At 61.2% G+C, this 55,448-nt stretch carries 58 protein-coding genes and 1 tRNA gene (1 of these 59 running past the window's edge); 47 read left to right on the top strand and 12 right to left on the bottom strand.

From position 1 onward, the window contains the following. The 3 genes from GYK42_RS13505 to GYK42_RS13515 all read right to left on the bottom strand — a co-directional run. Nucleotides 1-584 (bottom strand): DUF3106 domain-containing protein (locus GYK42_RS13505; RefSeq protein ID WP_166447934.1); only part of this gene is annotated, 584 nt, incomplete at its 3' end. Continuing rightward, entirely contained in the window at nucleotides 585-989 is a 405-nt protein-coding gene (locus GYK42_RS13510; protein ID WP_046683840.1) for a DUF3619 family protein, read from the bottom strand. After that, nucleotides 986-1,555 (bottom strand): RNA polymerase sigma factor, encoded by a 570-nt coding sequence (locus GYK42_RS13515; protein ID WP_034779551.1) that lies wholly within the window; start codon nucleotides 1,553-1,555, stop codon nucleotides 986-988. The genes GYK42_RS13510 and GYK42_RS13515 overlap by 4 nt, the downstream gene beginning before the upstream one ends. A gap of 496 nt (nucleotides 1,556-2,051) precedes the next feature. Between GYK42_RS13515 and GYK42_RS13520 the strand changes: the two genes are divergently transcribed. The 9 genes from GYK42_RS13520 to GYK42_RS13560 all read left to right on the top strand — a co-directional run bounded on the left by GYK42_RS13520 (nucleotide 2,052) and on the right by GYK42_RS13560 (nucleotide 11,804). Further along, complete coding sequence (locus GYK42_RS13520) at nucleotides 2,052-3,803, top strand: acetolactate synthase 3 catalytic subunit (RefSeq protein ID WP_082127698.1); 1,752 nt, start codon at nucleotides 2,052-2,054, stop codon at nucleotides 3,801-3,803. A 2-nt stretch (nucleotides 3,804-3,805) separates the two neighbouring features. Then, nucleotides 3,806-4,297, top strand: a complete 492-nt coding sequence (gene ilvN, locus GYK42_RS13525) for an acetolactate synthase small subunit (protein WP_010399754.1) — start codon at nucleotides 3,806-3,808, stop codon at nucleotides 4,295-4,297. A gap of 75 nt (nucleotides 4,298-4,372) precedes the next feature. Next, entirely contained in the window at nucleotides 4,373-5,389 is a 1,017-nt protein-coding gene (gene ilvC / locus GYK42_RS13530; protein WP_034750044.1) for a ketol-acid reductoisomerase, read from the top strand. A 149-nt stretch (nucleotides 5,390-5,538) separates the two neighbouring features. Further along, a complete protein-coding gene (locus GYK42_RS13535) occupies nucleotides 5,539-5,949 on the top strand; it encodes a hypothetical protein (RefSeq protein ID WP_166447935.1) in 411 nt (136 codons plus the stop codon). A 194-nt stretch (nucleotides 5,950-6,143) separates the two neighbouring features. Further along, nucleotides 6,144-7,382: an MFS transporter gene (locus tag GYK42_RS13540; protein ID WP_166447936.1), complete on the top strand. Its 1,239-nt coding sequence runs from the start codon at nucleotides 6,144-6,146 to the stop codon at nucleotides 7,380-7,382. Nucleotides 7,383-7,587: 205 nt separating this feature from the next. Then, nucleotides 7,588-8,343, top strand: coding sequence for an SIMPL domain-containing protein (locus GYK42_RS13545; RefSeq protein ID WP_166447937.1), 756 nt, complete (start codon nucleotides 7,588-7,590; stop codon nucleotides 8,341-8,343). 100 nt (nucleotides 8,344-8,443) lie between these two features. Then, on the top strand, nucleotides 8,444-9,202 hold the full coding sequence (locus tag GYK42_RS13550) for an SIMPL domain-containing protein (protein WP_166447938.1): 759 nt from the start codon (nucleotides 8,444-8,446) through the stop codon (nucleotides 9,200-9,202). Nucleotides 9,203-9,359: 157 nt separating this feature from the next. Continuing rightward, on the top strand, nucleotides 9,360-10,211 hold the full coding sequence (pssA, locus tag GYK42_RS13555) for a CDP-diacylglycerol--serine O-phosphatidyltransferase (RefSeq protein ID WP_070288765.1): 852 nt from the start codon (nucleotides 9,360-9,362) through the stop codon (nucleotides 10,209-10,211). A 48-nt stretch (nucleotides 10,212-10,259) separates the two neighbouring features. Beyond that, on the top strand, nucleotides 10,260-11,804 hold the full coding sequence (locus GYK42_RS13560; RefSeq protein WP_166447939.1) for a 2-isopropylmalate synthase: 1,545 nt from the start codon (nucleotides 10,260-10,262) through the stop codon (nucleotides 11,802-11,804). 75 nt (nucleotides 11,805-11,879) lie between these two features. Here the strand turns inward: GYK42_RS13560 and bamE are convergent, their stop codons facing one another. Then, complete coding sequence (gene bamE, locus GYK42_RS13565; RefSeq protein ID WP_166447940.1) at nucleotides 11,880-12,377, bottom strand: outer membrane protein assembly factor BamE domain-containing protein; 498 nt, start codon at nucleotides 12,375-12,377, stop codon at nucleotides 11,880-11,882. 185 nt (nucleotides 12,378-12,562) lie between these two features. Between bamE and rpsO the strand changes: the two genes are divergently transcribed. The 34 genes from rpsO to GYK42_RS13735 all read left to right on the top strand — a co-directional run bounded on the left by rpsO (nucleotide 12,563) and on the right by GYK42_RS13735 (nucleotide 42,587). After that, nucleotides 12,563-12,832, top strand: a complete 270-nt coding sequence (rpsO, locus tag GYK42_RS13570) for a 30S ribosomal protein S15 (protein WP_010399743.1) — start codon at nucleotides 12,563-12,565, stop codon at nucleotides 12,830-12,832. A gap of 220 nt (nucleotides 12,833-13,052) precedes the next feature. Continuing rightward, nucleotides 13,053-15,170 carry a polyribonucleotide nucleotidyltransferase gene (pnp, locus tag GYK42_RS13575; protein ID WP_166447941.1) on the top strand — a complete coding sequence of 706 codons (2,118 nt, stop codon included), beginning with the start codon at nucleotides 13,053-13,055 and terminating at the stop codon, nucleotides 15,168-15,170. A gap of 214 nt (nucleotides 15,171-15,384) precedes the next feature. Further along, complete coding sequence (locus GYK42_RS13580; RefSeq protein ID WP_166447942.1) at nucleotides 15,385-16,077, top strand: hypothetical protein; 693 nt, start codon at nucleotides 15,385-15,387, stop codon at nucleotides 16,075-16,077. 9 nt (nucleotides 16,078-16,086) lie between these two features. Beyond that, nucleotides 16,087-16,383: a hypothetical protein gene (locus GYK42_RS13585; RefSeq protein ID WP_166447943.1), complete on the top strand. Its 297-nt coding sequence runs from the start codon at nucleotides 16,087-16,089 to the stop codon at nucleotides 16,381-16,383. A 121-nt stretch (nucleotides 16,384-16,504) separates the two neighbouring features. Beyond that, nucleotides 16,505-18,451: a methyl-accepting chemotaxis protein gene (locus tag GYK42_RS13590; protein ID WP_166447944.1), complete on the top strand. Its 1,947-nt coding sequence runs from the start codon at nucleotides 16,505-16,507 to the stop codon at nucleotides 18,449-18,451. 153 nt (nucleotides 18,452-18,604) lie between these two features. Next, nucleotides 18,605-18,814, top strand: coding sequence for a hypothetical protein (locus GYK42_RS13595; protein WP_166447945.1), 210 nt, complete (start codon nucleotides 18,605-18,607; stop codon nucleotides 18,812-18,814). 121 nt (nucleotides 18,815-18,935) lie between these two features. Next, on the top strand, nucleotides 18,936-19,697 hold the full coding sequence (locus tag GYK42_RS13600) for a GIN domain-containing protein (protein ID WP_046684565.1): 762 nt from the start codon (nucleotides 18,936-18,938) through the stop codon (nucleotides 19,695-19,697). 64 nt (nucleotides 19,698-19,761) lie between these two features. Further along, nucleotides 19,762-20,370 carry a tetratricopeptide repeat protein gene (locus tag GYK42_RS13605; RefSeq protein ID WP_166447946.1) on the top strand — a complete coding sequence of 203 codons (609 nt, stop codon included), beginning with the start codon at nucleotides 19,762-19,764 and terminating at the stop codon, nucleotides 20,368-20,370. 70 nt (nucleotides 20,371-20,440) lie between these two features. Then, nucleotides 20,441-21,421, top strand: a complete 981-nt coding sequence (locus tag GYK42_RS13610; protein WP_166447947.1) for an NAD(P)H-quinone oxidoreductase — start codon at nucleotides 20,441-20,443, stop codon at nucleotides 21,419-21,421. Between the two features lie 72 nt (nucleotides 21,422-21,493). Continuing rightward, nucleotides 21,494-22,243, top strand: coding sequence for a triose-phosphate isomerase (gene tpiA, locus GYK42_RS13615; protein WP_166447948.1), 750 nt, complete (start codon nucleotides 21,494-21,496; stop codon nucleotides 22,241-22,243). Between the two features lie 28 nt (nucleotides 22,244-22,271). After that, nucleotides 22,272-22,661: a preprotein translocase subunit SecG gene (gene secG / locus GYK42_RS13620; protein WP_166447949.1), complete on the top strand. Its 390-nt coding sequence runs from the start codon at nucleotides 22,272-22,274 to the stop codon at nucleotides 22,659-22,661. Between the two features lie 191 nt (nucleotides 22,662-22,852). Continuing rightward, nucleotides 22,853-22,937 (top strand) — tRNA-Leu (locus tag GYK42_RS13625). Between the two features lie 177 nt (nucleotides 22,938-23,114). Beyond that, nucleotides 23,115-23,474, top strand: a complete 360-nt coding sequence (locus GYK42_RS13630) for an NADH-quinone oxidoreductase subunit A (protein ID WP_010399734.1) — start codon at nucleotides 23,115-23,117, stop codon at nucleotides 23,472-23,474. A gap of 3 nt (nucleotides 23,475-23,477) precedes the next feature. Next, complete coding sequence (locus GYK42_RS13635; RefSeq protein ID WP_010399733.1) at nucleotides 23,478-23,954, top strand: NuoB/complex I 20 kDa subunit family protein; 477 nt, start codon at nucleotides 23,478-23,480, stop codon at nucleotides 23,952-23,954. 17 nt (nucleotides 23,955-23,971) lie between these two features. Next, nucleotides 23,972-24,565 carry an NADH-quinone oxidoreductase subunit C gene (locus GYK42_RS13640; protein WP_101482092.1) on the top strand — a complete coding sequence of 198 codons (594 nt, stop codon included), beginning with the start codon at nucleotides 23,972-23,974 and terminating at the stop codon, nucleotides 24,563-24,565. Further along, complete coding sequence (locus GYK42_RS13645; RefSeq protein WP_034749992.1) at nucleotides 24,565-25,818, top strand: NADH-quinone oxidoreductase subunit D; 1,254 nt, start codon at nucleotides 24,565-24,567, stop codon at nucleotides 25,816-25,818. The genes GYK42_RS13640 and GYK42_RS13645 overlap by 1 nt, the downstream gene beginning before the upstream one ends. Before the next feature lie 12 nt (nucleotides 25,819-25,830). Continuing rightward, a complete protein-coding gene (gene nuoE / locus GYK42_RS13650; RefSeq protein ID WP_035820520.1) occupies nucleotides 25,831-26,310 on the top strand; it encodes an NADH-quinone oxidoreductase subunit NuoE in 480 nt (159 codons plus the stop codon). Next, the gene (gene nuoF, locus GYK42_RS13655; protein WP_010399729.1) at nucleotides 26,307-27,602 is read left to right on the top strand and encodes an NADH-quinone oxidoreductase subunit NuoF; all 1,296 of its coding nucleotides are present in this window, start codon (nucleotides 26,307-26,309) and stop codon (nucleotides 27,600-27,602) included. Before nuoE ends, nuoF begins: the two co-directional genes overlap by 4 nt. Before the next feature lie 22 nt (nucleotides 27,603-27,624). Beyond that, nucleotides 27,625-29,958, top strand: a complete 2,334-nt coding sequence (gene nuoG / locus GYK42_RS13660; RefSeq protein WP_166447950.1) for an NADH-quinone oxidoreductase subunit NuoG — start codon at nucleotides 27,625-27,627, stop codon at nucleotides 29,956-29,958. Next, nucleotides 29,958-31,040, top strand: coding sequence for an NADH-quinone oxidoreductase subunit NuoH (gene nuoH, locus GYK42_RS13665; RefSeq protein ID WP_071076363.1), 1,083 nt, complete (start codon nucleotides 29,958-29,960; stop codon nucleotides 31,038-31,040). Before nuoG ends, nuoH begins: the two co-directional genes overlap by 1 nt. Nucleotides 31,041-31,054: 14 nt before the next feature. Beyond that, on the top strand, nucleotides 31,055-31,543 hold the full coding sequence (gene nuoI / locus GYK42_RS13670; RefSeq protein ID WP_010399726.1) for an NADH-quinone oxidoreductase subunit NuoI: 489 nt from the start codon (nucleotides 31,055-31,057) through the stop codon (nucleotides 31,541-31,543). Between the two features lie 65 nt (nucleotides 31,544-31,608). Further along, a complete protein-coding gene (locus GYK42_RS13675) occupies nucleotides 31,609-32,241 on the top strand; it encodes an NADH-quinone oxidoreductase subunit J (protein WP_034779507.1) in 633 nt (210 codons plus the stop codon). Next, nucleotides 32,238-32,546: an NADH-quinone oxidoreductase subunit NuoK gene (nuoK, locus tag GYK42_RS13680; RefSeq protein WP_010399724.1), complete on the top strand. Its 309-nt coding sequence runs from the start codon at nucleotides 32,238-32,240 to the stop codon at nucleotides 32,544-32,546. The genes GYK42_RS13675 and nuoK overlap by 4 nt, the downstream gene beginning before the upstream one ends. A 46-nt stretch (nucleotides 32,547-32,592) precedes the next feature. Next, complete coding sequence (gene nuoL, locus GYK42_RS13685) at nucleotides 32,593-34,695, top strand: NADH-quinone oxidoreductase subunit L (protein WP_166447951.1); 2,103 nt, start codon at nucleotides 32,593-32,595, stop codon at nucleotides 34,693-34,695. A 29-nt stretch (nucleotides 34,696-34,724) separates the two neighbouring features. After that, on the top strand, nucleotides 34,725-36,224 hold the full coding sequence (locus GYK42_RS13690; protein WP_035820511.1) for an NADH-quinone oxidoreductase subunit M: 1,500 nt from the start codon (nucleotides 34,725-34,727) through the stop codon (nucleotides 36,222-36,224). A gap of 16 nt (nucleotides 36,225-36,240) precedes the next feature. Next, complete coding sequence (nuoN, locus tag GYK42_RS13695) at nucleotides 36,241-37,743, top strand: NADH-quinone oxidoreductase subunit NuoN (protein ID WP_152283158.1); 1,503 nt, start codon at nucleotides 36,241-36,243, stop codon at nucleotides 37,741-37,743. A gap of 3 nt (nucleotides 37,744-37,746) precedes the next feature. Further along, nucleotides 37,747-38,070, top strand: a complete 324-nt coding sequence (locus tag GYK42_RS13700; protein ID WP_166447952.1) for a DUF2818 family protein — start codon at nucleotides 37,747-37,749, stop codon at nucleotides 38,068-38,070. Between the two features lie 174 nt (nucleotides 38,071-38,244). Further along, nucleotides 38,245-38,802, top strand: coding sequence for an NUDIX domain-containing protein (locus tag GYK42_RS13705; protein WP_166447953.1), 558 nt, complete (start codon nucleotides 38,245-38,247; stop codon nucleotides 38,800-38,802). Between the two features lie 8 nt (nucleotides 38,803-38,810). Further along, entirely contained in the window at nucleotides 38,811-39,506 is a 696-nt protein-coding gene (locus GYK42_RS13710; RefSeq protein WP_099394246.1) for a hypothetical protein, read from the top strand. A gap of 12 nt (nucleotides 39,507-39,518) precedes the next feature. Next, nucleotides 39,519-40,220, top strand: a complete 702-nt coding sequence (ispD, locus tag GYK42_RS13715; protein ID WP_166447954.1) for a 2-C-methyl-D-erythritol 4-phosphate cytidylyltransferase — start codon at nucleotides 39,519-39,521, stop codon at nucleotides 40,218-40,220. Between the two features lie 17 nt (nucleotides 40,221-40,237). Then, nucleotides 40,238-40,738, top strand: coding sequence for a 2-C-methyl-D-erythritol 2,4-cyclodiphosphate synthase (gene ispF / locus GYK42_RS13720; protein ID WP_092710061.1), 501 nt, complete (start codon nucleotides 40,238-40,240; stop codon nucleotides 40,736-40,738). Between the two features lie 22 nt (nucleotides 40,739-40,760). Then, the gene (locus GYK42_RS13725; protein WP_166447955.1) at nucleotides 40,761-40,937 is read left to right on the top strand and encodes a hypothetical protein; all 177 of its coding nucleotides are present in this window, start codon (nucleotides 40,761-40,763) and stop codon (nucleotides 40,935-40,937) included. Between the two features lie 114 nt (nucleotides 40,938-41,051). Then, nucleotides 41,052-42,227: a PQQ-dependent sugar dehydrogenase gene (locus GYK42_RS13730; RefSeq protein WP_166447956.1), complete on the top strand. Its 1,176-nt coding sequence runs from the start codon at nucleotides 41,052-41,054 to the stop codon at nucleotides 42,225-42,227. Nucleotides 42,228-42,284: 57 nt separating this feature from the next. Then, complete coding sequence (locus GYK42_RS13735; RefSeq protein WP_166447957.1) at nucleotides 42,285-42,587, top strand: hypothetical protein; 303 nt, start codon at nucleotides 42,285-42,287, stop codon at nucleotides 42,585-42,587. Nucleotides 42,588-42,590: 3 nt separating this feature from the next. Here the strand turns inward: GYK42_RS13735 and GYK42_RS13740 are convergent, their stop codons facing one another. Next, nucleotides 42,591-43,805, bottom strand: coding sequence for an MFS transporter (locus tag GYK42_RS13740; RefSeq protein WP_166447958.1), 1,215 nt, complete (start codon nucleotides 43,803-43,805; stop codon nucleotides 42,591-42,593). Nucleotides 43,806-43,895: 90 nt separating this feature from the next. Between GYK42_RS13740 and GYK42_RS13745 the strand changes: the two genes are divergently transcribed. Beyond that, nucleotides 43,896-44,516 (top strand): TetR/AcrR family transcriptional regulator, encoded by a 621-nt coding sequence (locus GYK42_RS13745; RefSeq protein ID WP_166447959.1) that lies wholly within the window; start codon nucleotides 43,896-43,898, stop codon nucleotides 44,514-44,516. Here GYK42_RS13745 and GYK42_RS13750 read toward each other — a convergent pair whose 3' ends face one another. Then, nucleotides 44,517-44,855, bottom strand: coding sequence for an MmcQ/YjbR family DNA-binding protein (locus GYK42_RS13750; protein ID WP_046683867.1), 339 nt, complete (start codon nucleotides 44,853-44,855; stop codon nucleotides 44,517-44,519). A 514-nt stretch (nucleotides 44,856-45,369) separates the two neighbouring features. On the opposite strand from GYK42_RS13750, the gene GYK42_RS13755 reads away from it, so the two are divergent. Beyond that, entirely contained in the window at nucleotides 45,370-46,026 is a 657-nt protein-coding gene (locus GYK42_RS13755) for a CCXG family PEP-CTERM protein (protein ID WP_166447960.1), read from the top strand. Between the two features lie 73 nt (nucleotides 46,027-46,099). On the opposite strand, the gene GYK42_RS13760 is transcribed toward GYK42_RS13755, so the two are convergent. The 6 genes from GYK42_RS13760 to GYK42_RS13785 all read right to left on the bottom strand — a co-directional run bounded on the left by GYK42_RS13760 (nucleotide 46,100) and on the right by GYK42_RS13785 (nucleotide 52,928). Next, a complete protein-coding gene (locus tag GYK42_RS13760; protein ID WP_166447961.1) occupies nucleotides 46,100-47,080 on the bottom strand; it encodes an FHA domain-containing protein in 981 nt (326 codons plus the stop codon). Further along, nucleotides 47,077-48,468 carry a S1 family peptidase gene (locus tag GYK42_RS13765; RefSeq protein WP_166447962.1) on the bottom strand — a complete coding sequence of 464 codons (1,392 nt, stop codon included), beginning with the start codon at nucleotides 48,466-48,468 and terminating at the stop codon, nucleotides 47,077-47,079. The genes GYK42_RS13760 and GYK42_RS13765 overlap by 4 nt, the downstream gene beginning before the upstream one ends. A 66-nt stretch (nucleotides 48,469-48,534) precedes the next feature. Continuing rightward, complete coding sequence (gene ribA, locus GYK42_RS13770; RefSeq protein WP_034749940.1) at nucleotides 48,535-49,188, bottom strand: GTP cyclohydrolase II; 654 nt, start codon at nucleotides 49,186-49,188, stop codon at nucleotides 48,535-48,537. 220 nt (nucleotides 49,189-49,408) lie between these two features. Next, the gene (locus GYK42_RS13775) at nucleotides 49,409-51,652 is read right to left on the bottom strand and encodes a PhoX family protein (RefSeq protein WP_166447963.1); all 2,244 of its coding nucleotides are present in this window, start codon (nucleotides 51,650-51,652) and stop codon (nucleotides 49,409-49,411) included. Nucleotides 51,653-51,808: 156 nt separating this feature from the next. Beyond that, on the bottom strand, nucleotides 51,809-52,195 hold the full coding sequence (locus GYK42_RS13780) for a DoxX family protein (protein WP_166447964.1): 387 nt from the start codon (nucleotides 52,193-52,195) through the stop codon (nucleotides 51,809-51,811). A 31-nt stretch (nucleotides 52,196-52,226) separates the two neighbouring features. Continuing rightward, nucleotides 52,227-52,928, bottom strand: coding sequence for a pirin family protein (locus tag GYK42_RS13785; RefSeq protein WP_166447965.1), 702 nt, complete (start codon nucleotides 52,926-52,928; stop codon nucleotides 52,227-52,229). A gap of 166 nt (nucleotides 52,929-53,094) precedes the next feature. Between GYK42_RS13785 and GYK42_RS13790 the strand changes: the two genes are divergently transcribed. Beyond that, nucleotides 53,095-54,021 carry a LysR family transcriptional regulator gene (locus GYK42_RS13790; RefSeq protein ID WP_166447966.1) on the top strand — a complete coding sequence of 309 codons (927 nt, stop codon included), beginning with the start codon at nucleotides 53,095-53,097 and terminating at the stop codon, nucleotides 54,019-54,021. Between the two features lie 165 nt (nucleotides 54,022-54,186). Beyond that, a protein-coding gene (locus tag GYK42_RS13795; protein WP_166447967.1) for a putative bifunctional diguanylate cyclase/phosphodiesterase crosses the window boundary here: on the top strand, nucleotides 54,187-55,448 show its 5' portion. 895 nt of this gene lie beyond the right edge of the window; 1,262 of the gene's 2,157 nt are visible here — the first part of the coding sequence; the start codon lies at nucleotides 54,187-54,189; its stop codon lies beyond the right edge, outside the window.

Here is a 55,448-nt window from a genome sequence, read left to right on the forward strand (position 1 = left end):
GAGACAGTGTTGGAATTGATCGCGGGCACCTTGCCCAGCGGTTTTTTCGGCACGAGTTCCGTCGCCAGCTTTTTCTTTTGATCTTCCGGCAATTGCTGGTATTGCTCCCATTGCGCGGTTTTTTGACCCGGATCAATCTTCTTCGTGCGCGTATAGTTTTCGCGCACGAGGCGGCGTTGTTCCGGCGTCAGCTTGATCCATTCGCGCATGCGGTCATGTACGCGGGTTTGTTCGTCCGGCGTCATCGAAGCAAAACGGCTGGCGATATCGAGCCATTTCTGCTTGCGCAGCGGTTCCAGCTTGTTCCATTCGCCCGCCAGCGGCTGCAGGGCTTCCTGCTGCGCGCGCGACAGCTTGTTCCACGATGGATTCTCGCCAGCCTTCGGCGTGCCGCCCTTGCCTGCCGTGCGGGGCGAGCCGGGCTTGACGGCCGGGGCCGGCGCCACCACGGGCGCGGCCGCCACGGGAGGAGGGGGCGGCGCGGCATGTTGCTGCGCGCCTACCCAGGCGGCGCCCGCCAGGGCGCAAGCACCCAGGCCGATGCCGCCAGCCAGCCAGCCTTTGCGTACGCTCGTGCGTGCCATTTATTGCTCGCGTTTCGTCAGGTAGGCGTTGAAGCCATGGTCCATATAGGCGGAGAGCGGCAATTCGTCCGACAGCACGGCGGCGTCGATTTCTGCCAGTTCGGCAATATGTTGTTCCTGCTCAAACTGATAGATGCCCACCAGGCCGCCGACCAGCAGCAGCAGGGGGATGACGACGCTCATGCGGCCCAGCCACGACAGCGGTTCGACAAACAGGCTGCTGGCGATGCCGGCGAAGACGTCCTTGCGCACGGCGACGGCGGCGGGCGCGTCCGCCTTCTTGCGCGACAGGGCCAGCTTGCGTGCCGCTGCCAGGCGATCGGTGGCCGATGCGGGCAGGTCGTCGAGTTTTTCGTTCAGTGCATGGCGCACTTTATAAGCGAAATTGAGATCGTCGGTGTTCATAATTTAATTCCCTTGGCTTTCAGCGATTCGGCGAGCGTGTGGGTAGCTCTAGAGCAATGTGTTTTCACGCTACCTTCGGAGCAACCCATCGCTTCCGCTGTTTCAGCCACATCCATGTCCTGCCAATAACGCATGAGGAAGGCTTCGCGTTGACGTGAGGGCAGTTTTTGTACCTCTGCATCAATCAAATCAAGGATTTGCGCGCGTTCGACCTGGTCGGCCGACGATTCGGCGGCACTCGAGCCCTGTTCCGATTCATAAGTATCAAGTATATCAAAATCTTCATGCTCGTCGCCCGAGGGCTTCATGCCGGAAAATAGGCTGACCCAGGTGTTGCGAACTTTTTCGCGGCGGAAATAGTCGAGTATGGTGTTCTGCAAGATGCGCTGGAACAACATCGGCAGCTCGGCGGCCGGCTTGTCGCCGTATTTCTCGGCCAGCTTGATCATGGCGTCCTGCACGATGTCGAGTGCCGATTCTTCCTTGCGGACCGCGTAGGCGGCCTGCTTAAAAGCGCGCCGCTCGACATTTTCTAGAAAGTCGGATAATTCTTTGTCTGTTGCCATGCGGTATGGGGATCTTAGCGGCTGCGGGGTGCGGTGGGCGAAATGGGGGCGGGTATGCTTTTTGCAACCCCGTGCATGCTAGCAAAAAATGTGCGTTTCCGCAGGGTTTTTGCACGACGTGCGGGCGAAATGGCCTTTCGGCCGACATTTTCCTTGACCATAATGGTGCAACGCGATAACGTATGGGACGCTTTGAACACCCCAAAGCCCTATGGTCAGGTCGCGACCGGCACACAAGGCCATCCGCGGCAAGACGCGCTTTCATTTGTAGGCAGTTTGTTCTAACCCGCGCCACAAGCGCGAGCGGTTCGTACAGGCGCCACAGAAACTCCGGCCAAACGAGTTGCGTTAAGCGTTGTTTTGTAAGGTATCTATGGGTGCCCAAAGAAATGTCGTGACCGCATGAAAAGGGAAGCAGGAGCACTGTCGCGCACGGCGAACTTCGTCAGGAAAGAACATCCGATCAATCTCCAATGGACCTTGAAAGGAATGTTTCATGAATACCGAAGCAAAGGGACCTGCAACAGGTTCCACAACAGGACCGATCACGGGCGCAGAAATTGTCGTGCGCTGTCTGGCTGAAGAGGGCGTCGAGCACGTCTTTGGATATCCGGGCGGAGCCGTACTCTACATCTACGACGCCATCTTCCAGCAAAACAAATTCCAGCATATCCTGGTACGCCACGAGCAGGCCGCGATCCACGCCGCCGATGCCTATTCGCGCAGCTCGAACAAGGTCGGTGTCGCCATCGTCACGTCCGGTCCGGGCGTCACGAATGCCGTCACGGGCCTGTCGACCGCGTACATGGACTCGATTCCCATGGTCGTGATTTCCGGCCAGGTGCCGAGCCACGCCATCGGACAGGATGCGTTCCAGGAATGCGACACGGTCGGCATCACGCGCCCCGTCGTCAAGCACAACTTCCTCGTCAAGGACGTCAAGGACCTGGCAGCGACGATCAAGAAAGCCTTCTTCATCGCCCGTACCGGTCGTCCGGGACCCGTGCTGGTCGATATCCCCAAGGATATCAGCATGCACAAATGCAACTTCGACTATCCGAAGGAAGTCGAGATGCGTTCCTACCGTCCCGTCGACAAGGGCCACTCGGGCCAGATCCGCAAGGCCGTGCAGCTGTTGCTGCAAGCCGAACGCCCGATGATCTACACGGGCGGCGGCGTCATCCTCGCGCATGCGGCTCCCGAGCTGAACAAGCTGGTCGACCGCCTGGGTTTCCCTTGCACCAACACCTTGATGGGCCTGGGCGGCTACCGCGCCTCGAGCGAGCAGTATGTCGGCATGCCCGGCATGCACGGCACCTATGAAGCGAACATGGCGATGCAGAACTGCGACGTCCTGATCGCCATCGGCGCCCGTTTCGATGACCGCGTGATCGGCAACCCGAAACATTTCGCCTCGCATCCGCGCAAGATCATCCATGTGGATATCGATCCATCGTCGATTTCCAAGCGCGTCAAGGTCGATATTCCCATCGTCGGCAACGTCAAGGACGTGCTGATCGAGTTCCTCGCGCAACTCGACGCGGCCGAAGCCAAGCCGAACGTCAATGCCTTGAGCAACTGGTGGAAGCAGATCGCCGAATGGCGTGGCCGCGAATGCCTGAAATATCCGACCTCCGACCTGGTGATCAAGCCGCAATCGGTGGTGGAAAAGGTGTTCCAGATCACCAAGGGCGACGCCTTCATCACGTCCGACGTGGGTCAGCACCAGATGTGGGCGGCACAATATTATGGCTTCGACAAGCCGCGCCGCTGGATCAATTCGGGCGGCCTGGGCACCATGGGTGTCGGCTTGCCGTACGCCATGGGCGTGCAGATGGCCAATCCGGACGCCACCGTTGCCTGCATCACGGGCGAAGGCTCGATCCAGATGTGCATCCAGGAACTCGCCACGTGCAAGCAGTACCACCTGACGCCGAAGATCATCATGCTCAACAACCGTTTCCTCGGCATGGTGCGCCAGTGGCAGGAAATCGATTACGGTTCGCGCTATTCCGAGTCGTACATGGATTCGCTGCCCGACTTCGAGAAGCTGGCCGAAGCGTATGGCCACGTGGGCATGAAAATTGAAAAACCGGGCGACGTCGACGGCGCCCTGAAAGAGGCGTTTGGCATGAAAGACAGGCTGGTATTCATGAACTTCATTACCGACCAGTCCGAAAACGTGTGGCCAATGGTGAAAGCCGGCAAGGGCCTGTCCGAAATGATGCTCGGTTCGGAGGACCTCTAATCATGCGCCATATTATTTCTGTCTTGCTGGAAAACGAAGCGGGCGCCCTGTCGCGCGTGGTGGGCCTGTTCTCGGCACGCGGCTACAACATCGAAACATTGACGGTGGCGCCGACGGAAGACTCGACCCTGTCGCGCATGACCATCGTCACCAGCGGTTCGGACGACATCATCGAGCAGATCACCAAGCACTTGAATCGCCTCATCGAGGTAGTCAAGGTGGTGGACCTGACCGAAGGCCAGCATATCGAACGCGAGTTGATGCTGATCAAGGTTCGGGCCGTGGGCAAGGAACGCGAGGAAATGAAGCGCACCGCCGATATCTTCCGTGGCCGCATCATCGATGTCACCGAAAAGACGTACACGATCGAACTGACCGGTAACAAGGTCAAGCTCGACGCGTTCATCGATTCGATCGACCGCGCCGCCATTCTGGAAACCGTCCGCACGGGTGGTTCCGGCATCGGCCGCGGCGAACGCATCCTCAAGGTATAAAAATATAAGCAGCACTACGCGGCCCTGGCGCCGCATTTAAAACAACAACGCATCATCAAATATATAGGAAATACCATGAAAGTTTTTTACGACAAAGACGCTGACCTCTCCTTGATCAAAGGTAAAAACGTTGCCATCATCGGCTACGGTTCGCAAGGCCATGCACACGCGCAAAACCTGAACGATTCGGGCGTCAACGTCACCGTCGGCCTGCGCAAGGGCGGCGCTTCGTGGACCAAGGTTGAGCAAGCCGGCCTGAAAGTGGCGGAAGTCAACGACGCCGTGAAAGCGGCCGACGTCATCATGATCTTGCTGCCAGATGAAAACATCGCCCAGGTCTACAACGAAAACATCGCGCCGTTCGCCAAGCAAGGCGCCGTGCTGGCCTTCGCCCACGGCTTCAACGTGCATTATGGCCAAGTCGTGCCACGCGCCGACCTGGACGTGATCATGGTCGCGCCGAAAGCCCCGGGCCACACCGTGCGCGCCACCTACACCCAGGGTGGTGGCGTGCCCCACCTGATCGCCGTGTACCAGGACAAATCGGGCATTGCCCGCGATATCGCCCTGTCGTACGCCTCGGCCAACGGCGGCGGCCGTGCCGGCATCATCGAAACGAACTTCCGTGAAGAAACCGAAACGGACTTGTTCGGCGAACAGGCCGTGCTGTGCGGCGGTGCCGTGGAACTGATCAAGGCCGGCTTCGAAACCCTGACAGAAGCGGGCTACGCGCCTGAAATGGCGTACTTCGAATGCTTGCACGAACTGAAGCTGATCGTCGACCTGATCTATGAAGGCGGCATCGCCAACATGAACTACTCGATCTCGAACAACGCCGAATACGGCGAATATGTGACCGGTCCTAAAGTCGTGACCTCGGCCACCAAGGATGCAATGCGTCAATGCCTGAAAGACATTCAAACGGGCGAATACGCGAAGAGCTTCATCCTGGAAAACAAGGCTGGCGCACCGACCCTGATCTCGCGCCGCCGTTTGACGTCCGAGCACCAGATCGAAGAAGTGGGCGCGAAACTGCGCGCCATGATGCCTTGGATCGCCAAGAACAAGATGGTTGACCAGTCGAAGAACTAAGCAGTTGTAGTGCATCACAAGAAGCCGGCGCAAGCCGGCTTTTTTTATGCGCATCGTTTGGCAGGCAACATCCGTTACAATCAGGTCCATTCAACAATACCGTGCGCACCATGCTTGTTTTTTCTAAAGTTTTTGTCGGGAATCTTCATGTGGTCAAGCGCCCCTTCCTGGTGACCATCAGCTGCTGGTTCCTGGTCCTCGGCTCGCTGTCAGCGCTGGTGTCGTCCTACCTCGGTCGCAACGATCCCGCCATGCTGGCGGGAATGGGGTACAGCGTGATTCCCGCCGAGGTGCAATACGCGATTTTGATGTTTAGCATGGGCATTAACCTGGTGGCGGCGCTGGCCATGCTGCAAAGGCGGCGTGGCGCGCGCACCGTGTATCTGGCGTGGGGCGTGCTCGATATTGCGTTCTGTCTGGCGACCTTGCCGCTCAAGATGAACGTTTTGCCTGGCGCGCTCACGTTCGCCGTCATCTGCGCCTTCCTGTACAGTCCGAAATCGAATGCCTGGTTTTCGCCACGCAAGGCGGCCAATGATGCCTGCATGACGCCAGCTTGAGCACGGCTGCTTTCGTTCGCACGTTTTTCGCCCGCCTCCTGTCTTTTTATATTCCTATATAATCCCGCCCTTCCTTTGCAGTTTCATACTTGACTGCATCTGTTTCGGTATCTGCCGACCGCAACGCGCATCACCGCTTTCGTAGCACGCCAGGCGCTGGTTTACCAGCTGCTTGCGCAACCAGAAGGACCCCTATGACCGACCGCACTACCGCCACAGTACCCATGCCGGGCACTGCCGAATCTTCCATTTCCGAACGCCTTCCCGTCCTGGCCTTGCTGGCCCTGGCCATGACGGCGTTTCTCGCCCTCCTGTCGGAAACCTTGCCGGCAGGCTTGCTGCCGCAGATTGCCCGTGACCTGAATATTTCCGAAGTCATGACGGGCCAGCTGGTAACCGTCTACGCCATCGGCTCCATCCTGACGGCGATTCCCCTGACGGCGCTGACGAGCGGCTGGCGCCGGCGCAATGTCTTGCTGCTGGCCATCATCGGCTTTTTGATCTTCAATACGGCGACGGCCCTGTCGCCCAATTATATTGTCGCTCTGGCCTCGCGCTTCGTCACGGGCATGGCCGCCGGGCTGGCCTGGGGTTTGATGGCCGGCTATGCGCGCCGCATGGTGAGCGTGGAGCAGCAGGGCAGGGCGATGGCCATTGCCATGATCGGCACGCCGCTGGCCCTGTCCTTGGGCGTGCCGCTGGGCACCCTGATGGGCGGCGTGCTGGGCTGGCGCAGCATCTTCGGCATCATGTCGGGCCTGGCCGTGGTATTGGTCGCGTGGGTGCTGCTGGTCGTGCCCGATTATCCGGGGCAAAAGAATGGCGAGCGCCTGTCGATCCGCCAGGTATTCATGACGCCGGGCGTGCGGCCGATTCTGGCCGTCATCGTCGCCTGGATGCTGGCGCATAACATTCTGTATACCTACATCGCGCCATTCCTGGCGCCGTCCGGCTTGCGCCCCCGCGTCGACCTGGTGCTGCTCGTGTATGGCGTGGGCTCCCTGGCCGGCATCTGGCTGGTCAGCCAGCTGATCGACCGCTGGCTGCGCCCGTTGGTGCTGGGCTGCATCGCCGCCTTGGCCCTCGTGATGGTGGCGCTGGGGTTGGCGATGGACTCCCCCATCGTGATCTATGTCAGCATGGCCATCTGGGGCATCACCTTTGGCGGTGCCGGCACCTTGCTGCAGACGGCGTCGGCGGACGCGGCCGGTGACGGCATGGACGTGGCGCAAGCCATGGTGGCGACCATCTGGAACGTGGCCATCGCGGGTGGCGGCCTGGCGGGCGGCATGCTGCTCGACGGCTATGGCGCGACATCGTTCCCATGGGCCATGCTGGCCTTGCTGCTGGTGGCGTTGAGCATCGCCTGGTGCGCCCACCGCCACAGTTTCAAGCCGGGCCGGCGCAGCGGTGGCGCAGTCGTAGGCCACTAATAACATTGTTATTTATGATGACAGTGTATTGAAATGTGAGCAGATGTGACTGGCAAGCGCATTTTGTGACGATTTGTTAATTTGCGCCACGGGAATGAATGAGGCGTTAGAATCTACACAGTTTGACAAGTTTCTCAAGCGAAAGGGGTGACAAAACTGCCCCCTTCGCTGGCTGTCAGCCACATTAACTACCTAGGAGTACCCCATGACCGTGATGAAATCCGTCCTTGTTGCCGCCGCAGCCACCGTTGCCCTGAGCGCACAAGCTCAATCCCTGCCCACTTCCGGCACCCTGGTGGTCGTCCCCGCGTTTGGCGAAGTCAAGCATGTCAATGACCAGGTGGTCGCTACCCTGGCCGTCGAAGAACAGGACAAGGACAAAGCCGCGGCCGCGTCGCGTGTCAACCAGAAGATGAACAAGGGCATCGCCATCGTCAAGCAGGCCGATCCGTCGGCAGCGCTGAAATCGTATGGCTACTACACCTATCCCGTGTATCCGGAAGAGCGCCCATTGCCGGCTGGCGCCGTTGCCAAGCCGCGTTTGCCAACGGCCTGGCGTGTCGGTCAGTACCTGGAAGTGACGACGGCCAACCTGGCGTCCCTGCCCAAAACCGTGTCGGCGGCGCAAGGCGTGCTGACCCTGAACGGCTTGAATTTCGGCCTGAAGCCGGAAACCATCCGTTTGCTGGATGACCAGCGCATCGCCGCCACCTATAAAAACCTGAACGAGCGCGTGGCCGCCATCGCCAAGGCCATGGGCCGCAACGTTTCCGACGCCGTGCTCGATACGGTGGACTTCGAAGGTTCGGGCAATTACACCACGGAAAACCGTCCCGCCGCCGCACCGATGATGATGCGCAGCGCCAAGATGAGCGAAGACAGTACCGTCGCCGAACCGAGCTTTGAGCCGGGCGAAACGACGCTCGATATGCGTGTCGTCGGCAAGGTCAAGTTCAAGTAGGATTGTCAAAGTAGAAATATTTCCGCGTTAGACTGTTTTAAAAATCATGGGGCTGTTGGCCCCATGGTCGTTTTTGCCCCATATTTTCCAGGAGAACACCATGACCGTCATGAAATCACTGCTGGCTGCCGCCGCCGCTACCGTTGCCCTGGGCGCACAAGCCCAGGCCCTGCCCACCTCCGGCACCCTCGTGGTGGTGCCCGCCAACGGCGAAGTGGTGCATGCGAACGACCAGGTGACCGTCACCCTGGCCGTCGAAGAGCAGGACAAGGACAGGGCCGCCGCCGCCTCGCGCGTGAACCAGAAGATGAACCAGAGCGCGGCCATCGTCAAGAAAGCCGATCCGCAAGCCGTACTGAAGACCCAGGGTTACTACACGTATGCCGTGTACCCGGAAACGGCGCCATTGCCGCCGGGTGTCGCCGCCAAGCCCAGAGTGCCGACTGGCTGGCGAGTGGGCCAATATCTGCAGGTAACGACGACGAATCTGGCCGCCTTGCCGAAAACCGTGTCGGCTGCGCAAGGCGTGCTGACCCTGAACCGCCTGAACTTCGGCCTGGCGCCCGCCACCATCCGCAAGCTCGACGACCAGCGCATCGCCGCCGCCTACAAGAACCTCAACGAGCGCGTGGCCGCCATCGCCGGCGCCATGGGCCGCAATGTCAATGACGCCGTGATCGACACCATCGATTTTGAAGGCTCGGGCAACTATGCGCAGCGCGCCAACGTGGCCGGCGCGCGCGCCAGCATGAGCGCCGACTCCATGGGCTATGGCGGCAACCAGGTGGCCGAACCGAGCTTCGAGCCAGGCGAAACGACCCTGAACATGGGTCTGGTAGCCAAGGTCAAGTTCAAATAAGGCTTGAACAGGGATCAATATTGTCAGCTTGACGCCGCCGCGCTTTTCTTTGGCGGTGGCTCCTCTATAATGACAACATCGGCAGGCGCATGCCGTGACAGTCATGCGCCTGCCATCTGGCACCGATTCCCCCGCAGTACACAAGATATGGAACAACATGGCAAACTTCCCCCGTCGTAGAGGCAAGAACGGCACCCCCGCAGTCTCCAAAGCGTCCCGCTTCAGCAAATTCGTGCGCCAGCCGGTGACCGATGGCACTGGCAAGAAAACCTTGCGCCGCCGCGGCATCTATCTGTTGCCGAATGCCTTCACGACGGCAGCCCTGTTTTGCGGCTTCTACGCCATCGTCATGGCCATGAACCAGAAATTCGAACACGCGGCCTGGGCCATCTTCATCGCCATGATCCTCGATGGCCTCGATGGCCGCATCGCCCGCCTGACGAATACGCAGAGCGAATTCGGCGCCCAGTACGACAGCCTGTCCGACATGGTGTCGTTTGGCGCCGCGCCGGCGCTGGTGATCTACGAATGGTCGCTGCGCGGCATGGGCAAACTGGGCTGGCTGGCCGCCTTCGTGTATTGCGCCGGCGCCGCCTTGCGCCTGGCCCGCTTCAACACGAATATCGCCGTGGTCGACAAGCGCTTCTTCCAGGGCTTGCCCAGCCCGGCGGCGGCGGCCATGGTGGCCGGCTTCATCCTGCTCATGAACGACCTGGAATTTGCCGGCAACCAGCTGGCCTGGGTGTCGTGGACGATCGCCCTGTTTTCCGGCCTGACGATGGTCACCAACGTGCCGTTCTACAGCTTCAAGGATGTGAATTTCCGCAAGTCCGTGCCCTTCATCGTGGTATTCCTGCTGGCATTGTTCTTTGCGCTCATTTCCATCGATCCGCCGAAGGTGCTGTTCCCGATTTTCGTCGTGTATGGCCTGTCCGGCTACGCCGTGTTTTTCTGGCGCATGGCGAAGGGCAAGCCCGTCAGCATCATCCAGACCGACCCCGAGCATTAATGCGGCGAGTCGGTAGCGTCGCCAGTCTTCAGCCAGCCAGGAGCAGCCATGAACACCAGCAACCGACTCATCATTTTTGACACCACCTTGCGCGACGGCGAGCAATCGCCGGGCGCCTCCATGACGCGCGAGGAAAAGCTGCGCATCGCCAAGCAACTCGAACGCATGAAGGTCGACGTGATCGAGGCGGGCTTCGCCGCCGCCTCGCAGGGCGACTTCGAGTCGATACGGGCGATTGCCGGCGCCGTGCGCGAGTCCACCATCTGCTCGCTGTCGCGCGCCAACGACCGCGACATTGCCCGCGCCGCCGAAGCCTTGGCGCCTGCCGAGCGCAAGCGCATCCACACTTTCATCGCCACGTCGCCCCTGCACATGCAGATGAAGCTGCGCATGGCGCCCGAGCAAGTGCTGACGCAGGCGCAAAACGCCGTGCGCTTTGCGCGCCAGTTCACGGACGATATCGAATTCAGCCCCGAAGACGGCAGCCGCTCCGACGAAGATTTCCTGTGCCGCGTACTGGAGGGCGTGATCGCCGAAGGCGCCACCACCATCAATTTCCCCGACACGGTCGGCTACGCCGTGCCCGAAATCTTCGGCGCGACCATCAAGCGCTTGCGCGAACGCATCCCGAACTCCGATAAAGCCATCTGGTCCGTCCATTGCCATAACGACCTGGGCCTGGCTGTCGCCAATTCGCTGGCCGGCGTCATGATCGGTGGCGCGCGGCAGATCGAGTGTACTGTCAATGGCCTGGGCGAGCGGGCCGGCAACACGGCGCTGGAAGAAGTGGTGATGGCGCTGCGCACGCGCGCCGCCTACTACAATCTGACGGTGGGCATTGACACGACGCAGATCGTGGCCGCGTCAAAGATGGTGTCGCAGATCACGGGCTTTGCCGTGCAGCCGAACAAGGCCGTCGTCGGCGCGAACGCCTTTGCGCATGCGTCCGGCATCCACCAGGATGGCATTTTAAAGGCGCGCGAGACGTATGAAATCATGCGTGCCGAAGACGTGGGCTGGACGGCCAACAAGATCGTCCTGGGAAAACTGTCGGGGCGCAATGCCTTCAAGCAGCGGCTGCAGGAGCTGGGTATTTCTCTGGAATCCGAGGTGGAAGTCAACGCGGCCTTCCTGCGCTTCAAGGAATTGGCCGACCGGAAATCCGAGATTTTCGATGAAGACATCATGGCCCTCGTGAGCGAGGAGCAGCAGGCGCAGGAGAGTGAGCACTACCGTTTCATTTCTCTGATGCAGCAGTCGACGACGGGCGCCGTGCCCCATGCGCGCGTGGAGTTTCTCGTCGGCGGCGAACAGCGCAGCTGCGAAGGGCAGGGCGACGGCCCCGTCGACGCCACCGTCAACGCCATTGAAAGCGCGGCTGCCAGCGGCGCCGAGCTGGTCCTGTTCTCCGTCAATGCCATCAGCACGGGCACGCAGTCGCAGGGCGAAGTGACGATGCGATTGTCGCGCGACGGGCGCATCGTCAATGGCGTGGGCGCCGACCCGGACATCATCGTCGCGTCGGCCAAGGCGTATTTGTCTGCCTTGAACAAATTACACGCCAAGGACGAGCGTATCGACCCTCAGCCATAAGCCGGGGTCAGATCCGCCGGGTCTGACCCCAGAATTTGCATTTGGGGTGGTGCTAGTCTTAGTGCAAGACGCTCGTCACCAGAAAAACCGCCGCTCTTCCTTGTCCGGATCGGGCCCGTTCATCATCATGCGCACGATGCCGTCGTGGTCGAAGTGCACGTGCATCATGGAATCCCACACACCCGATTCCTTGTAGCGGTACGACCAGACGTAGAGCTTGGGCAGCGGCAGGTAGGATTTTTCCGTCGGGCGGCCCAAGGTGTGCAGCACGTCTTGCTGGGTCGACACGCCGACCTTGATGCGGGCAAAGCCCGGCGTGTCGAGCACTTGCTCGTAGGAAATTAACCTGTCGTCGGGGCCGAAGCGGGCCATATATGTGTACTGGCCGTACGGCCCCGTCGCGTATTCGAGTTCGGCGCCAGTGGGCAGCTGGTAGATATTGGTGGGCCGGCCCAGGCGCGCTTCCACGGCGGCGCGCGGCTCGCCCGGCTGTGGCGGCGGGACGTTCCAGCTGGCGCAGCCGGCCAGCGCGGCAAACAGCAGCGGTGTTGCTAATTTGAGCAGCTTTTTCATGTTTGACCTCCTGAAATGCAGGAAAATCCTATCATGCGCCGAGAAAAGGCCGCACGGCAGGATACAGGCGGGCGTTTTTCCGATATACTTGCGCGTCTGGTTGGAAGCATAGGCCAGTATTTTAATAATCGTAGTTCACGGTGGATAGGGTTCAGACTCTGTGCACCGCATGTGAAAGGTTTATCATGACAGTAGAAAACATCAACAAAGCCGCTATCATCGCGGACAACGCACGTGGTCAAAACGACACCGGCTCCCCTGAAGTGCAAGTTGCACTGCTGACAGCTCGCATCAACGAACTGAACGGCCACTTCAAAGCCCACTCGAAAGATCACCACTCCCGCCGCGGCCTGATCATGATGGTCAACCGTCGTAAGAGCCTGTTGTCCTACCTGAAGGCTAAAGACGCTACCCGTTATCGCGACCTGATCGCTAAACTTGGTCTGCGCAAGTAATTTTTGCCGTACAAGGTTTATACAGAAATGCCTGCGCCAGTTCGCTGACGCGGGCATTTTGTCATTTGAATTCCGGATTTTTGTCGAGAAGTACAGTATTCTCTACCGATATCATGTTTTAAAAGTAAAGTAGTAAAGGCGGCAACAGTGTTTCCGCCGCCTGTGGTGAGGTGAACGACAGCCCCTGAAAATCTGTCGGCAATTAGAAAAGGGATACCCCATGTTTAACAAAGTTACGAAAACCTTCCAGTACGGTCAACATCAAGTGACCCTGGAAACCGGCGAAATCGCACGTCAGGCATCCGGCGCAGTGCTGGTGTCGATCGAAGATACCGTCGTTCTGGCAACGGTGGTGGCACGCAAAGATGCCAAGCCAGGCCAGGATTTCTTCCCTTTGACGGTTGATTATGTCGAGAAAACCTATGCTGCCGGTAAAATCCCGGGCGGTTTTTTCAAGCGCGAAGGCCGTCCTTCCGAAAAAGAAACACTGACATCCCGCCTGATCGACCGTCCTATCCGTCCGCTGTTCCCGGAAGGCTACCTGAATGAAGTGCAAGTCATCATTCACGTACTGTCGGTCAACCCTGAAATCGATCCGGACATCGCCGCCATGATCGGCGCATCGGCTGCCCTGTGCGTATCGGGCGTGCCTTTCAACGGTCCTATCGGCGCCGCGCGCGTCGGTTACGCCAATGGCCAGTACATCCTGAACCCGACCGTCCAGCAACTGAAAACGTCGGAAATGGACCTGGTTGTCGCTGGTACCGAAACGGCCGTGCTGATGGTCGAATCGGAAGCGAAACAGCTGTCCGAAGAAATCATGCTGGGCGCTGTGGTCTTTGGGCACGACCAGATGAAAGTCGTCATCGACGCGATTCACGACCTGGTGCGTGACGGCGGCAAGCCGGAAGTGGAATGGGCGCCTGCGCCGAAAAACGAAGCACTGATCGCCCGCGTTGCGCATTTCGCCAACGCCAAGATCAATGACGCGTATCAAACCAAGGACAAGCAAGAGCGTACGGCCAAGCTGAAAGCGGCGACGTCGGAAGTGATCGCCGACCTGTCGGCTGAAGCGGCTGCTGCTGGCGGCGCGGCTATCGACAGCGCAGAAGTGAACAACATCCTGTTCGACATCGAAGCGAAAATCGTGCGTACGCAAATCCTGGACGGCGAGCCACGCATCGACGGCCGCGATACGCGCACCGTGCGTCCGATCTCGATCCGCACCAGCGTGCTGCCACGCACCCACGGTTCGGCCCTGTTCACGCGCGGCGAAACGCAAGCGCTGGTCGTGGCAACTTTGGGCACCGCCCGCGACAGCCAGAAGATCGATGCGCTGATGGGCGAGTTCACCGATTCGTTCATGCTGCATTACAACATGCCTCCGTTCGCCACCGGCGAAACGGGCCGTGTCGGTACGCCGAAACGCCGCGAAATCGGCCACGGCCGCCTGGCCAAGCGCGCGCTGATCGCAGCCCTGCCAGCAGCTGAAGAGTTCAGCTACTCGGTGCGTCTGGTATCGGAAATCACGGAATCGAACGGTTCCTCGTCGATGGCTTCCGTCTGCGGCGGCTGCCTGGCGCTGATGGATGCCGGCGTGCCGATGAAAGAACACGTGGCAGGTATCGCCATGGGCCTGATCAAGGAAGGCGGCAAGTTTGCCGTGCTGTCCGACATCCTGGGCGACGAAGATCACCTGGGCGACATGGACTTCAAGGTAGCCGGTACCCGCAACGGTATCACGGCGCTGCAGATGGACATCAAGATCATGGGCATCACCAAGGAAATCATGCAAGTGGCACTGGCGCAAGCCAAGGAAGGCCGCGAGCACATCCTGGGCGAGATGCAAAAAGCCATGCCGCACGTCAAAACCGAACTGTCCGATTTCGCACCGCGTCTGATCACCATCAAGATCAACCCGGAAAAAATCCGTGACGTGATCGGCAAGGGCGGCGCCGTGATTCGCGCGTTGACCGAAGAGACGGGCACCCAGATCGACATCAGCGACGAAGGCGTGGTCACCATCGCTTCCGTTGACGCTGCTGCCGGCCAGGAAGCCAAGCGCCGCATCGAAGAACTGACCGCTTCCGTCGAAGTGGGCAAGACCTACGAAGGCACCGTGCTGAAACTGCTGGACTTCGGCGCCATCGTGCAGGTCATGCCAGGCAAAGACGGCTTGCTGCACATCTCGCAGATCGCCAACGAGCGCGTCAACGCCGTGGCCGACTATCTGAAAGAAGGCCAGCTGGTGCGTGTAAAAGTTCTGGAAACGGACGACCGCGGCCGTTTGAAACTGTCGATGAAAGCTGCTGAAGGCAACGAAGCGCCAGCCGCTTAATTTCCTTCAGGTTCGCCTGAATGCGGCCTCGGCCGCATGATCAAAACCGCCAGCGCGCAAGCCCTGGCGGTTTTTTTTGCGCCGCGTTTGCGTTGCGTCGAAAGTGTGTGCCGACGTGTGCGCCGGCCTTGATCCAGCGCGTATCGGCCGCTGCCGCGCCTTGTAGATTCGAAAAGGGATCTTCCCCTGAACAAGTCTTCCAAGGAGATGCAGCATGCGCACATTCCGCGGGCTGGCCGCCGCCTTTTTGCTTGTCGTCGCACCGGCGTGGGCGCAGCTGGACAACGCGCCCACGCCGGTGCCGCTACCCATCCCCATCGCCGCCGCGTCCGCGGCCATGCCGGCGCAAGACCTCGACGCCTTGCGCGCCGTGCATGCGCGCGAAATCAATGACCTCAGCACTTTCAAGACGGCGGGCTTGCAGCGCGCAGCCATCGATCCCTATCTCGATAGTGGGCCAGGACAGCAATTCCTGCGCGAACTGCGCGCCGCCGATCCCGCTGCCCCGGCCGAGACGATTTATGCGCGGGCGGTAGAGCAGCTCGCTTCCGGCAGCACCTTGCCCGATTTGCAAGCCATGTCGGCCGGGCTGGTCAAAATCGTGCCGCATGGCCAGAACGTGTCGCCGTACTCGCCATATTTCACCACCAGCGCGCAATTGCAGCTGGCATCCAGCCGCTGCGCCACCCTGGCAGACTGTTTCGGTTTGCCCTTGAAGAGCGAGGCGCCGCTGTATGATGTGTATCAGATCATGCCCAAGGGCGCCGTCAACGTGTTCGTCAGCCAGGTGGCGCCGACGGAAGAGCTGGGCGGGCTGGTGCGGCGCAAGGGCGGGGCGCAACAATATCTATTACCCAATCGCAGCCTGTGGTCGGCCCCCGTGCTGATCGGCACGATCAAGAATTGAGGAGCGATGATGGATCAACAGAGCTTGCAAGCCCGTGCCGCCGAACTGGAACAAGTGCTGACCCGTCTGGCGCCCGCCGACGGGGAGGTGGCCGACCTCCGCAGCGCGCTCGAGCCGCTGCTGGCCCTGGCGGGCAGTGGGGGCTTGACCGCACCGCTGCCGTGGGGCGATATTCCTGGCGGGCGCTACTTTAATGAAGGCGGTCTGCGCCGCTATCCCGAGCTGGAGCAGGCATTTGCCCGCTTCCGCATCGAAGCGACGGGCGGCGACTCGCCGGCCCTGCGCAAGCTGCGCGGCGAGATATGATTAATATATGGTATCAATTGTTGTTTATGGGTAATTGACTGTCGGTATTGCTTGACGACAAAATCTTATTCCCCGACCATGGTGCATCCCTCCCGATTTCCTCTTTTTTATTGGATGCACCATGTTGTCCTCCCTTAAGGCGCGGCTGATCGCCATCGCCGTTTCCATCGTCGTGCTGGCCATGCTGGCCGTCGCCATCGCCAATTTCTTCACGACGCGGTCCAGCACCCTGGCCGCGCTCGACACGCAGATGCTGCAGTTGTCGCACAGCCACGCGCAGGCCATCGCCGAATGGCTGCGTTCCAAGCAAGCCGTCGTGGGCTCGCTCAAGCAGGGCGCCACGGCGGCCGATCCGCTGCCGGCCCTCAAGGCGGCCGAGCAGGCGGGCACCTTCGACATGGCGTATATCGGCTTTGCCGACAAGCACGCCGTCTTTTCGCAGGAGCGCAAGCGCGCCGCCGACTACGATCCCACGGCGCGGCCCTGGTACAAGCTGGCGTCCGAAGTGGGCGGCCCCATCATCACGGCACCGTATATCGGCGCCAGCACGGGCAAGCTGGTGGTGACGTTTGCCGAGCCGCTGGGCGGCAAGGGCAGCGTGACGGGCGTGATGGCGGCCGACGTGATGATGGATGCGGTGGTGCAAAACGTCGCCTCGATCAAGCCGACCGCATCGAGCTACGCCTTCCTCGTCGATGGCGGCGGCAAGATCATCGCCCACCCTGACGACAAGCTGACCCTGAAACCGCTGGCCGAACTGGACCCCGGCCTGAGCGCGCAGGCGCTGGCCGATATCGAAAAGAGCGGCGATGGTGCCGCCATTCGCCTCGGCGACCGTAACGGCATCTTGCATGTAAGCAAAGTACCGGGCAGCGACTGGTTGCTGGCGACCGTGCTCGACCGGGCGGAAGCGACGCAAGCATTGAGCTCCATGCTGCGCGCCTCGGCCTTGACGGCCTTGCTGGTGCTGGCCCTGGCCGCCACGGTATTGAGCGTGCTGGTGGCGCGCGCCTTGCGCCGCCTGGGTCTGGTGCGCGATGCGATGGAAGCGATCGCCACGGGCGACGGCGACCTGACCAGCCGCCTCGACGCGGAAGGAACGGACGAGCTGGCGCAGATCGCCAAGGCATTCAACTTGTTCGTCGAAAAGATCGCCACCGTGCTGGTGCAGATCCGCAGCATCAGCACGCTGGTGCGCAGCGAATCGGCCGATATTGCCGCCGGTAATGCCGACCTGTCTTCGCGCACGGAAGCGCAGGCGGGCGCGCTGGAAGAAACAGCCAGCTCGATGGATGAGCTGACGTCGACCGTCAAGCAGAATGCGGAAAACGCACATGCAGCCAATGAGCTGGCCGTGTCCGCCTCGGAAGTGGCGGCCAAGGGCGGCCGCGTGGTGCAGCAAGTGGTGGGCACCATGGCCGGCATCCAGGAAAGCTCGCGCAAGATCGTCGACATCATCGGCGTGATCGATGGCATCGCTTTCCAGACGAATATCCTGGCCTTGAACGCGGCCGTCGAGGCGGCGCGCGCGGGCGAGCAGGGCAGGGGCTTTGCCGTGGTGGCGTCGGAAGTGCGCAATCTGGCGCAACGCTCCGCCGGTGCGGCGAAGGAAATCAAGGAATTGATCGGCGACTCGGTCGAGAAGGTCGATGCGGGCGGCCGCCTCGTCAATGAAGCAGGCCAGACCATGGACCAGGTGGTGGCGTCGGTACAGCAATTGACGACCATCATGAGCGAGATCACGGTGGCCAGCCGCGAACAGAGCGCCGGCATCGGCGAGATCAATACGGCCGTCACGCACATGGATACCATGACGCAGCAAAACGCGGCCCTCGTCGAGCAGGCGGCCGCTGCCGCGGAAAGCTTGCAGGAGCAGGCCGTGGACCTGGCGCAAGCCGTCGGCATGTTCCGCCTGGGCGATGCCGGTCCTGCCGCGGCACACGCACCCGTGACGCGCCTCAAGGCCAAGCCAGCCTCTCTTGCACAGCGTGCGCCAGCCCGCGCGCTGTCGCCGAGCAAGCCCGTCAAGGCGGCCAAGTCCGGCGCCGACGAGTGGGAAGAGTTTTAAGGAGGCGCGTAGCGATCTGCACGTTCATCCGCGTTTTTGTCAGGCCAGCCTGCCAAAAATGCAGTTCGTCGCAATCGGCGTGCCTGCCGGGGGCGGTATGGCTATAGTGACACCATACCGCAAGCCCACTGCCAGACACCCGAGGAGAACAACATGAACGTCGCTAAAAACATGGAAGTCATTGCCGTTGCCGCCGCCATCCTGTTTGGCGTCAGCTGCTACGCCATCGCCCCGGCCGCTCCGGCCCTGCAAGTGGCCAGTTCCACGACCACCCTGGCCGCGCCAGTGGACAAGGCTGCCATGCAAGTGGTGGTCGTCAAGGCCAAGCGCCTGAGCACCGCCGAAAAAGCCCGTTTCGCCTGATTGATTGTCAGCCCGATTGTCAGCCGTTTTCGGCGCTGCTACAGTGTTGGTCAATGGCAATGCGCGCAAGCCCCACGAGGGTGCCGCGACACATAAAAACAAGATACCGAGGATGCACTACATGAAAAAGATACTGCAATTGGCGCTGCTGTTCCTGGCGACGTTGGGCCTGGTGCGCGGCGTAGCCGCGGAGACCCGCTTGCTGGAAATGCGCAACGTCGACGCCCGCGTGGTGCGTGTCAAGCTCGATGGCGTGATGGAAGTGCGTATTCGCCAGGGCAACGTGGCTTCGCTGAGCATCACGGCCGACAAGCGCTACATCGCCGATGTCAGCACGGCGCAAAGCGGCGATACCCTGCACATCGAAACGGAAGTGCGCGGCTTCAAGCTCGGCCCTTCGTCGATCCGCGCCGACCTGGTCCTGCCGAACTTGCGCGAGCTGAGTTCGGAAGGTTTTGGCAGCACGGACATTACGGGTTTCAAGGGCGAGGAACTGACCCTGTCGCTGGAAGGGGCGGGCAGCATCAAGCTGGTGGGCGACTACCGCAAGCTCAATGCCAGCCTGGGCGGCGTGGGCAGCATGCAGATCTGGATAGGCAATAATGAGCGTGCGGAACTGGACTTGCAGGGCGCCGGTTCCGTGGTGCTGGGCGGACGCGGGCGCATCCTGAAAGCGAGCCTGGGCGGCCTGGGCAGCCTGAATGCGCAGCAGTTCGAAGTCGATGCCGTCAACCTGGAACTGAGCGGCCTGGGCAATGCCACGGTGAATGCCCATACGAATGCCAAGCTGAACCTGAGCGGACTCGGTTCGGTGGTGGTGTACGGCAAGCCGGCCAACCGCGATGTCAGCGTCGAGGGCCTGGGTAAAGTCAGCTGGAAGTAAAAGCATCCTGCCGCAGGCTTTATTGGCAGAACAAGAATAAGTAGTCAGACCACATCCCATTCCGATGAAAAAACTGATCATTACATTACTCATGCTGTTGACGATACAGCTACCCGCGCGGGCTGGCTTCCTCGAAGGCGCCAGCGCCTACAACAACAAGAATTACGCGCTGGCCTACAAGGAAATCCTGCCACTGGCCAAGACCGGCAACGCTGATGCCCAGCACTTGCTGGGCTTGATGTATTACATGGGACGGGGCTTGCCGCAGGATTACAAGCAAGCCATGTTCTGGCATCGCAAGGCGGCCGACCAGGGCAAGGCCGACGCCCAGTATGTGGTGGGCGCCATGTATTACACGGGCAATGCCGTGCTGCAAGATCACAAGCAGGCCGTGGGCTGGTTCCGCAAGGCGGCCGAGCAGAACCACGCCGAGGCGCAGCAGGTGCTGGGCCTGATGTACCGCTATCACATGGGCGGCGTGCAGCAGGATAACGTCATCGCCTACATGCTGTGGAATCTGGCGGCCGCGAACGGCAACGCGAATGCGGCCGACCAGCGCGCCGCCGTGGTGCGCAAGATGACGCACGAGCAAGTCGAGGAAGGGCAGGCCCTGTCGGCGAAATGGAAGCCGGGCACGCCGCTGCCGCGCCAGTCGAAGACGGGCGGTGCCTAGGGCGGGAGGCTCCCTGCAAGGGTGGGCGGCTTGGCGTACAATCGCCGTTTTCCCTTGAAAGAGTCCCGCCATGCGTGCAGTTGCTATCAGCCAGCCAGGTCCCGCCGACGTCTTGCAGATCGCCGAGCGTCCCGTTCCCGCCTTCAAGGCAGGCGAATTGCTGATCAAGGTGCACGCGGCCGGCATCAACCGCCCCGACGTGCTGCAGCGCCTGGGCAAGTATGCGCCGCCAGCCGGCGCATCCGACCTGCCGGGCCTGGAAGTGGCGGGCGAAATCGTCGATGGCGATTTTTCCAATACTGAATTCAGCAAGGGTGACCTGGTCTGCGCGCTGGTGCAGGGCGGCGGCTATGCCGAATACTGCGCGGCGCCCGCCGGCCAGTGCCTGCCCTTGCCGCAAGGCTTGACGGCGCTGGAAGGCGCGTCCCTGCCGGAAAACTTCTTTACCGTCTGGAGTAATGTCTTCGACCGCTGCGCGCTGGCCGATGGTGAAACGTTACTGGTGCAGGGCGGCACGTCCGGCATCGGCGTGACGGCCATTCAATTGGCGGCCGCGCTGGGTCACCGCGTGTTCGCCACGGCCGGCAGCGACGAGAAGGCACGCGCCTGCGAAGCGCTGGGCGCCGAACGTGGCATCAATTACCGCACGGAAGATTTCGTTGCCGTCGTCAAGGAGCTAACCGGCGGCAAGGGCGTCGACGTCATCCTCGACATGGTGGGCGGCGACTACTTGCCGCGCGAAATCGATTGCCTGGCCGACGACGGGCGCATCGGCCTGATCGCCGTGCAGGGCGGCACCAGGGCGGAGCTGGACCTGGGCACCTTGCTGCGCCGTCGCTTGACGGTGACGGGTTCCACCTTGCGTCCCCGTTCGGTCGCCTTCAAGGCGGCCATCGCGAATCGCCTGCGCACGACCGTCTGGCCGCTGATCGAGGCGGGCAAGATCAAGCCCGTGATCTATAAAACCTTCCCATTGGAAAAGGCCAACGAGGCGCATGCCTTGATGGAGGCGAGCACGCATGTGGGCAAGATCATGTTGCAAGTTGTTTGAAACGGGGCACTGCCTGTTTGACCGGCATCGGTGCCGGAGTTAGAATGACGGGTTATTAGAATTTAGGCTACTATGCGTCGCAAACTCGTCGTCGGAAATTGGAAAATGAACGGCAGTCGCACCTCGAACGCGGTGTTATTGTCTGAAATAGTTGCTGGCCTGGCTGCCTCTGGCGCCGCCAGCGCCGTCTGTGTGCCTGCGCCGTATCTGGCGCAGTGCCAGGCGCAATTGGCAGGCACGGCTCTCGGCTGGGGTGCGCAGGATGTGTCCGCGCATGCCAGCGGCGCCTACACGGGAGAAATCTCGGTCGCCATGCTGCAGGATTTCGGCTGCGGCTATGTGGTGATCGGGCACTCCGAGCGCCGCGCCTACCATGGCGAGAGCGATGCGCAAGTGGCCGCCAAGACGGTTGCCGCGCTGGCGGCGGGCATCACGCCTATCGTCTGCATCGGCGAGACGCTGGCGCAGCGCGAAGCGGGCCAGACCGACGCCGTCGTGGCGCAGCAGCTGGGCGCTGTGCTGGCGGCGATTTCCGCCGACGACGTGGCGAAACTGGTGCTGGCCTACGAGCCGGTCTGGGCCATCGGCACGGGCAAGACGGCCACGCCGCAAATGGCGCAGGACGTGCATCAGGTATTGCGCGGCCAGCTGGCGGCAAAGAATGCGGTAGCAGCGGCCGGCGTACAGATCCTGTACGGCGGCAGCATGAAGCCGGAGAACGCAAAAGAATTGATGGCGATGCCGGATATCGATGGCGGTCTGATCGGTGGGGCAGCATTGAAGGCGGCGGATTTCCTGGCAATTATTCACGCCGCTGATTGAATTAATTTAAACTAAGAATGGAATTGCAATGAACATGATGTTCAATCTGGTAGTGGTAGTACAGGTTATTTCGGCATTGTCGATTATCGCGCTGGTGTTGTTGCAGCACGGTAAGGGCGCCGACATGGGCGCCGCGTTCGGTTCGGGCGCCTCGGGCAGCCTGTTCGGTGCGACGGGTTCGTCGAACTTCATGTCGAAATCGACGGGCGTCGCCGCCGCGATCTTCTTCGGTGCCACCCTGGCCCTGTCGCTGATGGCCAATCAGCGCGCCACGACGGTCGGCGGCGGCGTGATGGATAAAGTCGTCAAGCCAGTGCCGGTCACCGGCGCGGGCGCGATCCCGACGACGGTGCCTGCGGCAGCTCCGGCAGCGGCGGCACCGGTTGCCAGCACCCCGGCTGGCGCGATTCCAAAGTAATTTTGTAGGAACTCGATACCTCATCGAGAGTAATTCTCATTACGGGCAGATTATTGCTCAATGTTTCAGCAGCGCGGCAGGAAAAAATCGTGACGCGCTGGAAGATGTAAAAATTTATCGTTTTTATCTGTGTTTTGATGCATTTGTGCATTAACTTTAGCGGCAAAGCAGAGTAGAATACGGGCCTTACCGCCGACGTGGTGAAATTGGTAGACACGCTATCTTGAGGGGGTAGTGGCGAAAGCTGTACGAGTTCGAGTCTCGTCGTCGGCACCAGAAATCAGAAGCCAGCAACGGCGCACGAGCCATGGCTCGTACAAAGTTGCTGGCTTTTTTTACGAGGATGTGTCGTTCGATCCTGGTCTTAGCTTTGATTGGGGTCGTGCGTTAGATACGCTGCAAATGATCGCAGCGTCCTCATTTAACCGATCGTTCAATATAAGCTCATCAATCGTGAACCTCGAAAATTACTTCCCCGTCCTGCTGTTTATTATTATCGGCCTTGGTGTCGGTATCGCTCCCCAGCTCCTGGGGCGCCTGTTAGGTCCTAACAAGCCTGACGCAGCAAAACTCTCCCCGTACGAATGTGGCTTTGAAGCATTCGAAGACGCGCGCATGAAATTTGATGTGCGCTACTATCTGGTCGCAATCCTGTTTATTTTGTTCGATCTGGAAACGGCATTCTTTTTCCCATGGGGCGTTGCAATGCGCGACCTGGGCTGGGCCGGTTTCGTCACGATGATGGTGTTCATCGCTGAATTCGTGGTCGGATTTTGGTACATTTGGAAGAAAGGTGCCCTTGACTGGGAATAAGCCATGGCTATTGAAGGCGTATTAAGCGAAGGTTTCATCACCACCTCGGCCGACAAGCTGATCAACTGGGCGCGCACCGGGTCTATGTTCCCGATGACGTTCGGTCTGGCCTGCTGTGCGGTCGAAATGATGCATGTGGGCGCAGCCCGCTACGATATGGACCGTTTCGGCGTCGTGTTTCGTCCGTCGCCGCGTCAGTCCGACGTCATGATCGTTGCCGGCACCCTGTGCAACAAGATGGCGCCGGCCCTGCGCAAGGTCTACGACCAGATGGCGGAGCCACGCTGGGTCATCTCGATGGGGTCCTGCGCCAATGGCGGCGGGTACTACCATTACTCCTATTCCGTGGTGCGCGGTTGCGACCGCATCGTGCCCGTCGACGTGTATGTGCCTGGCTGTCCTCCGACCGCTGAAGCCTTGCTGTACGGCATCATGCAGTTGCAGAACAAGATCAAGCGTACCAGCACGATCGCACGCTAACCGGGCCGCTTCAGATTATGACAACACATTTAGAAGTATTGCAAAACGCCCTCGGCACTGCCCTGGGCGATCGCGTTAGCACGACGGTTGCGCTGGGCGAAGTCACCCTGGTCGTCAAGGCCGAGGACTACCTGGCCGTAATGCAGACCCTGCGCGACGATCCGACCTTGCATTTTGAGCAATTGCTCGACCTGTGCGGCGTTGACTACTCGACCTATGGCGATGGTAGCTGGGATGGCCTGCGTTTCGCGGCCGTCTCGCACTTGCTGTCGGTCAAGCACAACTGGCGCGTGCGCGTGCGCGTGTTTGCGCCCGACGACGACATGCCGCTGCTGCCATCCGTGGTGAACATCTGGCGTGCCGTCAACTGGTACGAGCGCGAAGCGTTCGACTTGCTGGGCATCCTCTTCGAAGGCCACAACGACTTGCGTCGCCTGCTGACTGACTACGGTTTCATCGGCCATCCGTTCCGCAAGGATTTCCCCGTCTCCGGCTATGTCGAGATGCGTTACGATCCGGAACAAAAGCGCGTGATTTACCAGCCCGTGACGATCGAGCCGCGGGAAAACGTGCCGCGCGTGATCCGCGAAGAACATTACGGGATGAAATAATGGCTGAGATTAAGAACTACACCCTGAACTTTGGGCCACAGCATCCGGCCGCGCACGGTGTGCTGCGCCTGGTGCTGGAGATGGATGGCGAAGTCATCCAGCGCGCCGACCCGCATATCGGCCTGCTGCACCGCGCCACCGAAAAGCTGGCCGAACAGAAGACCTACCTGCAATCCGTGCCGTACATGGACCGTCTCGACTATGTGTCGATGATGTGCAATGAACACGCGTACGTGATGGCGATTGAAAAGATGCTGGGCCTGGAAGTGCCGCTGCGCGCGCAATACATCCGCGTCATGTTCGACGAGATGACGCGCATCCTGAATCACCTGATGTGGCTCGGTACCCACGCGCTCGACGTTGGCGCCATGGGCCCGTTCCTGTATTGTTTCCGCGACCGCGAAGACTTGTTCGACGCCTACGAGGCAGTGTCGGGCGCGCGCATGCACGCGGCCTACTACCGTCCGGGCGGCGTGTACCGCGACCTGCCGGACGCGATGCCGCAGCACAAGGCGTCGATTATCCGCAATGCCAAGGCCATCGGCAAACTCAATGAAAACCGCCAGGGTTCCCTGCTGGACTTCATCGAAGACTTCGCGCGCCGCTTCCCGAACTCGGTCGACGAGTACGAAACGCTGCTGACCGACAACCGTATCTGGAAACAGCGTACTGTCGGCATCGGCGTGGTCTCGCCGGAAGATGCGCTGGCCATGGGCTTTACGGGCGCCATGCTGCGCGGCTCGGGCGTGCAGTGGGACTTGCGCAAGAAGCAGCCGTACGAAGTGTACGACCTGATGGACTTCGACATTCCTATCGGCACCAACGGCGATTGCTACGACCGCTACCTGGTCCGCGTGGAAGAGCTGCGCCAGTCGAACCGCATCATCAAGCAATGCGTGGAGTGGCTGCGCAACAATGAAGGTCCTGTCATGACCAGCAACCGCAAGGTGGCGCCTCCGGGCCGCGTCGACATGAAGACCAACATGGAGTCCTTGATTCACCACTTCAAGCTGTTTACGGAAGGTTTCCACGTGCCGCCAGGCGAGGCCTACAGCGCCGTGGAACATCCGAAGGGCGAGTTCGGCGTGTACCTGGTGTCCGATGGCGCCAACAAGCCGTACCGCATGAAACTGCGCGCGCCAGACTACGCCCACTTGCAGTCGCTCGACGAAATGGCGCGTGGGCACATGCTTGCCGACGCCGTGACCATCATCGGGACGCAAGACATCGTGTTCGGCAGTATTGACCGCTAAGAGGCAAAAAGTATGTTGTTATCAGAGCAATGCTATAAGAAAATTGACCGCGAGCTGGCCAAGTACCCGGCCGACCAGCGTCAGTCGGCCGTGATGGCCGCGCTGGCCCACGCCCAGGATGAACTGGGCTGGCTGGCGCCGGAAACCATGAAGGAACTGGCCGATTACATCGGCATGCCGGCTATTGCTGTGCAGGAAGTGGCCACGTTCTACAATATGTACAACGTGAAACCCGTGGGCAAGCACAAGATCACCGTGTGCACCAACCTGCCATGCGCCCTGTCGGGCGGCGTGCGCGCTGCAGAGTACCTGAAGCAGAAACTGGGCATCGATTTCCGCGAAACCACCGCTGACGGCCAGTTCACCCTGGTTGAAGGCGAGTGCATGGGTGCTTGCGGCGATGCGCCTGTCTTGCTGGTCAGTAATAAAACCATGTGCAGCTGGATGTCGAACGAGAAAATCGACGCCATGCTGGAGGAACTCAAGAAATGACGTCACTCCACAACCGCCATATCGATCCATTGATCCTGAAGGATCTGGATGGCAAGAACTGGCATTTGCAAGACTATGTGAACCGCGGCGGCTATTCGGCCCTGCGGCGTATCCTGGAAGAGAAAATCACGCCGGAACAGATCATCGCCGACCTCAAGGCTTCGTCCTTGCGCGGCCGTGGCGGCGCGGGTTTCCCTACCGGCTTGAAGTGGAGCTTCATGCCGCGCCAGTTCCCGGGCCAGAAATACCTCGTCTGCAATACAGATGAAGGCGAGCCGGGCACTTTCAAGGACCGCGACATCATTCGTTACAATCCCCATGCGCTGATCGAAGGCATGGCCATTGGCGCTTATGCGATGGGCATCACGGTGGGCTACAACTATATCCACGGTGAAATCTTCCAGGAATACCTGCGTTTCGAAGAAGCGCTGGAAGAGGCGCGCGCCGCCGGCTTCCTAGGCGACAAGATCATGGGCAGCGAGTTCTCGTTCCAGTTGCATGCGCACCATGGTTATGGCGCCTACATCTGCGGCGAAGAAACGGCTTTGCTGGAATCGCTGGAAGGCAAGAAAGGCCAGCCGCGCTTCAAGCCGCCTTTCCCTGCCTCGTTTGGCCTGTACGGCAAGCCGACGACGATCAACAACACGGAAACCTTCGCGGCCGTGCCATTCGTGCTGAACATCGGTCCAGAGAAATACCTGGCGATGGGCAAGCCGAACAACGGCGGTTCGAAGATCTTCTCGATCTCGGGCGACGTGGAAAAACCGGGCAACTACGAAGTGCCGCTCGGCACCCCGTTTGCGACCCTGCTGGAACTGGCAGGTGGCATGCGCGGTGGCAAAAAGATCAAGGCCGTGATCCCTGGCGGTTCGTCCGCTCCGGTGATCCGCGGCGACATCATGATGCAGACCGACCTGGACTACGACTCGATCGCGAAAGCCGGTTCGATGTTGGGTTCGGGCGCCGTTATCGTGATGGACGAAACACGCTGCATGGTAAAGGCGCTGGAACGCCTGTCCTACTTCTACTTTGAAGAATCGTGCGGTCAGTGTACGCCTTGCCGTGAAGGCACAGGCTGGATGTACCGCATGGTGCATCGCATCGAGCAGGGGCAGGGTCGTCCAGACGACCTGGACATGCTCAACTCGATCGCCGACAACATCCAGGGCCGCACCATTTGCGCGCTGGGCGATGCGGCTGCCATGCCGGTACGGGCCTTCATTAAGAATTTCCGTGAAGAATTTGAATATCATATCGAGCACAAGCATTGCTTAGTGCCCGCATATATCTAAGCTGCGTCAGGTAACGATCACCATGGTTGAAATCGAAATAGACGGCAAAAAAGTCGAAGTCCCTGCTGGTAGCATGGTGATGGACGCCGCCAACAAATTGGGAACCTACATTCCGCACTTCTGCTATCACAAGAAATTGTCGATCGCAGCGAACTGCCGCATGTGCCTGGTCGAAGTGGAAAAGGCGCCGAAGCCTTTGCCCGCTTGTGCGACCCCGGTCAGTGCCGGCATGATCGTGCGCTCCGCCAGCGATAAAGCTGTGCAGGCGCAAAAGTCGGTCATGGAATTCTTGCTGATTAACCACCCGCTCGATTGCCCGATCTGCGATCAGGGCGGCGAATGCCAGTTGCAAGACTTGGCAGTGGGCTACGGCAAGAGCGAATCGCGCTACAAGGAAGACAAGCGCGTTGTGACTCCGAAGGAAGCCGGTCCGCTGGTGTCCATGCAGGAAATGTCGCGCTGCATCCAGTGCACCCGTTGCGTACGCTTTGGCCAAGAAGTGGCCGGCGTGATGGAGCTGGGCATGATCGGCCGCGGCGAACACTCGGAAATCGTGTCCTTCGTCGGCCAGTCCGTCGATTCGGAACTGTCGGGCAACATGATCGACCTGTGCCCGGTTGGCGCACTGACCTCGAAGCCGTTCCGCTACAGCGCCCGTACGTGGGAACTGTCGCGCCGCAAATCGGTCAGCCCGCATGATGGCTTGGGTACGAACCTGATCGTGCAAGTGAAAGCTGGCAAGGTCAAGCGCGTGCTGCCGCTGGAAAACGAAGCCGTCAACGAGTGCTGGATCTCGGACAAGGACCGTTTCTCGTACGAAGCGCTGGACAGCGCCGAACGCCTGACGTCCCCGATGCTGAAACAAGGCAACGAGTGGAAAGAAGTCGATTGGCAGACCGCGCTGGAATACGTGGCGCACGGTTTGAAAAACATCAAGCACGAACATGGCGCCGACGCCATCGCCGCGCTGGCAACGCCGCATTCGACCGTCGAAGAACTGGTCCTGCTGCAAAAGGTAGCGCACGGTCTCGGCAGCGAGAACGTCGACTTCCGCCTGCGCCAGACCGACTTCGCGCTGGACGCTGGCGTCAAGCCATGGCTGGGTATGCCGATCAACGAATTTGGCCAGATCAAGCGCGCCTTCGTCATCGGCTCGTTCCTGCGCAAGGATCACCCATTGCTGGCCACGCGTTTGCGCGCGTCCGTCAAGGGCGGCGCCAAGCTGTCGATCCTGCACGCCTCGGACGATGATCAACTGATCACCATCGCCAACAAGATGATCGTCGCGCCAGGCGATTGGCTGGCGGCCTTGTCGGAAGTGGTTGTCGCTGTTGCGAAAGCCAAAGAAATCGCCGCGCCAAACGGTTTCGAAGCGGTTGCCGCATCGGACGTGGCAGTGGCCATCGCCGCCAGCCTGATGGCTGGCGACCATGGCGCAGTGCTGCTGGGTAACGCGGCAACGCAACATCCGCAAGCGTCGCAACTGCATGCTGCCGCGCAATGGATCGCCGAACAGACGGGCGCCAAGCTCGGTTACCTGACGGAAGCGGCCAACACGGTAGGCGCGCACCTGGTCGCCAAGCCGCGCGCCAACGTGCAAGCTGCCTTTGCCGTACCGAAGAAAGCCTACGTGCTGCTGCACGCCGAGCCGGAACTGGACGCCGCCAATCCACAAGCTGCCCGCGCCGCCCTGGATGGCGCCGAGATGGTCGTGGCCATGTCCGCCTTCAAGCACGGCATGGATTACGCCGATGTCTTGCTGCCGATCGCCCCGTTCGCTGAAACCTCGGGCACCTTCGTGAACTGCGAAGGCCGCGCGCAAAGCTTCAACGGCACCGTGAAACCGCTGGCGGAAACCCGTCCAGCCTGGAAAGTGCTGCGCGTCCTGGGCAACATCCTGGGCCTGGCCGGTTTCGACTACGACACTTCCGAAGCGATCCGCGACGAAGCGTTTGGCGCTGGCGTGACCGATCTGTCGGCACAGCTGAATAACATCGCCAAGAACGCACCGGAAGCGGCAACGTACGCGCCGGCTTCGCCTGCGCTGCAACGCATCGCCGACGTGCCGATCTACTTCGCCGACGCGCTGGTACGCCGCTCCGAACCGTTGCAACGCACGGTCGATGGCGCCGCGCCGCAAGCACACCTGTCCGCCGAACTGGCTGGCAAGCTGGGCATCAAGGCGGGCGACAAGGTCAAAGTGGCGCAAGGCTCCGGCAGCGCCATCCTGGTGGCGGCAATTCACGCCGGCCTGCCAGCCAATGTGGTCAAGGTGTCGGCGGCGCATGCCTCGACGGCTGGCCTGGGCGGCATGTTCGGTGACATCACAGTTGAAACAGCAGAGGGGAAAATCTGATGGCTCTGCCTGAATTTGTAAACGTCATCAACAGCAGCGGCCAGGATTTGCTGGGCGGCTCGTGGCCGTTCTTCTGGACCCTGATCAAGATCCTGTGCGTGCTGTTGCCGCTGATGGGCCTGGTTGCCTACCTGACCTTGTGGGAACGCAAGCTGATCGGCTGGATCCAGATCCGCGTCGGCCCGAACCGCGTGGGTCCGTTGGGCTTGCTGCAGCCGATCGCCGATGCGCTGAAACTCTTGTTTAAAGAGATCATCATCCCGTCCAAGGCCGCCAAGGGCCTGTTCGTGATCGGTCCGATCATGACCATCATGCCGGCCCTGGCCGCCTGGTCGGTCGTGCCCTTCGGTCCGCAAGCCGTGCTGGCCAACGTCAATGCCGGCTTGCTGATGCTGCTGGCGATTACCTCGATGGAAGTCTACGGCATCATTATCGCCGGCTGGGCCTCGAACTCGAAGTACTCGTTCATGGGCGCCATGCGCGCTTCGGCACAGATGATTTCGTATGAAATCCCGATGGGCTTCGTGATGGTCATCGTGCTGATGGTCTCGGGCAGCCTGAACTTCATCGACATCGTCGGCGGCCAGCAAATCGGCTTCTTCGCCGACAAGGGCGTCAACTTCCTGTCGTGGAACTGGCTGCCGCTGCTGCCGATGTTCGTCATCTATCTGGTGTCGGGCCTGGCTGAAGCCAACCGTCACCCATTCGACGTCGTCGAAGGCGAGTCGGAAATTGTGGCCGGCCACATGGTCGAGTACTCGGGCATGGCCTACGCCATGTTCATGCTGGCCGAATACGCCAACATGATCCTGATCGGCGCCCTGGCTTCGATCATGTTCCTCGGCGGCTGGTCCGCACCATTTGCCTTCCTCGAGTTCTGGGGTGGTTTCGGCGGCTTCTTCTGGCTGTTCGCCAAGACCTTCTTTATCGTGTCGGTGTTCATCTGGGTGCGCGGTACTTTCCCACGCTACCGTTATGACCAGATCATGCGCCTCGGCTGGAAAGTGTTTATCCCGTTGACGCTGGTCTACCTGGTCTTCGTCGCTGCCTGGATGCAGACATCCTGGAATATTTGGAAGTAAGAGAGTGCATACGAATGGATAAGGTAAAAGATTTCTTCAGCAGCCTCTTGTTAGGCGAGCTGATCAAGGGCATGGCGCTGACAGGCAAGTACATGTTTTCGCGCAAGATCACGGTGCAATTCCCGGAAGAGAAGACACCGATCTCGCCGCGTTTCCGTGGCTTGCACGCGCTGCGCCGCTACCCGAACGGCGAGGAACGTTGCATCGCCTGCAAACTGTGCGAAGCGGTTTGCCCGGCGATGGCCATCACGATCGAATCGGAACAGCGTGACGACGGCTCGCGCCGCACCACGCGTTACGATATTGACTTGACCAAGTGCATCTTCTGCGGTTTCTGCGAAGAGTCCTGCCCGGTCGATTCGATCGTCGAGACGCAAATCCTGGAATACCACGGCGAGAAACGCGGGGATTTGTATTACACGAAAGAGATGTTGCTGGCCGTAGGTGATCGTTATGAAAATGACATCGCCGCTGCGCGCGCCGCCGACGCACCTTATCGCTGATGGATGCGCCGTAGCCATTGGCTGCGGCGCGCCCCTCGTTCATCTGTACGTCTATTGGGTTTTTTATGGACTTTAAAACAATTTTGTTTTACGCCTTCGCGCTGATCTTGATTCTGGCAGCGACGCGCGTCATCACGGCCCGTAATCCGGTCCACGCAGTACTGTTCCTGGTACTGTCCTTCTTTTCCGCGGCGGGCATCTGGATGCTGCTGCAAGCTGAATTCCTGGCCATCGTGCTGGTATTGGTGTACGTCGGCGCCGTGATGGTGCTGTTCCTCTTCGTGGTCATGATGCTCGATATCAATATCGACCGCATGCGCGAGGGCTTCTGGGGCTATCTGCCTTTGTCGGTGACGGTGGGCGTGATCATCGTGCTGGAAATGGCCGCTGTCCTGTGGCACGGTTTCCGTAACTTTGCCCCTAGCATCGCGCCGGTCAACGTCAACCTGGGCGGCACCAAGGAACTGGGCCTGCTGATCTACACGAAATACGTGTTTGCCTTCGAGATCGCTGCCGTCGTGCTGTTGGTGGCCATCGTTGCCGCCGTCGCGCTGACCCTGCGCAAACGCAAGGACACCAAGCATTTTGCTCCGGGCGATGCCGTGCGCGTCAAGCGCAACGACCGCCTGAAGATCATCAAGATGGACGCGGTTGTCGAGCGTCCTGCGGCTGAGCCGGAAGTTAAGGAGGCACCATGACATTATCGCTCACACATTTTTTGGTCCTGGGCGCGATCCTGTTCGCAATCTCGATCGTCGGTATTTTCCTGAACCGCAAGAACATCATCGTATTGCTGATGGCAATCGAATTGATGCTGCTGGCGGTGAATATGAATTTCATCGCGTTCTCCCATTTCATGGGCGACGCGGCCGGTCAGATCTTCGTTTTCTTCATCCTGACGGTTGCCGCCGCTGAGTCGGCTATCGGTCTGGCTATTCTGGTGGTGATGTTCCGTAATCTGGATACCATCAACGTCGAAGACCTGGACAGCCTCAAAGGCTGATGTTTTTCAGACTCGATCTCTCGAATAATAACGATTAAGGTTCATCATGGCGGGGCAACTCCTCAACCCTAACCTCCTTCTTGCCGTACCGCTGGCGCCGCTGGCCGGTGCCGCGATTGCAGGCTTGCTTGGCACCCAGTTCCTGGGTAATTTGGTCGGACGCAAGACGTCGCATACCGCGACGATCCTGGGCGTACTGATTGCGTTCATCCTGTCCGTGCAGACACTGCTGGCAGTGATGGATGGCGCGACATTCAATGGCACGATCTATAACTGGATGACGATCGGCACCCTGAAGATGGAAGTGGGCTTCCAGATCGATTCGCTGTCGGCGATGATGATGTGCGTGGTCACCTTCGTTTCCCTGATGGTGCACATCTACACGATCGGCTACATGAAGGACGATGAAGGCTACAACCGCTTCTTCGCCTACATCTCGCTGTTCACGTTCTCGATGCTGATGCTGGTCATGGCCAACAACTTCCTGCAACTGTTCTTCGGTTGGGAAGCCGTGGGCCTGGTCTCTTACCTGCTGATCGGTTTCTGGTACCAGCGTCCGACGGCCATCGTGGCCAACATGAAGGCTTTCCTCGTCAACCGCGTGGGCGACTTCGGCTTCATCCTCGGCATTGGCCTGCTGCTGGCATTCGCCGGCACCATGAACTACCAGGAAGTATTCGCCAAGAAAGACGAACTGGCGCTCTTGAGCCTGCCAGGTACCGACTGGGCCCTGCTGACCGTGGCCTGCATCTGCCTGTTCATCGGCGCGATGGGCAAATCGGCGCAGTTCCCGCTGCACGTGTGGCTGCCTGACTCGATGGAAGGTCCTACCCCGATCTCGGCACTGATCCACGCCGCGACGATGGTGACGGCCGGTATCTTCATGGTCTCGCGCATGTCGCCGCTGTTCGAACTGTCCGACACGGCACTGTCCTTCATCCTGGTGATCGGCTCCATCACGGCGCTGTTCATGGGCTTTTTGGGCATCATCCAGAACGACATCAAGCGCGTTGTCGCTTACTCGACCCTGTCGCAGCTCGGCTACATGACCGTCGCGCTCGGTTCGTCCGCGTACTCCGTGGCCGTGTTCCACCTGATGACGCACGCATTCTTCAAGGCACTGCTGTTCCTGGGCGCCGGTTCCGTCATCATCGGCATGCACCACGACCAGGACATCCGCAACATGGGCGGCCTGCGCAAGTACATGCCGATCACCTGGATCACGTCACTGGTCGGTTCGCTTGCCCTGATCGGCACGCCGCTGTTCTCCGGTTTCTACTCGAAAGACAGCATCATCGAAGCCGTCGAAGCGACGCATATCTGGGGCGCTGGCTTTGCCCAGTTCGCCGTGCTGGCTGGCGTGTTCGTCACCGCCTTCTACTCGTTCCGCATGTACTTCCTCGTCTTCCATGGCAAGGAACGTTTCGGCCAGGCGCATGCGCACGGCCATGACGACCATCACGCACCGAAAGCGGCCCATGGCGCGCACGGCGATGCTCATGATGACCATGGTCATGAAGAAGAGGAAGACGACCACGCGCACCACGGTCTGGAACCTGGCCAGAAGCCGCACGAGTCCCCGTTCGTCGTCTGGTTCCCGCTGGTGATGCTGGCGATCCCGTCGCTGATTATCGGTTACCTGACGATCGGCCCGATGCTGCATGGCGATTTCTTCAAGGGCGTGATCTTCGTCGGCGAAAACCATCCAGCAATGGAAGAGTTGTCGCATGAATTCCACGGCGCAATGGCGATGGCGATCCACGGCCTGTCGACGGCACCGTTCTGGCTGGCATTGTCCGGCGTGGTGGCAGCTTACTACTGCTACATGGTCAACCCGCGTGTGCCGGCCTGGTTCTTTGCCAAGTTCCACGCGATCCACACCCTGCTGGACAACAAGTACTACATGGACAAGTTCAATGAAGTCGTGTTCGCCGGCGGTGCCCGCTTGCTGGGTAATGGCCTGTGGAACTTCGGTGACAAGAAGCTGATCGACGGTTTCGTCGTCAATGGTAGCGCCAAGGTCGTCGCCTGGCTGTCCTCGCTGTCGCGAGTGCTGCAGACCGGCTACATCTATCACTATGCATTCGTGATGATCCTGGGCGTGCTGGGCTTCCTGATCTATTTCCTGCCATTCTGGCCCGCTAAGTAAGCTGACCTGATAAAAGAATACTGAGAACCATGATGCAGTCTACGATTTCTACATTACCTCCTTACCTGAGTCTGTCGATCTGGGTGCCGATCATTTGCGGCGTCCTGATCCTGGCTCTCGGCCGTGACAGCAAAGCGGGCTTTACCCGCTGGCTGTCGCTGGCTGGCGCCGTGCTCAGCATGCTGTGCACCTTGCCGCTGATCCAGCATTTCGACAACGCCGCACACGGCATGCAATTCGTCGAAAAAGCACCGTGGATAGCAACCTTCAATATCTGGTACTCGCTGGGTATCGACGGCCTGTCGCTGTGGTTCGTGCCACTGACGGCATTCATCACGGTCATCGTCGTCATTTCGGCTTGGCAAGTGATCGAGAAGCGCATCGCCCAGTACATGGGCTCGTTCCTGATCCTGTCGGGCCTGATGATCGGCGTGTTCTGCGCGCTGGACGGCTTGCTGTTCTACTTCTTCTTTGAAGCAACCCTGATCCCGATGTTCATCATCATCGGTATCTGGGGCGGTTCGAACCGCGTGTACGCGTCGTTCAAGTTCTTCCTGTACACCTTCTTCGGTTCGCTGCTGACCTTGGTTGCCATCATCTACCTGCGCAATGTGTCGGGCACCTTCGACATCCTGGCCTGGCATGCGTTCAAGCTGACGATGAACGAACAGATCTTCATCTTCCTGGCCTTCCTGATGGCGTTTGCCGTCAAAGTGCCGATGTTCCCCGTCCATACGTGGTTGCCGGACGTCCACGTGGAAGCGCCAACGGGCGGTTCCGCCGTGCTGGCCGCCATCATGCTGAAACTGGGCGCCTACGGCTTCCTGCGTTTCTCGTTGCCAATCACGCCTGACGCCAGCCACTACCTGTCGGGCTTCATGATCACCTTGTCGCTGATCGCCGTCATCTACATCGGTCTGGTTGCCCTGGTGCAAACCGACATGAAAAAACTGGTCGCCTATTCGTCGATCGCGCACATGGGTTTCGTGACCCTGGGCTTCTTCATGTTCAACGACATCTCGGTGCAGGGCGGTATCGTGCAGATGGTCTCGCACGGCTTCATCTCCGGTGCGATGTTCCTGTGCATCGGCGTGCTGTATGACCGTATGCATACCCGCAACATCGCCGACTACGGCGGCGTCGTGAACCGCATGCCGAAATTTGCCGCCTTCTTCGTGCTGTTCTCGATGGCCAACTGCGGTTTGCCAGCCACGTCCGGCTTCGTCGGCGAGTTCATGGTGATCCTGGGCGCGGTGAAATACAACTTCTGGATCGGCTTGCTGGCTGCAACGGCACTGATCTGGGGCGCGGCGTACTCGCTGTGGATGGCCAAGCGCGTGGTGTTCGGCAAGATCAAGAACAAGCATGTGGCCGAACTGACCGACATCAACAAACGTGAATTCTTCATGCTTGCTGTGCTGGCCATCGCCGTGCTCGTGATGGGCCTGTACCCAGCCCCGTTCACCGACACGATGCAAACTTCGGTTGCTGACCTGCTGCAGCATGTCGCCACCAGCAAGTTGCCTTAAATAGAAGACCGATAACATGACTAATGCACCTAATCTGGTACCGCTGTACGCGGAAATCTTTCTGCTGATCGCCACGTCGGCGCTCTTGCTGATCGATATGTTCTTGCCTGCGGCGAAGCGTTCGATCACCTATGCGCTGTCCTTGCTGACCTTGGCAGGCTGCGCCTTGCTGACCGTGGGTGACTTCAACGCGGGCACCACCGTCTACACGTTCCATAACATGTTCGTGTCGGACCCGATGTCGCAGCTGCTGAAACTGTTCTCGTATGGCGCCGTGGCGCTGACCCTGATCTACTCGCGTGCCTACGCTACCGACCGCAACATGCTGTCGGGCAACCTGGGCGGCGAGTTCTACGTGCTGGCCCTGTTTGCACTGCTGGGCCAGATGATCATGATCTCGGCCAACAACTTCCTGATCATCTACCTGGGTCTGGAACTGATGTCGCTGTCGCTGTACGCACTCATCGCTTTGCGCCGTGACAATGCCAAGGCCACGGAAGCGGCCATGAAATACTTCATCCTGGGCGCGCTGGCTTCCGGTTTCATGTTGTACGGTATCTCGATGCTGTACGGCGCGTCCGGCACGCTGGACCTGGGCGAACTGCGCGTGGCGCTGGAAAACGGCAAGACCAACGGCACCATCATGGTCTTCGGCCTGGTGTTCCTCGTTGCGGGCCTGGCCTTCAAACTGGGCGTCGTGCCATTCCACATGTGGGTGCCTGACGTGTATCAAGGTTCGCCGACGGCCGTGACCTTGCTGCTGGGCGGCGCGCCGAAACTGGCCGCGTTTGCCATCACCCTGCGTTTGCTGGGCGAGGGCTTGCTGCCGATGGCGCATGACTGGCAGCAAATGCTGCTGGTGCTGGCCGTGATGTCGCTGGCCATTGGTAACTTCACCGCCATCGCGCAAACGAATCTGAAGCGCATGTTGGCGTATTCGACCATCGCGCAAATGGGCTTTGTTCTGCTGGGCTTGCTGTCCGGTACCGTTGATGCACCGAACAACACCCTGAACGCGGCTGGCGCAGCCACCGCCTACGGCGCCTCGATGTACTACGTCATCACCTACGTGTTTACCACCCTGGGTACCTTTGGCGTGATCATGTTGCTGGCACGTAATGGTTTCGAAGCAGAAGAACTGGCCGACTTCAAGGGCCTGGGCAAACGCAGCCCGATCTTCGCGCTGGTGATGACCCTGTTCATGTTCTCGCTGGCTGGCGTGCCGCCGCTGATGGGCTTCATGGCCAAGTACTCGGTGCTGGCCTCCGTGCTGGCCACGGGCCAGCTGTGGCTGACCATCGCCGCCGTGCTGTTCTCGCTGATCGGCGCCTTCTACTACCTGCGCGTCGTGAAAATGATGTGGTTCGACGAGCCGACCGATAGCAACGCGCTGGTCGTGCATGGCGACATGCGCGTCGTGCTGGCCCTGAACGGCGTGTTCGTCCTTGCGCTGGGCGTGATGCCTAACAGCATCCTGGCGGCTTGCGCTTCGGCCATCACCAAGACCCTGGCGTCCTGACCGATGGATGTCACCGTCTCGAGCTGGCTGGTGATCGCCCTGGGCATTCTGGGCGCCAACCTGCCTTTCTTGAACGAGAAACTGTTTGCCGCCGTGCCCCTGAAAAAGGCGGCGCAAGCGGAGCAGGGCTGGCGCAAGCCGCTGGCGCTGCGCCTGCTGGAGATGGTGATTCTGTACTTCATCGTCGGCGCCGTGGCGTTCGCGCTCGAAGCGCGCATCGGCAACGGTTTCCCGCAGACGTGGGAGTTCTACGCCATCACCGGCTGTCTGTTCCTGGTGCTGGCTTTCCCAGGTTTTGTAGCACGCTACCTGCGCAAGCGCCGCTAGAACGCTGACCAAACCTGCTGCGCGTCGCGCTTTGCGGCCTGCGATGCTCACTGTGCTACAGCACAGTTCCGCTTCTCAGCCACAAATCACTGCCGCTCGCGACGGTTTTGTCAGTGTTCCTCCCCTCCGAAAGCGGCGCCTCTGGCGCCGTTTTTTATTGAATAAAGGAATTCCATGGATACGAATCTGATTGAAACCAAGGTGGACGGCGAGCTCGTCTACCAGGGCGGCTTCCTGCGCGTGCAGCGCGACCGTGTGTCTCTGCCGGACGGCAAGATCACGGCGCGCGAATTCGTCCTGCATCCGGGCGCCGTCGTCATCCTGCCGCTGCTCGACGATGGCACGGTGCTGATGGAGCGCCAGTACCGCTATCCGCTGGACCGGGTTTTCATTGAATTCCCGGCTGGCAAGATCGACGCGGGCGAATCGCACCTGGCGTGCGCCCAGCGCGAGTTGCTGGAGGAAACGGGCTACACGGCCAGCGACTGGCAATTCGTCTCCACCATCCACAACGCCATCGCGTATTCGGATGAACACCTGGAACTGTTCTTGGCGCGCGGCCTGGTCGCCGGCGAACGCCAGCTCGATGAAGGTGAATTCCTCGAGATATTTACGGCCACCGTGCCGCAGCTGCTTGACTGGGTCAAGGATGGCACGATCACGGACGTGAAAACCGTCATCGGCATCTTCTGGCTCGACAAGATCACCAGCGGCGTCTGGCAGCCGGCCTGATACAGCGCATGCGCACGGCAATCTTCCTGCTGCTGGCCTCGGCCAGCCTGGGCGCACACGGGGCCGCGCGCACGCCATTCCAGGTACGCTGCGAAGACACGATCAGCAAGACGGTGTCCGTGCTGACGGCGCAGCAGAATGGCTATTCAATCGACACGCATCTGCCGTACAAGGCGCTGACGGTGATGAAGGGCACGGCGCGCGCCAACACCTGGGTGCTGGGCTTGACCAAGACGGATTCGCGCGTGGCCATCGCCCTGGCCGGCCCCATGCTGCAAGACCCGGCCAGCGGCTATGAATGCGTGGCGCCGCAGATTACCGTGTCCCTCACGTATGCGCCCGTGGTGATCTATATCGGCCGCGAGTTTGCCCCCGGCACTTGCGCGTATGATGAGATACTCGCGCACGAGCTGCGGCACATGAAAACCTATATGGAACACTTGCCGCGCGTGGAAAAGACTGTGCGCGCCGCACTGGCCAAACGCTTCGAGGCGCGGCCCCTGTACGCGCCCAGCGGCACGGCCAAGGCGGCGCTGGCGCGCGAGATCGACACGGGCTGGCTGCCCTACATCAAGGCCGAAATGCGCAAGGTGGAAACCTTGCAGGCGGCTATCGATTCTCCACAGGAATATGCGCGCCTGGGCAAGGCGTGCAAAGGTGAAATCCAGAACATCCTGGCGGGCAAGGCAGCGCCCGCCAACTAGACAAGGAATGGCATGACAGCAGCACCGAACACCGTCCGTTACTTTGCGCTGATCCCCGCCGCCGGCGTGGGCGCGCGCATGGAAGCGGGCAGTCCCAAGCAATATTTAACCATCGCCGGCAAACCCATGCTGCGCCACGCGCTCGACGCCTTTCTTGCCAGCCCCCTGATCGCGCACACCTATGTCGTCGTCAGCGCCTACGATGGCGTGATCGACACGGTTGTACCGGAGCACGGCGTGACTGTGTTGCGCTGCGGCGGCGCCACGCGCATGGAAAGCATCCTCAATGGCTTGCGCGCCTTGCACGGCAGCATCGCTGCCCACGACCAGGTGCTGGTGCACGACGCGGCGCGACCCGGCCTGACGCCGGCGCTGATCGAAAAGCTCATTACCGAAGTCGGTGAACATCCGGCCGGCGGCTTGCTGGCCTTGCCCGTGGTCGACACCGTCAAGCGGGCAGGGCCCGCCAATGTGTCAGCGCAGACGGTGCCGCGCGACCATCTATGGCTGGCGCAGACGCCACAAATGTTCAGCTATGCGCTGCTGCACAAAGCCTTGTCCGAAGCACCCGACCCGCAAGCGATCACGGACGACGCTTCCGCCGTCGAAGCGCTGGGCCTGGCGCCCAAATTGATCGAGGGCCACCCGCGCAACCTGAAGGTGACCCTGCCGCGCGACATCCACACGGCCGAGCTGTATTTGGCCCATCCTTGAATTCCAGAGAGACCCGCATGAACCCAACGACTCCCGACCTCCCATTTCGCATCGGCCAGGGCTATGACTGCCACGCGCTGGTGGAAAACCGCGACCTGATCATCGGCGGCGTGAAGATTCCCCATCACTTGGGCTTGCTCGGCCATTCCGACGCGGACGTGCTGCTGCACGCCATCACGGACGCCATCTTCGGCGCCGCCGCCCTGGGCGACATCGGCCGCCACTTCCCCGACACGGACGCGCAATTCAAGGGCGCCGATTCGCGCACCCTGCTGCGCGAAGCCGTGCGCCGCGTGCAAGCCACCGGCTATGTGATCGGCAACATCGACGCCACCATCATCGCCCAGCGCCCGAAAATGGCGCCGCACATCGCCGCCATGTGCGCCAACGTGGCCGAAGACCTGGGCGTTTCCGTGGGACAGGTCAACATCAAGGCCAAGACGAATGAAAAGCTCGGTTACCTGGGCCGTGAAGAGGGCATCGCGGCCGAGGCCGTGGCCTTGCTGCTACGCGCTTGAGCGTGTCCGGCAGCGCTTTTTAATGATCGGTGAGCTGTTGTTCGCTGCGGGCACTGTCAGCCTGCCGGTGATTGGTGGCGAAGCCAGCTATGGTATCGGCGTCTTCCACGCGGCCGCCGGCGATCCGGTGGCGCTGGTGCAGACGGGCGGTGCCATCAAAAGCACGCCACGCGCGAAATACTATCTGGTGTATTGCTGATCGCATGAAAGCGGCGGCGCGTCCGCCGTGCAAGATGTGATATTTTAGAAGGCGGCGCGATGGCAAAGACCATCCCGGCCGCCTTTTTTCATTGACGAAACAGGAGAATTCCCGATGCCAATCATCAAGCGTACATGCCTTGCCAACGCATTGCTGCTGGGAGCCTTCGCGGCCTGCGCCATGCCAGCCCACGCCGAACTGCAAGCCACGGGCGTGCCGCCCGCCGCCAAACAGGGCTGGAAGGCCGAGACCGTCACGCAGGGCGTGCGCCAGCCGTGGGGCATCGCCTGGCTGGGCGAGGGGCGCGCGCTCGTCACCAGCAAGCAGGGGACCTTGCATCTGTTGAATGGCAAGAAGTTCGAGGACGTTGCGCTGGAAGGCATGCCCAAGGTGTTTACGGGCGGGCAGGGCGGCCTGCTCGATATCGTGATTCACCCGCAGGATGCGGGCAAGGCCGCGCCACGCGTCTACATGACGGTGTCGACGGGCACGAATGACGCGAATCGCACGACCCTGGTGCGCGGCGTGTTCGACGGCAAGAAGGTGACGGGCATCCAGACCCTGTTCAAGGTGGCCGCCGACAAGAGTGGCGGCCAGCATTTCGGTTCGCGCCTGCTGTGGCTGCCGGATGGCACTTTGCTGATGAGCGTGGCCGATGGCGGCAATCCGCCGCTGCGCATTGGCGACCGCCTGGCGCGCGAGCAGGCGCAAAACCTGGCGACGCACCAGGGTTCCATCCTGCGCCTGACGGAAGACGGCAAACCAGCGCCCGGCAACCCGCTGGCGGCCAAGGGCGCCTTGCCGGAAATCTGGTCGTACGGCCACCGCAACGTGCAGGGCCTGGCGCTTGATCCGGCTTCCGGCCGCGTGTGGGCCACGGAACACGGGCCGTATGGCGGCGACGAGCTGAATCTGGTGACGGCAGGCGGCAACTACGGCTGGCCTTTGCAAAGCTATGGCGCCGACTACAAGACGCATGAACCCGTCGGCAAGCACGAAGTGGCGGGCATGCTCAATCCAAGCGTGGCCTGGGTGCCGTCGCCGGCGCCGTCGGGGCTGGCCGTCTACACGGGCGACAAGATCGCCGCCTGGCGCGGCAGCATCTTCAGCGGCGGCCTGGCGGCCAAGGATATCCGCCGCATCGCCGTCGATGCCAGCGGCAAGGTGACGGGACAGGACCGCCTGGACATCGGCGCGCGCGTGCGCGACGTGCGGCAGGGGCCGGATGGCTACCTGTATGCGCTGACGGATGAGGACAATGGCCGCTTGCTGCGCATCGTGCCGCAGTAACACGGCAGGCGCCGTCTTCGCTTAAGATGGCGCCTTTACTTCATTCAAGGTGGCGGCATGGCCCGTGATACTTATGCATACCGGCACGTTGCCGTCGAATCGCGCGCCGTCAACGGCCGCGTGGAAATCCGCCCCGTGCCAGACCAGGCCTTTTCGCCCGAGCTGGCCGTGCAGTGTTCGCGCCGCCTGGCCGACCTGCAGCGCTATCCGTTGGGCAGCCGCTTTTTACTGTTTGCCAAGCTGACGGACCGCCTGGGCGGTATTCCCTTCCTGTATGCGTATCACGGCGACGCGGACGTCGTGATGACGCCGGCCGAAGTGACGAAATTCCTCGGCGAATTCCGCCGCGGCCGTATCTGATTTCTACGATGCGATGCAGGCCGCGCCAGCCTTGGCGCTGGCCTGCGGCTTGCCGAAGATGGCGATCGTCAAGGCGCAGCCGAGGGCGAACAGTCCACCGACCACCATCGCGCTCGATACGCCCAGTCGGTCGACGGCCATGCCGCCCAGCAACGCTCCCGACGCCAGCGACACTTGCACGATGGCGACAAACAGCGCGCTGCTGCCTTCCATCAAGTGGGGCGCCGCCTTGAACATCCACGTCTGCACGGCGATCGGCATGGCGCCGAAACCGAAGCCCCACACGGCCACCAGCAGCATGGCCGTTAGCGAATGGCTGCCGAATGCGGCCAGGGCCAGGGTGGACAAGCCCAGCACGGCGCCCGTCACCATCAGCGCGGCCCGTTCGTAGCGGCCGGCGGCCCAGCCGCCCGCGAGATTGCCGATGAAGCCGGACGCGCCGTACACGAGCAGCATGGCGCTGACCGTGCCGGCCGCCAGGTGCGACACTTGTGTGAGGAACGGCGCGATATACGTGTAGGCGGCGAACTGGCCCGTGAAGATCATCGCGGTGGCGATCAGGCCCAACCTGGCCTTGGGGATGCCGAATATCATCGGCAACTGGCGCAAGCGGATGGCTTGTGTCGGCGGCAGCTTGGGCAGCAGCAGCAACTGGCCGATGAAGACCAGCACGGCAATGGCGCTGGCTGCGCCGAAAGCGACCCTCCACCCCACCAGTTCGCCCACGAGCGCGCCGGCCGGCACGCCCGCCACCGTGCCCAGCGAGACGCCGGCAAAGATGATGGACATGGCGCGCGACGCATGCTGCGGCGACACGAGGCGCGGGCCGATGGCGCTGCCGATGGCCCAGAAACCGCCCACGCCGACGCCCAGCATGGCGCGGCCCAGCAGTATCCACGCATACGAGGGCGCCAGCGCCACCAGCAGGTTCGACGCGACCAGCAGGGCGGTGAGGGCCAGCAGCACGATGCGGCGGTCCAGGCGGCCCGAGCCGACGGTGACGAAGATGGCGGCAAACGCGGCAACGATGCCAGGCGTGGTGATCATCAGCCCCGCCTGGCCTTTGCTGATGGCCAGCTCGGCCGCCATGGCCGGCAGCAAGCCGACGGGCAGGAATTCGGAGGTGACGAGAGCGAAAGCGCCGATGCCGACCGACAGGACGGCCAGCCACGGCGCCAAGGTGGTATCGTCGCCAGAGGTGTTGGAAGGAGTGTGCATGTGGGTTCCTGAAAAGCGGGAGGTTTTTAACCGGTCGGTATATAATCAGGGCAGGTGGACATCGTTGTCAATAATTTTTTACCGAACGGTATGAAACAAGATAAAAAAGAGCAAACGCCCAAGGCGAAAACGGGACGGCCACGCACGTTTGACGCGGACGAGGCGCTCGATTGCGCCATGAAAGTGTTTTGGGAAAAGGGTTATGAGGGCAGTTCCCTGCCGGAATTGACGAAAGCCATGGGCATGAACCGGCCCAGCCTGTATGCCGTCTTCGGCAACAAGGAGCAGCTGTTCCACAAGGCGCTCGAGCGCTACAGCGATACGCGCATGCGGTTTTTCGATGCGGCGCTGGAACAGCCGACGGCGCGCCAGGTGGTGGAAGCCTTGCTGACGCAGTATGTCGATGCGCAAACGATGCCGGACGGTCCGCACGGCTGCATGGGCGTCAATGCGGCGCTGGCCTGCAGCGACGATGTCTTGCCGATCCGCGATGAATTGTTCGCGCGCCGGTTGCGCGGTGAAATCAAGCTGCGCGACCGCTTGCGGCGCGCCAGGGAAGAGGGGGATTTGCCGCCCGATTCCTGTCCGGAGCAGCAGGCGCGCTTTGTCGTGACCCTGTCGCAGGGCATGGCCATCCAGGCGGCGGCCGGCGTCTCGCGCGAGCAATTGCAGCAGATGGTGGGCTTGCTGCTGCGCAATTGGCCGATGTAACTATCCAGTCGGGGCGATGGTCTTGGCCAGATCGCTGGGCGCCTTGCGCCGCCAGGCCGCCGTCAGGGCGGCGGCCAGCATGTCCAGTTCCGCGTCCGCCAGGCACACCGTGATGCCGGCCAGGCGTTCGCCCCACCAGAGTTTCTCGCAACCCGATGGCGTGATGACCGTGGCGATATGCGCCGCTTCCGCATCGAGCAGTACGTTGATGTGCTCGTCGTCGGGCAGGGTGGCAAAGATCTTCCCGCCCACGCGGAAGGCTGGACGGTCGTGGTGTTCTTCCTCGCTCGTGTCGGGAAACGACAGTGCCAGATAGCGTAGTTCTTCCAGGTCGACCATTCCTCTTTCCCCCTCATCGGACAGATAGCAGCGTGACTACATTTTGCCATGCTGTTTCGCCCCGTGGTGCAGCGGCATGCGAAAAGAAATGCGTAAGATGCGACACTAACGGACTGGTCTGTGGTGCCGCCGCGACACGCCACGCGCCGCGCATGGTCGTCGCGACAGAGTGGGGGATGGCGTTTTTCTGCCGTTGGATAGCTGCTTGCCAGAAAAATATCTTTCATGGTTAAAAGAAAAATACTTTTCTTCCAGGGAATTTAAGCTAGAATAGCTTCAACGTCTTACCTGACCCGTCAATTGTCTGGCCTTGTCCCGGGAACCCGAACCCTTTCCAGGACGCTTGCAGTGCCGCCATGGCACGCCGCAAGTCCGCGCTGTTTCGCGGAAGCCACGTCCCCGACCGCTCATTCCTGCAATCCCTAGCGCTACGCCGACACGCCTCAATGCAGCGTGTATTCAGCTCCAGCGCCCCTTGCTGCGCCCACTGAATACTTACTTACTGGATACCATCATGAAAAACTTGCCTAAAATCGCCCTGTCCCTGATCGCTGTCGGTATGTTTGCCCACGCGAACGCCAGCACCATCACCCTGTCCACCGGCTATTCGGGCGCCAGCGCGCAAAGCTCCGCCGCCGACTACCAGTCCGTCGTGAATGCCGCCGTGGCCACGCCAGGCGCCGGCTATGGCTCGACGACGATTGCCAGCTACAACAACGTCAACAACAGCGGCCTGTTCGGCAGCGGCTCGAACATCGCCTTCAAGTCGGTGATCAATTTTGGCGTCAGCGCGGCTGATGCAGGCGCCTGGAGCTTCCGCAGCGGCGTCGATTTCGGCAAGGGCGGCGCCCTGTTCCTCGACGGCGTGGCGCTGGATTTCAAGAGCAATGACATGTGGTGGGCAGGCAACTACAACAATGGCAGCCAGTTCTTCAGCGGTTCGAGCACCCTGGCGGCCGGCAACCATACCCTGAGCATCTACGGCCTGGAAGGCTGCTGCGATGGCGGCCAGCAAGCGCAATTCAAGGCGGGCAACAACAATTTCGTCAGCTTCGGCGCCAATGACGGCTTGATCTCGGCCGTTCCTGAGCCAAGCACCTACGCCATGCTGCTGATCGGCCTGGGCTTGCTGGGTTTTACGGCGCGCCGCAAGCAGGAATCGAAGTTTTAAGCGCCAGTTCTAGGCAATAATAAAAAGCCCGCCGGTCTGTCAGGACACGGCGGGCTTTTTGCATGTCGGCCTCTTATTCGCCGCTGTCTTCGTCTTCGTCGGCGCCCTTGGCCGCCTTGCCCCGTTCGGCGTCGACGGCGCGTTGCAGGCTGGCCGCGTCGCGGAAGAAGGCGTCCGTCGTGTGATTCGGGCTCAGGCGCAAGGCCGGTGGGTAGATCACGGACATGTACGACTCGTCGGCCAGACGGCCGCTGATCTGCAGGTTGCTCAGCAAAATCAGGGTCGAGCCAAGGATGGCCAGCACGACGGCGACGAGGCCGAAGCGGCGCGGATGCTGCGGCTTGATCGTGCACAAATGGTAGTAGATCATGGCGCAGACGATGACGATGAACATATGCCGTCCGTAGCGCGTCAGCGCTTCCAGCGACAGCGCATACGCAGCCACACTGCTGCCCAATTCCCACACTTCCATGGCCAGCAAACCGCAGCCGATGATGAACACGTGGCGGCCAAAGCGCGCCACATGGCCGAACAATCGGTTTGCCACGGCCCAGATCGAGGCCCACACGAGGCCGCCGGCCAGCGCGGTGGCGATGATCATCAGGTAGGAAATCGGCTCGAAGGCGTCCGCATCGCTGAGCCAGTTGCTGAAGGCGGCCGTGGCGCCGATCATGGCCAGGCCGGCGACGGCGGGGCGCAAGCCTTCCCAGTCGTGCCGGGTCGTGTCGCCCAGTTCGGGCGCCACCGGATGATCGCTGGCGCGCACGCGCACGCGTGTGTGGCCGAGGCGCACGATGCTGTTGCCGCTCAGGGCCACTTGCAGTTGCCGCTGTCCCTGGTGGATCACGCCATTCTGGCTGCCCAGGTCGCGCAGCAGCAGGCTGCCTGCGCCATCGTCTTCGACAATGGCGTGCTCGGCCGCCGTATGCGGATCGTCGAGGATGAAGTCGTTGCCGTAGCCGCGGCCGATGCGGATCGGCAGGGATTCGATCCGCTGGCGCCGCTGCACTTCGCCATTCTCGGCGAGGATTTCAAGGTAATAGGGAGGCTTCATGGCTTGCGGCTGCTTTCCCGCGACAGCGCTTCGAGGAAGGTGCGCGTGACGCGCATGCCGTTGGCGTAGGACACGCCGCGCGCATCGATGCGGCTTTGCAGGCTCATCAGTGGCTCATCGGTGCTGGCGGCCAGCAGGGCAAAGTCGTACAGTCCCGTAAACTTGCGGTAGGCGCGCACGCACAGCACGGCGCGCAGGGGCAGGGTGGTGTTCTTGACGAACTGTTCGGTGCATTGCGGGCCTGTCAGATTCGCGCTCTTGTAGCTGCCGAAACTTTCATTCTTGAACGAGGCGCTGGCCAGTTCGGAAAAGCGCAACGGGCCCAGTTCGCTGCTGCGCAAGAATTCGTGGCGCATCGACACTTGCCCCGTCTGCAGGGCGCCGGAAATGAAGATGGCCGATTCCATGGCGCAACTGGTGTTGTCTAGCATGTAGGGCTTGTCGGACTTGACGTTAGAGCGGCCCCAGCAGCGCATCTGGTCGGACTCTCGCACGGGCACGCGGTACGGGCCCATGGCTTTCAGGCTCAGGGGCGTGTCGAGCAGGCGCGCCAGCATGACTTCCTGGTGCGCCAGCAGCTGCGCCGTCACCAGCGGCTTGAAGTCCTTCGGCGGCTTGCCTTGCTGCGCCACCTTGGCCAGCAATTGCTGGGCATAGCGGGCGGGCACGAGGAAACTGACGAGTTCGCCGTCGAGGCGTTTCGACACGTTCACGCCGGCCACGTCGCCATTTGCCGTGACGCTGGGGCCGCCGCTCATGCCGGAATTGATCGGTCCCGTAAACATCAGCTGGTCGTAGAAACTGCGCGTGACGACGCCGTTGTACGAGCCTTCCGAAATGGCGAAGCCCAGGTCCAGCGGATTGCCCATCGAATACAGGTACTGGCCCTGAGTCAGGGGCGCCAGCGTTTCCGGCATCTTGAAGAAGCCCGTGCCGTGGCGGTTGACGCGCAGTACGGCCAGGTCGTGCAGCACGTCGACGGCCAGCAATTCCACGTTGCCCCGCTGGCCGCTCGTGTCGACCCATTCGCCCACGTAGGTATCGGGCTCGAGCGCGAACTGGGACACCACGTGATAGTTGCTCACCACCAGGTCGCCCGTGCCGATCAAGAAGCCCGAGCCGACCGACGATTGCGTGCGGCCGTTTTTCAGCAGCACGCGCACTTGCAGGATGTCGGCACGTGCGGCCGTGTACAGTTTTTGCGCGGCGGACGAGGGTGGCGGCAGGGCCGCATGTTCGGTGGCGGCTGGCGCGGCGGTGGCCGGTGGCGGTTTGGCGGGAGGAGTCGAAGCGGCGGGGGCAGCGGCTGGCGCGGGCGCCGGGGCCGCGTGTGCGCCCGCCGCAGCGCACAGGCTGGCCAGCAGGAAGGCGTAGTCAGATAATTTCATGCATCCTTTGTGCGTGAGCAGGAGCGCGCCGGCCCGGCAAGCCGGAGCGGCAAGCCGGGGCAGCAATTACAGGGCGCCGTCTTCCAGCGCCGGGGCCGTTTCCGGCGTCATCATGTGACCCAGCTTGCTTTGCTTGGTATTCAGGTAGTGCTGGTTGAAGGCGTTGCGGTTGACCAGCAGCGGCACCCGTTCGGCCACCGTGATGCCCAGCGCTTCCATTGCCGCGATCTTGCGCGGGTTGTTCGTCATCAAACGCAGGCTGTGGATGCCGAATTGCGCGAACATCGGCTTGCACAAGGTGTAGTTGCGCGCGTCGGCCTTGAAGCCCAGCTGTTCATTCGCTTGCACCGTGTCGGCGCCCGCTTCCTGCAGGCGGTAGGCGCGAATCTTGTTGATCAGGCCGATGCCACGCCCTTCCTGGCGCAGGTACAGCAAGATGCCGCGGCCTTCTTCGGCGATGCGTTTCAGGGCGCCCTCGAGCTGGGCGCCGCAGTCGCAGCGCTGGGAAAACAGCACGTCGCCCGTCAGGCACTCGGAATGCACGCGCGCCAGCACCGGTTCGCCGTTGCCGATATCGCCCAGCACCATGGCCAGGTGTTCCTTGCCCGTGGCGTGTTCGACAAAGGCGTGCAAGGTGAACTGGGCCCACGGCGTCGGCAGTGCGCAGGAAGTCGTGTAATCCAATTCGCCTGTCGCCAGGATGTCTGCGCCGCTTTGCATGGTTGTGCTCATATAAGTAATTATCAAAAATAAAAGGCGCGCGACACCACTCCGGTGCCGGCGCGCCTTGCCATCATACCAAAAAGCAGGGAAACGTTTTCCCTGGCTGCCATTCGGTCGTTGCAATGTCTGGTGATGAACCTTACTTAGGGGCACTTCCTCCTTTTACAAGGTGAATTGCCGGCTTTGCCTGGCGGATGCCGCCGCCAGGCACGCGACATCAGCTGCCGATGCGTCCGCCGTCGTTCTTGGTGATCACGATGGTGGCCGAGCGGGGACGCTTGCCGACGCCATAACCGGCGTTGGCAGGCCACTGGCTGGTGTATTTGGACGGATCGCCGATATTTGCCAGCGCCGTGTTTTCGCCCGGATGCTGGATGTTGATGAACATGGTCTTGCCATCGGGCGTTTCGCTGATGCCCGTGATTTCCGAGCCGACCGGACCCACCAGGAAGCGCTTGAGCGTGTCGGCCGTGGGTTTCTTGCCGATGAAGGTGTCGACGGCCAGGTTGCCGCCGGCCGCCGTCGCGTAGTTCAACGTGGACTTGGCGCCGTCGCCGACCTTGCCGGGAATGGCGGCCAGCATCATGCAGTTGGTCACATCCGTGTACGCGCCATCGTCCGTCTGGATCCAGCAGATGCCCGTGTACGGGCTGAAGGCCAGGCCGTCAGGGCTCGAGAAATCCTGGTCGGCCGTCAGGTTCGACAGGTTGATCTTGCTGGCGTCGGCGCCGCTCTCGGCGCCAAACAGGTAGACGTCCCACGTAAAGCTGGTGGCTGCGGCCGCGCCCGTGCCTTCCTTGAAGCGGATGATGTGGCCGTTCGGATTGCCGTTCTGCGCGCTGCTGCCCTTCATGTCCGTGTAGGCGCGCGGGTTGGCGCTGTCCGGCGCCAGCTGCGACGAGCCGCTCGGATTGACGTTGCGGTTCGAGTTATTGGTCAGCGTGTAATAGATCTCGCCATTGGCCGGGTTGACCGAGCACCATTCCGGACGGTCCATTTTTGTGGCGCCCACGGCGTCGGCCGCCAGGCGGGCGTTGACCAGCACGTCGGCAAGGTCGGCGAACTTGTAGGCGCTGTAGGCCTGGATCAGCGCGTTCGACATGGCCAGCTCGATCCACTGGCCCGTGCCGTCGGCGGCCAGCTTGGCCACGTACAGCTTGCCCGAATCGAGGTATTTGTCGCCGGTGGCGATACGGTCGGCCGGATTGGCATCGGCGGCGGCCCAGACGGCCGTCGTGACGAACTTGTAGATGTATTCGTTGCGCGAATCGTCGCCCATGTAGACGGCCAGTTGCTGGCCCACGGTCGGCACGCTGAAGGCGGCGCTTTCGTGCGCGTAGCGGCCCAGCGCCGTGCGCTTGCGGATGGCTTTGGTCTTGTCGTACGGATCCATTTCGACGATGTAGCCCATGCCGTTCAGTTCATTGCGGTAGTCATCGCTGCCGTTGGTCGAGGCGCCGATCTTGCTCAGGTTCCAGCGCGCGTACTTGTCATCGCTGCCGCCCGTTTCCCAGCCGTGGCGCGAGGCGCCGCCCTGGCTGCGGCCATAGCGGTTCAGCGACACGACGGACTTGTCGCCGCGCGCCGCATTGTCGGTGGACGAGCGCGTGAAGTAGCCGGCCCAGTTTTCTTCGCCGGACAGGTAGCTGCCCCAAGGCGATTTGCCCGTGCCGCAATTGTTGATGGTGCCGCGCGTCTTGGTGCCGGTCGGCGAATACTTGGTGACGACGAGGGCGTTGCCGCGCACGGGGCCGGCGATCTCGATGTCCGTCAGCGGCGTGACGCGGCGGTTGAATGCGGAATCGTTGACGGTGGCCCAGGCGCTGCCCGTCTTCTTGACTTCCACCACGCTCAGGCCGTGGACGGCCACTTCCTTGTCGACTTCGGCCGCAGGGCGCGGCAGCGTCGTGGTGCCGCCATTCACGTGCAGGAAGTGCGAAGACAGTTTTTCGTCCGTGGTCGCTTCGTGGTTCATCGCCAGCAAGCCCCGTTCGGCGCCGGACGCCAGCGGTGCGCCGGCGGCGGACAGGCCGTAGTATTCCATGCCGTCGTGGTGGTCGCCGGCGCGGTTGTCGAAATCGGTATCGCTGCCGTCATTCTTGTAGGCTGGCGTGGCCGCGCGCAGCGAGTCGCCCAGCGCATACAGGGCCGTGGCTGTGTAGCCTGCCGGCACCGACACGACGTCGGCCAGGCTTTTCGGCACGGCCGTGAAGGCCAGCAGTTTTTCGGGTGTTGGCGTCGGCGTCGGCGTGACGGCGACCGCATCGCTGCCGCCGCCGCAGGCGGACAGGCCCATCGAACCCATGACGGCGGTAGCGGCCGTGACGGCGCTGCCGCGCAGCCAGTTGCGGCGGCTCAGGCGGGCGTTCAGGATGCTGTTGAAATGGTTGTCGTGGGACGCGTTGCTGTCAATGTCGTTCAGATCGGTGGCGCTGATGGCCAGATCGTTGGGCTTGTTCATGGGCTGCGATGTCCTGTGGTTGCGTGATTTAAAGGCAACCGCATGATAGTTGTCGAATGTGACAGCGCCATGTCAGCCTGATGACAAAACGGTGACAAGCTGCCGGCCGGGCGGGCCGCGTCGATGACGGGCCCGTCCGGTCAGGCAGCCTTGGTCTTACTTGGCCTGGCGAAAGCCGCGCTCCACCAGCAAGAGCATGCCGCCGAAGATGGACAGGTTCTTCAGGAAGTTCGTCAGCTGGTCCTGGAAGTGGGCCGCATCGGCGCTCCAGAAGGCGTGGAAGATCAGGGTCGTCGGGATCAGGAACAGCGCCAGGGCCAGCGCCGCCCAGCGCGCCTGCCAGCCCGTGATCAGCAGCAGGCCGCCGCCCACTTCCAGCACGATCACGCCCACCAGCAAGATATTGGCGATCGGCAAGCCCTGGCTGGCCATGTAGCCGGCTACACCCGCAAAGCCGCCGATTTTCAGCAAGCCCGAGACAAAGAACAGCACGCCAAGGGCGGCACGGCCGAGGGGGAGCAATACGTTGCTTCTGTTTTCCATGATTTTCTCTTTCTGTATATTTATCTGTTAATTATTTTGGCAGGTCGAAAACAAGCACTTCAGCATCTTCCGCTTGCGTCAATGTCACGGCTGCTTCCTGCGTCAGTTTCAGCGCATCGCCCGCTTTCAACGGCGTGCCGTTGACGACGAGGCTGCCGCGGATCAGGTGCACATAGGCGAGGCGGCCTTCGTCGAGCGCATGTTCTGCCTGTTCGCCTTCCTGCAGGATGCTGGCGTAGATGGCCGCATTCTGGTGGATCAGCACGGAACCCTGGCGGCCGTCGGAGGAGGCGATCAAGCGCAGCTTGCCCCGTTTGCTGTCCGGCGTGAAGTGTTTCTCTTCATAGCTGGGGGCAATGCCCGTCACGTTCGGCTGGATCCAGATCTGCAGGAAGTGCAAGCCATCCGTTGCCGAGTGGTTGAACTCGCTGTGGCGCACGCCGCTGCCGGCGCTCATGCGCTGTACATCGCCGTAGTGCAGGACGGAACCCGTACCCATGCTGTCCTTGTGTTCCAGCGCGCCGTCGAGCACATACGAAATGATTTCCATGTCGCGGTGGCCGTGCGTGCCGAAACCCTGGCCTGGCGTGACGCGGTCTTCATTGATCACCAGCAGCGGGCCAAAACCCATGTGATTGGCATCGTGGTAGCTGCCGAAGGAAAAGCTGTGGTGGGAATTGAGCCAGCCGTGGTTGGCGGCGCCGCGTTCTTCGCTGTGACGAATCTGTAACATGATGGACTCCGTTTCTATAAGTGAATGTGCGATAATTTCGAAGGACCGTTGCCTGGCTAGTGCCGTAGCGCCTTGTCTGCCCTTCGCTGTACGATGAACAAAGTATAGGCCCCCCAGCAGAGAAAGAAAAACGGAAAATCTTGCGACCTATGATCGAAAAAATCGAATGTTAAGACTGAGCCTGGAAGCCCTGCAAATCGTTGACGCCATCGACCGCCGAGGATCGTTCTCGTCGGCCGGCAAGGAGTTGCATAAAGTCCCGTCCACCATTTCCTATACGGTGGCCAAACTGGAAGACGACCTGGGCGTGCAAGTGTTCCAGCGCAATGGCCCGAAAGTCATGCTGACGGCGGCCGGCCAGGAATTGCTGAAAGAGGGCCGCTATCTATTGAAGGCGGCGCAAGACCTCGAGCACCGCGTGCGCAGGGTGGCGTCGGGCTGGGAAACGGAATTGTCCATCGGCATCGATTCCATGTTTTCCGCCGTCGCTCTGGCCGACGACGTACGCGCCTTTTACGACGTGGCGCAGCAGACGCGCCTGCGTCTGTCGCAAGACACCCTGTCGGGCACGTGGGAAGCGCTGCTGGACCGGCGCGCCGACTTGCTGGTGGGCGCGCCCGGCGACGGGCCGGCGGGCGGCGGTTATATCGCGCAGCCGATCGGCATGCTCGACTTCGTGTTTACCGTGGCGCCTACGCACCCGTTGGCCCAGATACAGGGACCCCTGTCGCGCGGCCACCTGCAGCGGCACCGGGCCGTGGTGGTGGCCGATTCGGCGCGCCAGATGGCGCCGCGCACGGTGGGGCTGCTGCTGGGCCAGGATGCCTTGAGCGTGCCGAACATGCAGGTGAAGTTCGATTATCAGGTGCTGGGGCTGGGCTTTGGCTTCCTGCCGGGGCCGTGTGCTCGCGCCGCCATCGCGCGCGGTTTGCTGGTGGAAAAGGCCGTGGAAGAGCCGAAACCGTCGGAAACGTTTTACCTGGCCTGGCGCGTAGGCGAAGATGGCGCGGCATTGCGCTGGTGGATGGCGCGCATGCGCGAGCCGGATGTGTTTGCCCGCCTGGCGCAGCATCTGCCGGGCCATTCGGCGTAGGCCTTAAAATGTTGACATACGCCAACATTTTTAAGTTACCATATTCGCAGTATTGCAATTGTATTTCTTGCCCGACCTCCATGCCCCACAGTGGGATTTTGATGATTACACACACCGCAGCGCCCCCGATACCTTCCCCTGACCTGGCCCAAGCGTGGGGTTGCCATGCTTGAGGCAAAGGTCGCGCTGTGCCTGCGCCTGGCCCAGGATGCCCGTGAACAGGCGGGGCCGCAGCAGGCCGCCACGCTGGCGCGGCTGGAGGAAGAGCTGGAACGCCTGCGCGGCGCCAGCCGGCCCGTGGTGCGCGTGGCGCCTCCCGACGCCTTGCTGGAAATCGATCCCGACGGCTTTTTGATCGGCTGGAACCATGGCGCCGAACAGATGTTCGGCTATTCCGAAATCGAGGCGCTGGGCCAGCACATCCTGTTTTTGTATCCGGAAGACGACGCGGAAGCGAGCGTGCTGGAACTGCATTTCATGCAGGGCGACGTGGCCACGGATGTGCGCCGGCGCAAGAAGTCGGGCATGGTGACGTGGCTGCGCATGCACCGCCACGTGATCCACGACCAGGCGGGCAAAGCGTGCGGCATGGCCGTGCGCCTGTCGGCCATGAGCGAGCCGCTGTCCGACGTGGACAAGGTGCGGTTGCACGCGCGCATCATCGAAGACAGCGAACAGGCTGTGCTGATCACGGATGCGGAAGAGCGCATCGTCTCGATCAACAGTTCGTTCAGCCGCATCACCGGCTATTCGCCGGCCGAAGCCATCGGCCGCACGCCTGACTTGCTGCGCTCGGGCGTGCACGACCCCGATTTCCGCGCCAAGGTGCGCGCCGCCATGCGCGGCCATGGCTCCTGGCGCGGTGAAATCATCGGCAAGCGCAAGAATGGTGACCTGTTTCCGCAAGACGTCACCATCAGCGTCGTGCGCGACGAATTTGGCGAAATCAGCCACGTGTTTTCCCTGTTTTCCGATATCTCCGTGCACAAGGATGCCGAAGCGCGCATGCAGCGCATGGCCAATTACGACAGCCTGACGGGCTTGCCCAACCGCTGCCTGCTCAATCAATTGGTCGACCAGGGCCTGGCCGAAGCGAAACGGCAGGGCACACATGGCGCACTGATGGTCATCGACATCAGCCGCATCGGTTCCATCAGCGACACCTTGGGCCATGAAGTGGGCGACCAGCTGGTGATCGCCATCGGCCAGCTGTTTCGTGGCGCCCTGCGCGACGCGGACATCCTGGCGCGCGTCGACAACAGCAAGTTCGTCGTGGCCCTGCTGCATATCGAAAAGCGCGAACACGCGGCGAATGTGGCGCAAAAGCTGCTCAACCTGTTGGAGGCGCCGATCAATATCGATGCGCACGCCTTGCACGTGGGCGCCAGCATCGGCATCACCGTGTATCCGGAAGACGGCCTGGAAGC

The organism is Janthinobacterium lividum, assembly GCF_011601275.1.
Taxonomy (GTDB): Bacteria; Pseudomonadota; Gammaproteobacteria; order Burkholderiales; family Burkholderiaceae_D; genus Janthinobacterium; species Janthinobacterium lividum_E.

Excerpts from the sequence above, each read along its gene's own strand:
- GYK42_RS13730 (WP_166447956.1), top strand. The coding sequence starts at position 41,052 with ATGCCAATCATCAAGCGTACATGCCTTGCCAACGCATTGCTGCTGGGA.
- ilvC (WP_034750044.1), top strand. The coding sequence starts at position 4,373 with ATGAAAGTTTTTTACGACAAAGACGCTGACCTCTCCTTGATCAAAGGT.
- nuoN (WP_152283158.1), top strand. The coding sequence starts at position 36,241 with ATGACTAATGCACCTAATCTGGTACCGCTGTACGCGGAAATCTTTCTG.
- GYK42_RS13595 (WP_166447945.1), top strand. The coding sequence starts at position 18,605 with ATGAACGTCGCTAAAAACATGGAAGTCATTGCCGTTGCCGCCGCCATC.
- GYK42_RS13760 (WP_166447961.1), bottom strand. The coding sequence starts at position 47,080 with ATGAAGCCTCCCTATTACCTTGAAATCCTCGCCGAGAATGGCGAAGTG.
- nuoH (WP_071076363.1), top strand. The coding sequence starts at position 29,958 with ATGGCTCTGCCTGAATTTGTAAACGTCATCAACAGCAGCGGCCAGGAT.
- bamE (WP_166447940.1), bottom strand. The coding sequence starts at position 12,377 with ATGAAAAAGCTGCTCAAATTAGCAACACCGCTGCTGTTTGCCGCGCTG.
- GYK42_RS13590 (WP_166447944.1), top strand. The coding sequence starts at position 16,505 with ATGTTGTCCTCCCTTAAGGCGCGGCTGATCGCCATCGCCGTTTCCATC.
- GYK42_RS13580 (WP_166447942.1), top strand. The coding sequence starts at position 15,385 with ATGCGCACATTCCGCGGGCTGGCCGCCGCCTTTTTGCTTGTCGTCGCA.
- GYK42_RS13705 (WP_166447953.1), top strand. The coding sequence starts at position 38,245 with ATGGATACGAATCTGATTGAAACCAAGGTGGACGGCGAGCTCGTCTAC.
- GYK42_RS13645 (WP_034749992.1), top strand. The coding sequence starts at position 24,565 with ATGGCTGAGATTAAGAACTACACCCTGAACTTTGGGCCACAGCATCCG.
- GYK42_RS13640 (WP_101482092.1), top strand. The coding sequence starts at position 23,972 with ATGACAACACATTTAGAAGTATTGCAAAACGCCCTCGGCACTGCCCTG.
- GYK42_RS13710 (WP_099394246.1), top strand. The coding sequence starts at position 38,811 with ATGCGCACGGCAATCTTCCTGCTGCTGGCCTCGGCCAGCCTGGGCGCA.
- nuoI (WP_010399726.1), top strand. The coding sequence starts at position 31,055 with ATGGATAAGGTAAAAGATTTCTTCAGCAGCCTCTTGTTAGGCGAGCTG.
- GYK42_RS13515 (WP_034779551.1), bottom strand. The coding sequence starts at position 1,555 with ATGGCAACAGACAAAGAATTATCCGACTTTCTAGAAAATGTCGAGCGG.
- GYK42_RS13585 (WP_166447943.1), top strand. The coding sequence starts at position 16,087 with ATGGATCAACAGAGCTTGCAAGCCCGTGCCGCCGAACTGGAACAAGTG.
- tpiA (WP_166447948.1), top strand. The coding sequence starts at position 21,494 with ATGCGTCGCAAACTCGTCGTCGGAAATTGGAAAATGAACGGCAGTCGC.
- ribA (WP_034749940.1), bottom strand. The coding sequence starts at position 49,188 with ATGCAAAGCGGCGCAGACATCCTGGCGACAGGCGAATTGGATTACACG.
- GYK42_RS13510 (WP_046683840.1), bottom strand. The coding sequence starts at position 989 with ATGAACACCGACGATCTCAATTTCGCTTATAAAGTGCGCCATGCACTG.
- GYK42_RS13745 (WP_166447959.1), top strand. The coding sequence starts at position 43,896 with ATGAAACAAGATAAAAAAGAGCAAACGCCCAAGGCGAAAACGGGACGG.
- nuoG (WP_166447950.1), top strand. The coding sequence starts at position 27,625 with ATGGTTGAAATCGAAATAGACGGCAAAAAAGTCGAAGTCCCTGCTGGT.
- GYK42_RS13540 (WP_166447936.1), top strand. The coding sequence starts at position 6,144 with ATGACCGACCGCACTACCGCCACAGTACCCATGCCGGGCACTGCCGAA.
- GYK42_RS13790 (WP_166447966.1), top strand. The coding sequence starts at position 53,095 with ATGTTAAGACTGAGCCTGGAAGCCCTGCAAATCGTTGACGCCATCGAC.
- rpsO (WP_010399743.1), top strand. The coding sequence starts at position 12,563 with ATGACAGTAGAAAACATCAACAAAGCCGCTATCATCGCGGACAACGCA.
- GYK42_RS13700 (WP_166447952.1), top strand. The coding sequence starts at position 37,747 with ATGGATGTCACCGTCTCGAGCTGGCTGGTGATCGCCCTGGGCATTCTG.
- ilvN (WP_010399754.1), top strand. The coding sequence starts at position 3,806 with ATGCGCCATATTATTTCTGTCTTGCTGGAAAACGAAGCGGGCGCCCTG.
- GYK42_RS13550 (WP_166447938.1), top strand. The coding sequence starts at position 8,444 with ATGACCGTCATGAAATCACTGCTGGCTGCCGCCGCCGCTACCGTTGCC.
- GYK42_RS13600 (WP_046684565.1), top strand. The coding sequence starts at position 18,936 with ATGAAAAAGATACTGCAATTGGCGCTGCTGTTCCTGGCGACGTTGGGC.
- pnp (WP_166447941.1), top strand. The coding sequence starts at position 13,053 with ATGTTTAACAAAGTTACGAAAACCTTCCAGTACGGTCAACATCAAGTG.
- GYK42_RS13520 (WP_082127698.1), top strand. The coding sequence starts at position 2,052 with ATGAATACCGAAGCAAAGGGACCTGCAACAGGTTCCACAACAGGACCG.
- GYK42_RS13775 (WP_166447963.1), bottom strand. The coding sequence starts at position 51,652 with ATGAACAAGCCCAACGATCTGGCCATCAGCGCCACCGATCTGAACGAC.
- pssA (WP_070288765.1), top strand. The coding sequence starts at position 9,360 with ATGGCAAACTTCCCCCGTCGTAGAGGCAAGAACGGCACCCCCGCAGTC.
- GYK42_RS13735 (WP_166447957.1), top strand. The coding sequence starts at position 42,285 with ATGGCCCGTGATACTTATGCATACCGGCACGTTGCCGTCGAATCGCGC.
- nuoF (WP_010399729.1), top strand. The coding sequence starts at position 26,307 with ATGACGTCACTCCACAACCGCCATATCGATCCATTGATCCTGAAGGAT.
- GYK42_RS13675 (WP_034779507.1), top strand. The coding sequence starts at position 31,609 with ATGGACTTTAAAACAATTTTGTTTTACGCCTTCGCGCTGATCTTGATT.
- ispF (WP_092710061.1), top strand. The coding sequence starts at position 40,238 with ATGAACCCAACGACTCCCGACCTCCCATTTCGCATCGGCCAGGGCTAT.
- GYK42_RS13780 (WP_166447964.1), bottom strand. The coding sequence starts at position 52,195 with ATGGAAAACAGAAGCAACGTATTGCTCCCCCTCGGCCGTGCCGCCCTT.
- GYK42_RS13635 (WP_010399733.1), top strand. The coding sequence starts at position 23,478 with ATGGCTATTGAAGGCGTATTAAGCGAAGGTTTCATCACCACCTCGGCC.
- GYK42_RS13545 (WP_166447937.1), top strand. The coding sequence starts at position 7,588 with ATGACCGTGATGAAATCCGTCCTTGTTGCCGCCGCAGCCACCGTTGCC.
- nuoL (WP_166447951.1), top strand. The coding sequence starts at position 32,593 with ATGGCGGGGCAACTCCTCAACCCTAACCTCCTTCTTGCCGTACCGCTG.
- nuoE (WP_035820520.1), top strand. The coding sequence starts at position 25,831 with ATGTTGTTATCAGAGCAATGCTATAAGAAAATTGACCGCGAGCTGGCC.
- GYK42_RS13750 (WP_046683867.1), bottom strand. The coding sequence starts at position 44,855 with ATGGTCGACCTGGAAGAACTACGCTATCTGGCACTGTCGTTTCCCGAC.
- GYK42_RS13725 (WP_166447955.1), top strand. The coding sequence starts at position 40,761 with ATGATCGGTGAGCTGTTGTTCGCTGCGGGCACTGTCAGCCTGCCGGTG.
- GYK42_RS13785 (WP_166447965.1), bottom strand. The coding sequence starts at position 52,928 with ATGTTACAGATTCGTCACAGCGAAGAACGCGGCGCCGCCAACCACGGC.
- GYK42_RS13765 (WP_166447962.1), bottom strand. The coding sequence starts at position 48,468 with ATGAAATTATCTGACTACGCCTTCCTGCTGGCCAGCCTGTGCGCTGCG.
- secG (WP_166447949.1), top strand. The coding sequence starts at position 22,272 with ATGAACATGATGTTCAATCTGGTAGTGGTAGTACAGGTTATTTCGGCA.
- GYK42_RS13740 (WP_166447958.1), bottom strand. The coding sequence starts at position 43,805 with ATGCACACTCCTTCCAACACCTCTGGCGACGATACCACCTTGGCGCCG.
- ispD (WP_166447954.1), top strand. The coding sequence starts at position 39,519 with ATGACAGCAGCACCGAACACCGTCCGTTACTTTGCGCTGATCCCCGCC.
- nuoK (WP_010399724.1), top strand. The coding sequence starts at position 32,238 with ATGACATTATCGCTCACACATTTTTTGGTCCTGGGCGCGATCCTGTTC.
- GYK42_RS13610 (WP_166447947.1), top strand. The coding sequence starts at position 20,441 with ATGCGTGCAGTTGCTATCAGCCAGCCAGGTCCCGCCGACGTCTTGCAG.
- GYK42_RS13560 (WP_166447939.1), top strand. The coding sequence starts at position 10,260 with ATGAACACCAGCAACCGACTCATCATTTTTGACACCACCTTGCGCGAC.
- GYK42_RS13605 (WP_166447946.1), top strand. The coding sequence starts at position 19,762 with ATGAAAAAACTGATCATTACATTACTCATGCTGTTGACGATACAGCTA.
- GYK42_RS13755 (WP_166447960.1), top strand. The coding sequence starts at position 45,370 with ATGAAAAACTTGCCTAAAATCGCCCTGTCCCTGATCGCTGTCGGTATG.
- GYK42_RS13690 (WP_035820511.1), top strand. The coding sequence starts at position 34,725 with ATGATGCAGTCTACGATTTCTACATTACCTCCTTACCTGAGTCTGTCG.